The sequence below is a fragment of the Legionella sp. W10-070 genome, from assembly GCF_900640175.1.
In the GTDB taxonomy this organism is placed as follows: Bacteria; Pseudomonadota; Gammaproteobacteria; order Legionellales; family Legionellaceae; genus Tatlockia.
In genome coordinates, this window is sequence record NZ_CAAAJC010000018.1 from 1 (window position 1) to 57,671 (window position 57,671).

The window sequence follows — 57,671 nt, forward strand, 5'->3', positions numbered from 1 at the left end:
CTAAAAACAAAATTGAAGAATGGCGACAGGATTATAATGATTTCCGACCTCATTCCTCACTGAACAATTTGACTCCAAATCAGTTCAAACAGAAGGTGTTAGGTGCCGGTTTTTCTAATTAATACCGGATCGGTTTTGGGGAGAGGATCACCGCCATATACCGGCGTCCGTATCTTTTCCTAAAAACTCCCCAACAATATCCATCATAATCACTTCTGCGTCTGACATCTTCGGCTCAAACCCTCGGCTTCTCAATCGTTTAGCCTCAGTGATCTTTTTTAGCTCAACATCTACCAGACAATACACAGCAATGATAAAATCTTCAACTGACACAGCCTTACTCCTTGTAATTTCTGATTTTTTCGAAACAAAAATTACAATAAAAGGCTTTGTCTTTCAAATTTAGTTCAATTCAGACTGAGAAAAGTCGAACATCGCGTTAACTAAGGGATTCGCCATGCCTAAATTTTTTAAAACTAATATACTACATAAAGACTTCTATATAGTTAGTTTCTTATATAAGGCTGAATTGCCATATATTTTGTTTATTCATGGTGGTCCAGGGTTAAATAGTGCAGTTTTGGAATGCTTAATAGAAAATGAAGAAATATTTAGCTCTCTTGAATTTAATATTATTTTATATGATCAACGGAATTGTGGTAGATCAATTCGCTCTGAAATGACAGTTCTGCATAAGCACAATATTGATGATCTCCATGAAATGGTTACATATCTATCACAAGTTCAAAATTTTAAAATAGCATGTATAGCTGGCCATAGTTATGGTGCTAAATTACTATATGATTATTATAAAAAATATGATGCTCAATACCCAGGTATATTCATATCTACTGCCGAATCAATCACTATACCTCGTGTGAATAATTTAATGCTTGATTTAAATTATCTCAAAAGAACCCATCCTGAAAAATATCAAGAAATAGTTAAAGATATGGTTACATTAGATAGTGGCAATCTATGGAAAATATCAGAAGAGTTAGCTCATGTTTTTCAAGAAAACAAAGAAAGAATTTATTTCTATTGGGCTAATTTAGACCGTATGAGTCGAGTAGTAGAAATTCAGAGTAAGATTGGGATTCAAATTAATAAAGACGTTTTTACAAGTGTGAGAAAAGATCTTTATACGGATGATTCTAACTCTTCTGTTGCCATTGATGAATTAAGCATTAGAAAAGTATGGATAAATGGAGCTCAGGATTTAGTCATGAACGGTCCAAGTGGAGCTTTTTCAAATAAATATAAAGTTAAAACCTTTTTCAATTCTGCTCATTATCCACATATAGAAGAAGAAGAAAAATTTTGCCAACTGGTTAATGGCTTTGTTAATAGTAATGAATAATTCATTTTAATTAGCATTATATAAGGTCTGTTAGCCAATGATTAAAGCCATTATACCTTCAAAAAGCTTTGGAAATTTATTGGTTGGGTTGTGGGGTATATCAAGCTTAATATTTATGACTAGTCCGTTTGCAGCTAGAACAATCTGTTTAACAGGTCGTATTGTAGAAAGTATTGGTAGCTATGGTCAATCCTTTCATCGTGCTGCTGAGATGGCACTTGAAGAAAATAATAATTTAAAAAATAAGATTCAATTAAAATACTATTTTTATGACAATAAACCCCTCCAACCCATTCATATATATCATAAAATGTTAGATGATGATTGTTCCGCAATAATAGGTTTTGAGTATTTATCTGATCTTCTTTTAGTAATAAAAGAACAAAGAACAACTAACATTCCAATTTTTACGTCTTATGCAAGTTTTTTATCAACTGATAAAATACCTAATAATGTTTTTGTATTTATGCCCACCTATGATGATCATGCTGCAACAATGGTTGAGTTTTTAGAAAAGAAGTTTGCTGATCTAAGTGACTTGTTACTAATTACTGAAGTAAATCGTGAAGAAATGTTGAAATATAAGAAAGCTTATTTAAAGGAGCTTTTTAAAAGAAATATTCAATTTTATTCATATGATTTCTTAACAAATGATCCATTGTTTTTGGAAAAGTTAAAAAAGTACATGAAAAATAAAAAATATAGGCATGTGGTTCTATTGTCTAGTGCAACAACGTCTGCCAAGATTGTGGATTTTTTAAAAAGCTTAGATGTTGTTTATATTGGTACTGAAAATTTCGGATCTACTGTCAGTCCATCCTTTTACACTAGACTTACCAATAAAAATATTAACGCTTATTTTATTAGAAACCTTGATTATATTAAAAGCGGGAAAAAATTGTCATCCTATAAAGAAAAATATGTTTTAAGGTTTAAAAGTTTACCTACCGTCATGTCAGCCTACACCTATGACGCAGTAAACATTATCTTGAAGGCCTTTATGCAAACTGGATCAATGGATACTGATAATATTTATAAGATAAATCATAGGGGAATAACTGGAGCTTACATCAAAAACCATAAGTTTTTTCGCTCCAACAAGTATACAGTTCTGTCTGTCTATGCTGATGGATACCATTATGAAAAGTAAGTCACTTTCTATTAAAAACGTTTTTTTTAGAAAAATGGGCTGCTCTGCTATTTTTCAAATAATTTTCCTTAGTATATTCTTGATTCTTAGCCAGCAATTTATTACCAAATATCAAAATAACGAGATAAGAGAATCCTTAATTATTAATGACACCTTTTCATTAGAAGAGATTACCCAATATGTTTTACTTAACAATCAGAATGCACTAGATTTGGCTCTGTTAAATTTAGCTCAAGAACGCAAAATGGATCATATAAAATTTGTACCTGCAAGAGATATAAGATTAGATAGTCTAAATTGCTCTGGTAAAAAAAATATTGAGGGCATTTGTCATAAAAAAGGTAATTTTTTTATGGGGGTAACCCGCATTGAAAATCGAGATAAAACTTTAGGTTTTGTGCTTTCTGAAAAAAAATATAAGGCTTTTTTTTCAATTCCTGTAACAAAAGGATTGGTATTTATCATAGCTATTGTTCTTATAATTTATATCTTTAATACTCTCTTTATATTGTTGTCTATGCGTAAAATTATTGCTAAAGATACTAAGAATTTAATTGACTATATTCACGATCTAAAACATGGAATATCTCCTAATTTATCAGTTATAAGCATAACAGAGTACAAAGACATCGCTCAGCGATTTATAAATGAACACGAGCAAATATTATTCCTCCAACAAGATAAACTATATTATGAAACAAAGAAGGAGATTTCAGAACAAGTTGCTCATGATATTCGCTCACCCATTGCGGCAATTAATGCTATTGTTTCAACCTTGGAAAACGTACCAAAAGAAAAGTTATATCTGATTAAGAATTCAGCAGACAGAATAAATGATATTGCTAATAACTTACTTTTAAATTCAGGTAACCATAGTTCTGATGTTATTCATAACATTGATGACGCTCATCCAGAATTAATATATAAGATGTTAGATAATCTTGTTTATGAAAAAAGATACGAATACAAAGATTTGGATATAAATATTACACTTAACTCTAATAAAGAAGATAAAAATTGTTACTCATTGGTAAATAGCGTTAAATTTATCCGCGTGATGTCTAATTTGATTAATAACAGTGTTGATGCGATTAAAGGTTCTGGCAATATTGGAATAGTATTGAAAGCAGACAATGACTTCGTCAATATCATTCTTACAGATAATGGTTGTGGCATTCCTGAAAATATTTTACCTCATATATGCAATCGAGGTTTTAGTTTTAATAGAGAAAAAAATTCAGGCCTAGGGCTATTCTTTGCTAACCAATATATTAATCAGATAAATGGCTGCATGGAGATAAATTCAGTAGTGAATAACGGAACAATAATTACAATTAAATTAATTAGAACACAATGTAAAAGTACCAGGCAATATCATATCGAACAAGCGCATAGATTGGCTGTAGATAAAGTACGCCATTTTAACGAAAAATCTGCGGACAAAATTGTAGTAAAATCAAATGGTTAAAATGACACTAGGGATCATAGTCCGTTGGTATTCAATTTTAAAAAAGATACTTTAAATCTTCTTCTAAGAATAAACAAAATAGAGCATAAAGATAAAAATTGGCTTGCTACAAAACAATGTTTAGATGACTTTGTAACTATTAGATTTTTTTAACCCAATTCATCCGTGGCCCAGAATGCCTCGAAATATCATTATAAACAACCAGAATCAAAACTGGCTTTCATTACAGCATTGATATAATTGCTTTACCTCTTCCATATGAGCCAGCATAAACTCAAGTGCCAGCAAAGTATTTTTCGCCTCCTCATTCCATGCTCGGTTTAAGTTGTAGGCATACCAAAGCAACCAGCTGTGTAAAGCCATCTCCCAAAGAATAGGGTCTGGTGTGGGAATCTTACCTGCCTGTTGGCCATAACCGCTGACAACGGCCTGAAACAATGCTTTATTGAATCCGGTAGCGGCTAATCCAGAACAGTTGGTTGCAAGGCCTATCAATTCGACAAAAGGATGTATAAGTCCCGCACTCTCCCAGTCAATCAGGCAGGGGGTTTGCTCATCTCGCCAAACAATATTGCCAAGATGAAGGTCGCGATGGCTGACTACCCTTTGATTAGCCCGATAAAAGCGATAATGATTACACTGGTCAACCAGAGAAGATAACCAGGGAGGATGAGACTGCGTCTGGGGCAGGCATACAGGGGGAAATCCTTCGGCCTCATCCCCAGGCAAGCTGAGCAAATGCAGCCTGGCAAGCATTTTTCCCAAAGAGAAAGCCTGGCTTTCCTTAACAGCGCCTATGATCTTTCCTTCACAATATGGAAAGATCTGGAAACAGGCTTCTCCAAAACCGGAAAGGTTTCCCTGATATTTAGCGGTTACTGCCATCACTGACTCTGCAGCCCTGCCAGCAATGTCATTGGTCAATTCAAGCCGCTGACGGGACATCGTCCCAAGCCAGATTTGTTTGGATAATTTTTTACATACCCATTTGCTATGATCGCCAAGCTCAATCAAATCAGTTTGGTGTTGCAAGCCGCCTTTTAAAACGGTGATTGCCCTGACGGGCTGGTTAAAGAAAATACCTGACCAATGCAGCCTTTTATTCATGCATTAACTGTTCAATATAGCGCCTGCAAGTCAATGGCCTATCAAGAAAATTGATCATATGACGAGTACCGCCAGTTCCTGTGATAATTAATGAGCCGTAGCGTAAGATACTTCCAATAACTGATTGGCGAATATCAATGCTTTCTATTTTTGACAAGGGGATATCAATGGTTTGCCTTACCAGCATACCCGTTCGCAAAATAACCTGCTTTTTCTTAATCGTCAGCGACGAAAAATGATAAGTGACCCAGGTCATCACTGTCCAGGCTAAGGCAAAAAGCACTAAAAAAATAGCCACTTCCCTTAAGTGACCAATCTGAGAACCGATAAATATTGCAAAACAGGCAAGTGCGATCGGCCAAAAGAATAAAATCCAATGAAGTCTTGCCAGGTACACTACATTGCTGTCTGTCATTAAAATATCCTTTTGTATCGTAAAATTGGATATAATATTGCAGATAATAGAAATTTGCCATGTTAAAAGAGATTGATCTACCATGCGCCCTATCAGTCATTGCTTAAATAACCAGCTATCGAAAATCTGCCAACATACTCTGCAACTGGATGCACTGGATGCATTATTGAAGTCCAGTCTTCCCCCTCATCTGGTTGGGCACTGTCAGACAGGCGGTTTTTCCAAAGGATGTTTAACGATTAGCATAGACAATGCAAGCTGGGCGACCGAATTACGTTATCTTCTTCCGGAGCTACGCGATAAGCTGAGAAAAGAGGCAGGTCTGTATCAACTTGTTTCCATTAAAATTGCTATTAAACATGCCGATGCCCCTGCCAAAGCCAAAAAACAAAAGAAAGCAGCAACGCTTTCATCGGCAGCACGTGTTGCCATTCGAGCTGCAAGCGAACAATGTGACGATCCCACTTTAAAGGGAGCATTACAACAATTAGCCAGAGAGTAATAAGCACATCCCTTGCAGGATAGTGCTCATTATTGCCCGGGTCGAACCGCGATATCAGACTGCTGTTCATTTATTATTAACTTAGCCTGTACCGCTTGAAAATCCTGCTGCCAAAATTCCAGGGCATTTGAGAAGATGCTGCCTGCTTCTTCTGTACCATCATTTAATTTATCCTGCAGAAGCCGAACCGCTTGCTCTATTTTGCCAACCAGTCTTTTTATATATAAAAGATTGCGCACTGCGTCACCTTTTTTAGTAATCGGCAATTGCAGGGCTAATGCAGAATCAGTGAACGATTGAATCGCCAATACCAACTGCCTCGACGATTGAAAGTGAGGTGAGCCAGCGTTATATTCATCAGATAGTGCCTTAAGCATCCTTTCAATATCTTTATGCAAGGCTTCTGTATTCTTTTTGATGGTAAGTCTGCGACTTATAGTTGGTATCACCGCAACAGTATGGGAAATAAAAAAACCAAATGCACACCCTCCAAGCCCTCTCCATAAAGAGGGTTGTTTTCTGGCAGCCATCATCCCAAATACCGCTGTGCTGACAAGGATGCCTCCTCTGATAAATAACTCACGCCAACTATAATGATTCCATAACCCTAATAACGTCTCCCGGGTGCGCTGTCTTGCAAGCCCGCCAATGTTATAAAAATCAAGTAAATTGCCCGATGCCCGGGTGAGGGTTTCGGCTGCTGGTGTAAAAGACATGATTACATTCCCTAATTGATATAAATTCCTTTAATCCTCAATAGCCTACCAAAACCTATCATGCTAAAAAGCTAAAGCCCATCACGGTAGGTCTGCTTTAGTCTATTCTTTAGATGATGTAATGCAACAGGAATCAGGCTGGATACCTTGAGTTAGTCAAGCTTCTACTGGCAAATAGTCTGCTGCAATGGTCGGCTGATAGTTCTCGACATCAAAATAAGTGTATTCCCAGGCATCCTGATGAACCATCAGTTCCCGTAAAAGACGATTATTAAGGCCATGGCCTGATTTATAGCCTTCAAAGGCACCAATGAGTCCGCAGCCTAAGAGATAAAGGTCGCCAATAGCATCCAAAACTTTATGAGTAACGAATTCACCATCAAAACGCAGACCATCTTCGTTGAGAACACGGTAGTTGTCTACCACAATGGCGTTATCGAGACTACCCCCTTTCGCCAAATCACTTTCACGTAATTTTTCATAATCGGAAAGAAAACCAAAAGTACGCGCCCGACAGACTTCTTTTACATAGGAAGTGCTGGAGAAATCAAAGGTTGCCGTTTGTGGTTTATCGTTAAAAACTGGGTGGTCAAAACCAATCGTGAAGGAAACCTTATAGCCATTATAAGGAAGAAACTGAACATAGCGGTCATTATCCTCTATGCGGATAGGTTTTAGGATGCGAATGAAACGCTTTGCGGCACTTTGCTCTCGAATGCCAGCTGATTGAATTAAAAATACGAAGGGAGCCGCACTTCCATCCATAATGGGAATTTCTGGTGCATTGATATCAACATAAGCATTATCAATTCCCAATCCGGCAAGCGCGGAAAGCAAATGTTCGACTGTAGCTACCTTTACTCCCTCTCTCTGCAGAGAGGTGCAAAGCATTGTATCGCCAACCTGATCATACAGAGCAGGGATTTCCACTACCGGATTTAAATCGATACGCCTGAAAATGATACCTGTATTAATGGGAGCGGGACGCAAGGTAAGAAGAACTTTTTCTCCGGAATGCAAACCTACACCTGTTGCTTGAATGACTTTCTTAGGAGTTCTTTGTTTTATCATTCAGTGGTCACCTTTTGATATCCCATTTTTAAGCACAATAAACTGCCAAAGCATAGCAACAATTTATTGATTTGTCTAATTTTTTATAACTCCGCTTGCAAAAAATTGTCCAACATGCACCCTATCTGCCTGATTAAAGCGCTTGCCAGTAACAACAGCCTCGGCACCCTGCCCGAGGCTTAAAAATACAACGGAGTACTTTCCATTTCTTATGTTATTCGACACTTTCCTCTTGCCGACGTAAGAATGCAGGGATATCCAGGTAATCCACATCAGGAATTGAAGATTCGCCGAGCGATTTTGCAGCTGCTTGCTTGCGCATTACAGCAGGCCGTTCATATTGCTGATAATCCAGCGTTCCATCACTGCGGCTTGCTTCCATTACCCGAGGCTTTGTTGTAATAGCTGACTGCTGATGACGCCCTCGCGTCTCGCCAAGCCCGGTAACAATGACAGTAACACGCATTTCATCCGTCATTTCCGGATCAATGACTGTACCAACAACCACTGTAGCATCATCAGAAATAAATTCCTTGACAACATCACCCACTTCTTCAAATTCGCCAATTGACATATCAAGGCCTGCGGTGATGTTAACTAAAATGCCTCTTGCACCTGAAAAATTCACATCTTCCAATAACGGGGAGGCAATGGCGGCTTCCGCAGCCTGGCGGGCTCTTTGTTCACCTGTTGCACTTCCAGTTCCCATCATTGCCATGCCCATTTCCGACATCACCGTTCGCACATCCGCAAAATCGACGTTGATTAAGCCTGGGCGGGTAATCAGATCCGAAATCCCTTTTACTGCACCTGAAAGTACATTGTTTGCAGCTTTAAATGCATTAAGCAAACTAATGTTCTTACCTAAAACGCTAAGCAATTTGTTATTAGGAATAGTAATCAACGAATCGACATGCTCCCCCAAGCGGCGGATGCCCTCTTCTGCCGCCAAAGCACGTTGCTTGCCTTCAAAGGAAAAAGGTTTGGTCACCACCGCCACGGTCAAAATACCCAGATCTTTGGCTACCTCGGCAAATACAGGGGCAGCTCCTGTTCCTGTGCCCCCCCCCATTCCGGCAGTAATAAATACCATGTCAGCACCTGCCAAAGCTTCCTTAATCCGCTCTCTGTCTTCTTCTGCTGCCTCGCGGCCAATTTGTGGATTAGCACCCGCACCCAATCCCTTGGTTAATTCTTCGCCCAACTGAATATGGATCTTGGCATTTGAATTTTTGAGTGCCTGAGCATCGGTGTTGGCACAAATAAACTCAACCCCATCGATATTTTCAGCCACCATGTGTTGAACAGCATTACCACCACCTCCTCCAACACCAACAACTTTTATTACGGCATTGTCAGACTGACTTTCCGTTAATTCAAACATCGACCTATCTCCTCAAAAATTCCGCCAATAACGAGGTTCTATTCCAGGCTTTTTGCTAATAGCCCATGTTATTTAGAATCGAACCTACTAAAAATTACCATTAAACCATTCTTTCATTCTTGCCCATATCCCTTTGCCATTATCATTTAGGGCAATCACATTATAACCACCTTCATATTGCTGTTGAAACCCATGCAATAATAAACCAACCCCTGTTGCCATGGACGGATTCACTGTAGCCTCCGTTAAGCCTGAAACCTGGCTTGCACAACCATGACGAACAGGCATTTCAAAACACATCTCTGCCAACTCAATTGCGCCACGGACATTGGACCCGCCACCGGTCATAACCATACCGGCAGCAACACGCTCTTCAAAACCACTACGGCGAAGCTCATTGCGTACCAGAGAAAACAACTCCTCATAACGCGCTGAAACAACATCAGAAAGCACTTTAGCTGAAATTTTTCGCCCCGGCCTTTCATTAACACTTAAAACCTCGATCATTTCACTCGAATTGGACAATTCAGGCATTGCACAAGCATGCTTTATCTTAATCGTCTCAGCTGCTTTGGTAGGCGTACGCAACGCCATCGCGATGTCATTAGTGACCTGATCGCCTGCAATTGGAATAACTGAAGTATATTGAATGGCCCCCTCAGCAAAAACAGCAATATCGGTTGTCCCTCCCCCTATATCAATGAGGCAAACACCAAGTTCTTTCTCATCCTCGGTGAGGACTGCATGACTGGATGCCAATTGCTCAAGAATAATATCATTAACTTCCAAGCCACAGCGACGAACGCATTTGATGATATTTTGAGCAGAGCTTACAGCCCCTGTCACAATATGCACTCTTGCTTCCAGCCGCACACCCGCCATCCCGACCGGCTCACGGATACTCCCCTGGTTATCAATAATGAACTCCTGGGGTAGGATATGAAGAATTTTTTGATCAGCAGGGATTGCCACTGCCTTTGCTGCCTCAAGGACCCGCTCCACGTCAACTTGTGAAACTTCCAGATCCTTAATAGCTACGATGCCATGAGAATTCAAACTGCGGATATGGCTGCCGGCAATTCCAGCGTAAACAGTACGGACTTCACAGCCTGCCATTAATTCAGCTTCCTGAACCGCACGTTGAATAGAGTTCACCGTCGCTTCAATATCCACAACGACGCCTCGTTTTAACCCACGGGAAGGATAACGACCTATACCTATAATTTCTATAGCACCATCAGCAGCCACTTCACCTATCAAAGCAACCACTTTTGAAGTGCCAATATCCAAACCAGTAATGATGTTTTTTTCTAATTTTTTTGCCATTATCTTCCCGCTTATTTTTTCCATTGCACCGCCATGCCTCGCGGATAACGTAAATCAACACTTGCCAACTGTTGCGAACGCTCTGCAAAAACAGCAGGATATGCCTTACAGAAGCGAGTAATTCGTGTTTCCAAATCACGCTTGCCCAAGCGTAATATAACGCCATTAGCCAGAGTAAGCTCCCAAGCCTGATTCTCACGCCATTCCAGTGAGGCGACATGCAAACCGTATATTGATAATATCTTACTCATTTTTTTGTAAACTTGTAAGACTTCTTTTTGCTGATTAACAGGTCCCCTGAGATGAGGCAAGGAGGAATCCAATGTCCCTCCTTCATTAAACAGCTCACCATCCTTGGTTACCAACGCATTATTCCAGGTGGCGACAGGACGTTTTTCTATCAGCGAAATTTTCAAAGTATCAGGCCAAACCCGCTCAACCTGAGCCTGACTTACCCATTCCAAAGAGGCCAGTTCAGTATACAGCTTGCCGGCAGCCAGCGAAAAAAAACTGGCATTTAAGTATTTAATAAGTACAGACTCCAGTTCCTGGTGACTGATATGACGATAGCTTGCAGTAATTTTTACCTTATTAATAGGAAATCGCTGCGCGTCCGCTAAATATAAATAAATTAATCTGGCCCCCAAAAAAAGGGCAACGATAATTAATCCAGTTAAAAGGCCCGCATAACGTAATCGTCCAGTATCAGTATCCATCCATTTTTTCCATCGATTGTCTTGTGGTTTTATCGAGCATCAATATGTTATGCCAGCCGTTATTGATAATCCGTCACCAGTTGTTGCTTACAATGATGATGAACTACCGCCAGATGAATCAACTCATCCAAAAGCGATGGGTATTCCAATCCACTCGCTTGCCACATTTTGGGATACATGCTGATGGAGGTAAAACCAGGCAGGGTATTAATTTCATTAAAGTAAATCCTTCCTGTAGATCCGTTAACAAAAAAATCGACACGGGCCATACCCCTGCACTTTAGGGTTGTAAAGATTTCACCCGCAGCTGCCTGTAAACGCTTGACCAGATCCTCATCGAGATCAGCCGGCACATGCAATACCGTTTGGCTACTTTCTAAATATTTTGCAGTGTAAGAATAAAAACCATCCCCATGATTGACGCAAATTTCTCCAGGCAAGCTGACTCTGGGAGAAGCGGAGGGTATGCGGTTTTCAAGCACAGCCAGTTCAATTTCGCGCCCCTGAATAAATTCTTCTACCAGAATCGATTTATCATAACGCAGTGCATCCTCAACAGCCGCTTTCAGCTCCGTTAAGTTTTTAGCCTTATGGATACCGACACTTGAACCTAAAGCGCAAGGCTTGACAAATAAAGGCCAGCCGAGATCTGCTGCTGCTTGCTCACAAAATTCCTGTCTCTCCGCGCTATTACTATGAAAGGAGAGCATCCGGTAGCGGGCTGCCTTGATTGTCTCATTACAGACAAGGCGCCTGGCAATATCTTTATCCATGCCAATGGCGGAAGACAAAACATCACAGCCGACATAAGCCACTCCTGCGAGTTCCAATAGCCCTTGCAGGCAACCATCTTCATACAGGGGACCATGGACAACAGGGAATACTACATCAGCATCGATGGCAAGCCGCCCATTCACCATTAAACTTTCTAACGGACGTGAACGGGGAGTCATCACCGGCAAACTTTCTTTGTATGCAAGTAACTCTTCATAAGTATTTAGATAATATCGACCCTCTTTATCCATCCCCACAGGAATGATATGGTATTTTCCAGCATCCAGGTGACTCAAAACTGAGGCAGCAGAAATCAGGGAAACCTCATGTTCGCCGGATTTACCGCCGTAAAGCAATAGAAGATTGGTTGGTGCAGCCATTAATGATCTCCAATGATGTGTACTTCGTGAGCCAGGTTGATATTCATCTGCCTGTGCACCGTATCACGCACAAGCTCAATTAATGATTCAATATCCTGGGCTGATGCATTACCTTGCTGGTTAATTATAAAATTGGCATGCTTCTCTGAAACAACAGCCCCCCCTATCTGCTTTCCCTTTAAGCCACAGGCTTCAATAAGCCGGGCAGCAAAATTACCCGGGGGATTGCGGAAAACTGAACCACAATTGTATTCACTGGTCGGCTGAGTATTCGCTCGGTGGGCTAATAACTCTTTGATAAGCTGCAGCGATTTCTCTTTCTCACCTTTCATCAAACGACAAGTCGCCGCCACAAACCACTCATCCTGCAAACCGGAGACATGGCGATAGGCAATTTCAAATTCTTCGGGCTTGCGTGTTCTCAACTCCCCGTTGCGTGTCAGGGTCACCACCTCAACTACTGCCTGCCAGGTCTCACTGCCGAAACATCCGGCATTCATTCTCAAAGCCCCTCCCATCGTCCCTGGAATTCCAGCCCAGAATTCGCCGCCGGCCAGACTGGAACGGGCACAAAATCTTGCCATTGTGGCACAAGATACTCCAGCCTCCACATGCACAAGATCGTCAGCAATGAGCTTGATTTCTTTCAGACAGCCCTGAGTCAGAATGACAGTTCCTGCAAAGCCTGTGTCGCGAATAAGTGAATTACTTCCCAATCCTAGCCACAATACAGGTTCCTCTTTAGGTAATTGCTTAAGGAAAAGCGCCAGATCAGCAATATTTAAAGGCTTATATAGCCTGCTTGCTATCCCGCCAACCCGCCAGGTTGTATAACCAGCCAAAGGCTCATTTGTTAATAACTGTCCTTGATAGTCCGTGTTTCTGCTCATGGTCATCACGCTGATTCCCGCATTGTAGACTGCATAAGGTTAAGTGCCAGCTGGCCAATATTACCAGCCCCCTGCATTAAGATAACACTGCCATCCGTTGTCAGCTCGTCCAGGATTTGTTCAAAATTTTTATCATTTACTAACCTTGCGTTCGGTTGGCGTTGGCTGATTTGCTGCAGCAGCGTTTCACTGCTTATTCCAGGGATAGCCTGTTCACCTGCGGAATAGATATCCATTAGCAATAACTCATCAGACAGGCTTAACGCATTAACAAACTGCGTAAACAAGGACTTGGTGCGGCTGTAGCGGTGAGGCTGAAACACATGAATCAGGCGTTTATTTGGCCACACGCGACGAAAAGCATCAATCGTCGAGACAATTTCCTGCGGATGATGGCCATAGTCATCGACAACAATCGCTGAACCACGTCCAAACTGTCTTTCGCCAAGCATTTGAAACCGCCTGCCTACCCCCTGAAATTTGAACAAACCGTTGGAAATTGCCTGATCATCAACGCCTAATTCGGTAGCAATGGCAATTGCAGCCAAAGCATTCAAGACATTATGCCGACCTGGCCATTGGAATTTAATCTTTAAAGGCTGGTGAGGAATAGGCCGCAGGACGGTAAACTCACTTAGCAAACCGTTTTGCGTCCAGTCTATAGCCCGATAATGAGCTTCTTCACGAAAACCATACGTTCGCGCAGGCCTTTGAATGGCAGGCAAAATACGATTGACTTCCTCATCTTCAATACAAAGGACAGCTAATCCGTAAAAAGGCAAATGATGTAAGAATTCAATAAAGGTATTGCGCAACTTATCAAAACTGTCATCATAAGTACCCATATGATCAGCATCAATATTGGTGACCACCGCCATCATTGGCTTTAAAAATAAAAAAGAAGCATCACTCTCATCGGCCTCGGCAATAAAATATTCAGACTTACCCAGCTGGGCATTTGAACCACAACTATTTAGTTTGCCACCAATAACAAAGCTTGGATCCATGCCCCCCTCAGCCATAAGACTACTCACCAGGCTGGTTGTGGTGGTTTTGCCATGGGTACCGGCAATAGCAATCCCATGTCGAAAACGCATCAGTTCGGCAAGCATTGCCGCACGAGGAATAACGGGGATCGATTGTTCCTGTGCTGCGATAATTTCAGGATTATCAGCACTCACTGCCGTGGAGCGTACCACCACATCGGCACCGATGATGTTCTCAATTCGATGCCCCACATGCACTTTGATACCTAACGATTGCAGCCGTTGCACAGCCCGGTTTTCACCCAAATCCGAGCCTGTGATCCGATAGCCTTGATTATGTAATACCTCAGCGATGCCGCACATGCCAACACCACCAATACCAACAAAATGAATCTGTTCTACTCGTCCCATCCTTGGCGATAGAAAATGTCCTACGTTATTCACAAAATTCCCCTTACTTGGGAGTCTGGCTGCAAATGGTGATCAAATCATTCATAGTCAGTCTCAAAAATTGGCGGGTCTTGAAGGTTAACCAGTCCTTAAACCCAAAGATTGCCAACGATTTTCATGGTCAATACGCAATAAAAGTGCAATTACGGCGCAGTTAACTACCATACTGGCACCGCCATAACTTAACATAGGCAATGTCAGTCCCTTGGTAGGCAATAGTCCCGAATTGACCCCCATATTAATAGTAGCCTGTAATCCTATCCAAAAGGTTAAACCATAAGCTGTAAAGGCAGCAAACAAACGCTCCTGGCTATAGGCGGTAAAACCAATTAACATACCTCTGATAACTAATATACTATATAAAATCAATACTAATAGTACTCCGGAAAGCCCCAGCTCTTCAGCTAATACCGCAAACAAAAAATCGGTATGCGCTTCAGGTAAGTAAAATAATTTCTGCACACTATCGCCTAAACCAACACCTAAAAACCCACCTCGGCCAAAGGCAATCAGTGATTGCGTCAGCTGATAGCCACTGTTAAATTGATCAGCCCAAGGGTCAAGAAACGCAGTTAAACGTGCAAGACGATAAGGTGAGGAAACAGCAAGCATTACCAAAGAACAACCAACAACCAGCAATAATCCGATATAATAACGTAATTTTACCCCCGCCAAAAATAACATCGCCATTACCGTTCCGGCAATGACTACAGTGCCACCGAAATCAGGCTCCAAAAGCAATAAAACAGACACCAGCCCGAGAACAACCATTGGCTTAACAAAACCAACGATATTCTGGCGGACACTTTCCTGCTGCCGCACCAGATAGCCTGCCATGTAGAAAATCATCGTGACCTTGGTTAGTTCGGAAACCTGAATACCGATGGGCCCCAGGGCAAGCCAACGCCTGGAACCATTCACTATACGGCCAATACCCGGAACCAAAACCATAAATAGCAAAAGCAGGCATACCAGCAATAAAGGGACGCTGATTTTTTCCCAAATAGTGCTATCTATGCGCATGATTATCAGTGCTGCCAGAAAGCCGACAAAAAGGTAACAACTTTGCCTGATAAGAAAATGAAAGGGTTGATGGTAGTATTTTGTTGATATCATAATGGAGCTGGAAGCGACCATCATCAAACCCACAATCAACAGGCCAAGGGCAGCCCCCATAAGCCATTTATCGTAAAGCGCGATGGGTCTGCTGACGGGCTTTCCCCTCAAGTTATAATGCCTGGGATGCATGGTGCTCACAATTTGCCTACTAACTGGGTATATACTTCACCACGGTGATTAAAATCACGGAACATATCAAAACTTGCACAGGCAGGTGATAATAAAACGACATCACCAGGTTTCGCCTGTTCTTTGGCCAGAGCAACGGCTCCATCCAATGACAAAGCGTGTAAAACAGGCACCACATCAGAAAGGGCGCTCTCAATTCGCTCGGCATCTTCACCAATCAGTACTACCGAACGAACATAGTCGCCAACAGGCAAGCGTAACTCCTCGAAATCTGCGCCCTTTCCCTGGCCGCCGGCAATTAATACTATTTTCCCTTGCATGGAACCTCCTATTCCGGAAATTGCAGAGATAGTCGCCCCTATATTAGTCCCCTTGGAGTCATCAATCCAGTCAACTCCATTTAACCGCCTTATCCATTGGCAACGATGAGGCAGGCCGCTGAACGATTGCAATGTTTTAACAATAGTGTTAAACCCTATTCCTGCCGCTGCTGCAAGGGCACTTGCAGCCAAGGCATTTTGCCAATTATGTTTGCCTTTAATCAGAAGCTTATCAACAGCCATAAAGCAATCAGTCCCTTGGGCCAGGTAATTGACTCCATTTTTTTCTATAATACCCCAACCACCTGCGGTTGGTTCATGAAGACTGTAACTGGCTATTGCTGTCTGAGAAACCAATGAAGCATCAGGGATAGTTTGCCTGTCGTCCCGATTGTATAAAAGAAATTGAGCCTGCCGATAAATACGCTGCTTCGCCTTGATGTAAGCTTCAAGGCTATGATGCCGATCAAGATGATCCGGTGAAATATTAAGGATAGTTGCGGCAACTGCTGCCAGGGAATGAGTCAAATCCAACTGGAAACTTGATAACTCCAGAACCCATAGATCATAATCTTGCTGATCATCAAGCAAATCAAGTACAGGGGAACCAATATTACCGGCAACCGCAACCGAAAATCCTGCTGCTTTGGCCATTTCACCGACTAAGGTGGTTACTGTAGACTTACCATTAGTGCCGGTAATTGCAATAATGGGGGCTTTGACTTCCCGTGCCAGACATTCAATATCGCCAAATATCGGTATATCCAAACTTAAAGCGGGCCTTAAAAAAAGCTCATCTAAAGAAATCCCCGGACTAAGGATAATACCCGTTAGCTGGTTATAAATGGTGGCAGGCAGCTCCCCCAGAAACACTTCGACTCCGGGAAATTCAGCAATAAATTCGGCTAAACCTGCAACCTGCCGCCGGGTATCGAATACTACAAAAGGTTGGCAGCGGCGCTTCAGATAACCAGCAATCGAACGTCCGGTTTTTCCCAATCCTGCGACCAAATAAAGTGTGCTCATCTTGTACCTAACGTAGTTTTAAGGTTGCCAGACCACAAAGAACAAACACCACGGTCATAATCCAGAAACGAACGATAATTTTAGGCTCAGACCATCCCTTTAATTCAAAATGATGATGAAGCGGCGCCATGCGAAATAAACGCTTGCCCCCCGTATACTTAAAATAACCTACCTGCAAAATAACGGATAGGGTTTCAATAACAAATAAACCACCCATGATCAAGAGTACTAACTCTTGTCTGACGATTACAGCAACCATCCCCAAAGCAGCCCCCAGGGATAAAGAGCCGACATCCCCCATGAATACCTGGGCAGGATAAGTGTTGTACCAGAGAAAACCAAGGCCAGCACCGACAATAGAAGAGCAAAAAATAGTCAGCTCTTCGGTATTGGGTACGTAGGGAATAGCCAAATAATGGGCATAAATCGCATTGGAACTTGCATAGGCAAAAATGCCCAGGGCTCCGGCCACCATCACGATGGGCATTATTGCCAGGCCGTCCAAGCCATCAGTTAAATTTACCGCATTACTGCTGCCTACAATAACAAAATAGGCTAAAACAGGAAATAAAGGGCCAAGGTTGATGAGTATGTCTTTAAAAAAAGGCACAGTAAGCTGCGTTTGCACAGCAATTTCTGCATTCCAATAAAGATAAAACACCGCCGCAAGCGCAATGACTGACTGCCAGAAATACTTCCAACGGCCTGGCAAACCTTTGGAATTTTTACGAACCAGTTTGCGGTAATCATCAACCCAGCCTACCAACCCAAATCCGGTGGTAACCAATAATACCAGCCACAATGCAGATTGCCTCAAATCACCCCAAAGCAAACAACTGGCAATAACTGCCAACAGGATAAGCACACCGCCCATTGTAGGGGTTCCTGCCTTTGATAAATGGGTTTTTGGTCCATCATCACGCACCATCTGACCAATCTGCAAATTCCGAAGCCAGCGAATCATCAGCGGACCGCAGAAAAGTCCGACCAGCAACGCGGTTAACGCCGCTAAGATCGAACGGAATGTCAAATATTGAAATACTCTAAACGCATGATACTGCCCCTGCAATATCTGCGTTAACCAGTAAAGCATGTTCCACACCTCATAAGAAAGTTAGGGGTAACACCCCGTTTCCGGGGATAGATAATAAGCCGTCTCATGCAGTTTATGAGCCGCATAAAAAGCCGCCAAGCATACCATATCTCAATGCTTCAACCTATTAGTTGATGTACAATTTTCTCCATCTTCGAGGCCCGTGAGCCTTTTACCAGTACCGTTGTATCGGCATCAAGCGTTAAAAGCAAATCCCGGACCAACGCCTCCTGGTTATTATAATGCCTGGCATTCTCTCCAAATATGTTGCTCGCATACTCACTATCCACGCCATAAGTTAGCAGTAAATCAACGCCCTGATGCAAAGCAACATGCCCCACTTGCTCATGATGTTCACGTGTCCAGGAGCCAAGCTCTCCCATGTCTCCTAAAACAAGAATACGGCGCCCCTGACGCCTGGCCAAAATATCAACCGCAACCAATACAGAGTGGAGGTTGGCATTGTAGGTATCATCGATAACCAGGGAATTATTTTTACCGTCAAGAAAGGTCATTCGCCCAGCGACACCACGAAATTGATTTAAACCGCTAACGATATCAGCCAACCCAATCCCTGCCGCATAACAACAACAAGCGGCAGCCAGAGCGTTACGCATCGTATGTTCACCCGGGACCTGCATCATCACCCTGGCTTCACCCAAAGGCAGAACCATCTCAAAATGTGCACAGCCCCGCTCATCGTAGGCAATATTTTTTGCATAAACATCGGCTGTTTTTGTCAGTGAAAAACGCAAAACTTGCTTATCGCCAAGCATCTCATCCCAAAAATGAGCATAATCATCATCTTCATTGACTACGACCGTCCCTACTGTCGCTGCATAGATCTCCCCCTTTGCCCGGGCAACACCCTCAATCGAACCAAACTCGCCAATATGCGCCGGAGCAATGTTATTAATCAGGGCGATGTCAGGCTTGACCAGCCCGGCCGTATAAGCAATTTCCCCTATGTGATTGGCACCCAGCTCAAAGACTGCATATCGATGCTCGGTCTTTAATTGCAACACGCTAAGTGGCACACCAATATGATTATTGAGATTCCCGAGTGTTGCATGAGCAGGCTTTGGCAAGATTGACGCAATCATGTCCTTCACCGTTGTCTTGCCATTGCTGCCTGTTAATGCAATCACCGGACAAGTGATTGTCTGGCGATGCCAGGCAGCAATTTGTGCCAATGCCTTCAAGGTATCCTTTACGATAAACTGGGGAATGGATACCGGCCTGCTCGCCTGAGTGCAAACAACAGCAATAGCCCCCTTTGCTGCTGCTTCCTCAATAAAATCATGCCCGTCAAAGCGCTCGCCTTTCACGGCAATGAATAAATCGCCGGACTTAACCTGACGGCTATCAATCGTTACACCAGTAATGACTGCATTACTGTCACAAGAACTATTCAGTACTGAGGCTATTTGAGTTAAATTCATGATGCATTCGGGCTGTTAAAACCCTAGTGTACTCATTATTAGTTAAACCTTCCAGATGGCATATTCATACCCTGCCATCCTCTATGTTCGTTAGTTTGAAAGTCCGATAAGCAGGTTCACTGCTTTTTCCTGTTCTGCAGGGGTTATCTTGATGGCAAGCACTTTTGTGCGCGAAGCCGCACCACGCACAATCGTTAGCTGCTTTTGTGGAATCCTCAATAACTTTGACAAGTATTGAATTAGCATTTTATTGGCTTTGCCACCCTGGGGGCTTGCTTTAAGGCTAATCTGCAAGCCTTCTTTAACGTCCAGGGCAATTGCATTTTGCCTGGCATCAGGCTTAACCCTGACTTGCACCAGGAGTTGCTCTGGGGTGGCTTTAAGCCAGGGATAACTCATCAACCTCCCTGATATCGAGTAAGCGATAATAGTAAGCCATCCTCTCTTTCGTCAGTGGCTTGCGCTTATCATCAAGCAGATAGGTATCCAATCCGTCACGCAGTTGTTTTGCTGTTTCATACATAATGTCGAAGCGTTCTGCATCGATCGTAGGATTGCCTGAAGAATGCATAAACAGACAAAGTCCCCGTACGCTGAAAGCGCCGATATTCTGTAAATCAAAAACACCGCTTGCTGTCGCTGCAGCCAGGCTGCAAACTATCGGCCCCTGACCATTGGGATACTGGTGGCGATGAAACAAGCTGCCTTCCCCAAAGCGCAAGCCAGCAGCCAGGATTGTCTGCAACAGCTCATAACCGGCCAATTGCCGATTTTCTTTAGCCAACAAAAACATCATTAAGGATTTGCCTGACTCAGAGTTTCCGGTTTGTAACTCCTCTTTTAACTCACCAATGGCCGGTTTTTTTGCATTCGTCTGCGCCGTAACGTTCTTGTCTGTCTCGCTTTCAGCCACATTGTTAACCTTGCGCACAGCAATGATATCATCGAATTGCCTGCTTTCTACCTGGCCTAGCGAAGGTTGATAATTGACGGGGTTTAAATTCTGCCGTCTTACCTTCATCAAACGCCCTATTGCAGCCACCACGCCAACTAATAATAAAATATTAAGGATAAGACTCCAGTTTGCCCCCATTTTAACTCCTGGTTATGCGGCTTCGATCCATAAGCCGCTTCAATTAACACCCTCTGACGAACTCATCGATAAGGCCTGCTCTACATCTACTGCAACCACTCGCGAAACCCCTGGCTCACGCATGGTCACCCCAATTAAATGATCAGCCAACTCCATGGTTACCTTGTTATGAGTAATAAACAAGAATTGCACGAATTGGGACATCTCTTTTACCAAAGTACAAAAACGCCCGACATTTACATCATCCAGCGGCGCATCAACTTCATCCAACATACAAAATGGCGAAGGGTTAAGCTGAAAAATTGCAAATACCAGTGCGACCGCAGTCATTGCCTTCTCTCCACCAGAAAGCAAATGAATTGTACTGTTACGTTTACCTGGCGGCTGTGCCATCACCAGGACACCGGCTTCCAATAGATTATCACAAGTTAGCTCCAGCATGGCACGACCGCCGCCAAAAAGTCGTGGAAAAAGGGATTGGAAAGCGGTATTGACCTCACTAAACGTGGCTCGCAGCCGCTGTTCAGTTTCCCTGTCCATTTTTTTTATGGCCGCATCCAGTGTTGTCAATGCTTCCACAAGATCCTGGTATTGATGATCCAGGTGTTGCTTGCGTTCCAGCTCGGCCTGATATTCTTCAACAGCCACCAGGTTAACTGCCCCTAAGCGCTTTATTTTATCGGCAATGTCTTCCAGTTCCTTTTCACGCATACTTTGCGTAACCCCGACAGGAAGTCCTGCAAGTAACTGCTCTGTGTCGGCATGGAATTCTGAAAGCGATTCAAGGATACCACCTGCACGCACAGCAAGTGCCTGCTCCTGCATTTGCTCCTGTTGCATTCTTTCCTGTACACCCTGAGCATTTTTTTCTTCCGCTCGTACCGATGCCTCAAGGGATTCTAATTGTCTGGATAAAGCCTCTGTCTTTTCGCGATAGCCGCTCAACTGGCTCTCCAATTTACCATGTTGCAGTACCTTTTCTTCCAATATATCACTCAGCGTTGACCCAGGCGTTTCAAGTTCAACCAGGCGGCTTGCTAAAATTTCCATCCGCTCGTTTAGCATGACCAACCGTAATTGCTCACGTTTGACATTTTCACCAAGTTGCTGGGTTTTTATTTTCTCCCTGTCATATTGCAATTGGGTTTGATGCAGAATACTCCGCGCCTCTTCAACTGTCTGGCTCTGCCTGGACAAAGCCGACTCCCAATTTTTTTTCTCATCAGTCAACTGGCGCTGTTCCTGCTCATATTGCGTCATCATCAGAGAAGCGGCAGACAGCAACCGTTCTGCATTATCCTGCTCTAAAGCCAGTTCTTCCAAACTTAACCTGAGATCTTCACTTTCTTCAACCAACAACGCCTGTCTTGTTTTTGCCTGCTCAACTGCCCGCTCCTTCTCTCTAATCACCGCTTCACAGGTTCTAACCTCATCGCGCAGCATTAATAATTCCTGCTTGATTGCATCCAGGGCCTGCTCGCTTTGTCTGACTTGAAGCTGGAGGTTATCCCGCGTCATTTTCAAGACGCCAAGCTGCTCTTGTGTCGTGGCAAGTGCTTCATCCAGTGCAGCTAAAGCCTCTTGCCGTGCCAATAAACCAGCCTGATCCTGCTCGCCTGGATTTGCAATTTTGACCCATCCTTTTGCTATCCAATAACCATCAGCAGTCACAATGGATTCGTCATCGCTTAAATCAGGCAACCATTCTCTGGCTTGCGTTAAGTTGATGGCCGTGTAAATTTTGTCAAGCCGATAAGGCCAACAAGGATTGAGCCCTTTAATTTTATCAGACAAGCGGGGATGATTGGATTTTCCACCCGTTTGCAGCGCCTCTGTCAGGAACGCCATCGAAGCCGATACATCCTCGATTTTTGGCCACAACTCGTCCAAAGTCTCTAGAAAAACCGCTTGTAACCCTTCAGCAAAAACCAGCTCACAGGCATATCGCCACGGCTCATCAACCCTGATTGCTTCCACCAGCCTCGGTTTATCTTTCCAGACACCTGTCCCTTCCTCATGATTGTCATTTCGGCCCAAAGCAGCCTGTTGTGCTGCATATAAACCGGCCTGCTCCGTCGTTAATTGATGAATTTTATCCTGCATCTGATGAAGCAATATTTCATTTGCAGATAACTGTTCGCGGCCCTTGGTTGATGCATCTACGATTTGTTGATAATCATCTTCTTTCTGTTGCAGCCCAACTCTCAGAGCTGCCAAGGATGAGCGCTTCATTTCAAGCGCCTCGAGCAAAGGCTCTGCCTCGTTTCGTGCCTGCTCTTCTGCCATTTTTTCCAGCCTTGACAGACTCTGCTGACGCTGTTGTGCAATATGCTGGATACGAACCTGCCCGACTTGAATTTCTCGCTGTGTATTGTGAAAGGCTTGCTGAACTTTCTGGTCTTTTTCAGACCACTCCATCTGCTGTCGTTGCAATTCCATTAACAATTGCTGCTGCTTAACCAACAGCGCTTGCTGTTGGTCTAAATTTTGTTGCAACTGTTGAGCAACGTCCTGGCTGATGCTTATCAGCTCATTATCCTGTTGAATCTGGCTGGTTGCACTCTGCCAGTCAGTCTGCATCTGTTGCTGATCCGCCTTGAGCCGTTGTTTTTCACGTTGATTCTGTTGAACGCTTTCTTCCAAACGGGCAATCTCTGTTGCCAACTGGTAAAAGCGCGTTTGAATCTGCTGAAAAACGTCATTGTCTTGACGTAGTTTTTCCCGTAATGTGGCACTTTGACTAAAGGCTTCCGTTATATTCGCCTGGTACTTCTCGTATTCAACTGCCAGCTGCCTGATTGTATTCTGCCTTACCAACTGCTCTTCAGTTAAGGATTTCCATTTGAGTGCTAAAATTTCAGATTTGCACAAACGTTCACTTGCTTTTAACGCCTTATAACGCTCAGCAGCCTTTGCCTGTCTTTCAAGCCGGTGCAGCTGCTTATCCAGCTCCTCACGAATATCAGCCACACGGGCTAAATTGTCCTGAGCATGAGTCATGCGCAGCAGCGTCTCACGACGACGTTCCTTGTATCTGGATACCCCGGCAGCTTCTTCCAGATAGCCCCTTAATTCTTCTGGCCGCGCCTCGACAATACGGGAAATGGTACCTTGGCCAATGATTGAATAACCGCGAGCCCCCGCGCCGGTTCCCAGAAACAGATCGGTAATATCCTTACGACGGCAACGGCTGCCATTTAAAAAATAACAGGACTCGCCGTCACGGCTCACAACCCGTTTAACAGCAATTTCCTGATAGCTTGCATACTGACCTTGCAGACGGCCGAGGCTATTATTAAAAATTAATTCAACAGAAGCCTGTCCCACGGCCTTTCGCTGGCTCGAGCCATTAAAGATGACATCAGTCATCGATTCGCCCCGCAGGCTCTTGGCAGAACTCTCACCCATTACCCAGCGCACTGCATCAATCACATTGGATTTTCCACACCCATTAGGACCAACAACAGCAACTAATTGACTTGGAAAAGGCACTACAGTGGGGTCAACGAAGGATTTAAATCCCGCCAATTTCAGCTCTTTTAATTGCATCAGGAACGCAAAAGAAAATAAATTGCCGGAATTGTAACCTACAAATAGTCTGCAGGAGAAGAACTGATTCGGACCAGGTCAGAATTCTAGTAACACGGTACCCCAGGTATAACCGGCACCAAATCCGCTGAGTAAAATTAAATCTCCTTTCTTGATTTTTCCTTCCTGGAAAGCAGCATTGAAAGCAAGCGGGATAGAAGCAGCGGAAGTATTGCCATGCTTATCAAGCGAGATCAGTATTTTTTCCATCGGGATATCAAGATTATGTGCTATCGCTTTAAGAATACGGATATTTGCCTGATGAGGGATAAAATATTTAATATCCGTTGTAGTTAATTTGTTAAATTCTAAAGCCTGCTGAATCTCATTACTAAACCGTTCAACTGCTTGTTTAAAAACCTGCTTCCCATTCATTTGCAGGTAGGGCTTGTTCTTTGCCATTCCTTGCATGCCTTGGCCAACCCCCCAGGGTATCTGCAGCTCCTCGACTCCAGCCCCATCAGAGCCAAGCTTGCAATAAAAGATTCCCCTGCCATCATCCAAAGGAGAACGCGATAATAAAAAAGCACCAAAACCATCACCAAACAAAATAGCCGTTGCTCTGTCTGTCTTATCAATAATTTTAGAGAAAACATCACATCCAAGGACTAGAGCGTAGTTAATGTCGGGATTGGCCTGCATGAAATAATAAGCACTGGACAGAGCATAAACAAAACCACTGCATGCAGCCTGCATATCAAAGGCAATCGCATTATCGATACCCAGTTTTCTCTGCACCATTGCTGCACTGCTCGGCATCAATTGATAGGGGGTAGTTGTGGCGATGATAATTAAATCAATTTGCTGGTTGGAAATGCCTCCTCGGTTAATCGCAGTCAATGCTGCCTGACAGCTGCAATCAATAAAATTTTCATTATCATCCAGTATGTGGCGTTCTTTTATACCCGTCATCTGGCTAATCCAGTTATCCGTTGTATCTAAAAGCACTTCCAACTCTTTATTTGTCAGCGTTTTGTTAGGAAGATAACCACCACAAGACAAAATTTTTATAGCTTCCATTAATTATCCCAACCTCAAAATAGTCATAATTACTTAAACAGACTCCAAACTGCCATTCTGGCTTTCCTGCTCAGGTATCAAAGACTCTGTCAATACAGACAGGTAGCTGACATAGATTTTACTTAGTGTAGGATACCTAATTGATGTTTTCAATTTTTACAAACTGCTTTTTTTTGGTTTTATGCGCCATTTTAATGCCAACCCGCTTTAATTTTTTCGCTATTTTTAACCGATTTAACCAATGATTCCTGTTGGCTTTTAAATGATTTTAGTTTTGATTTAATTGATTAATTCTGCTTAAATTAACCTTTGATATTTATTAAAAAATGACTTTAACCTCTCTATCCGCAGAATGCATCAACCGAGGCAGGAAAAAGATCAATAATATATATACAGATGAAAGCAAAAAAAAGCCTGCAGTGGGCGATAGATTTCTCATTAATAATGACTTATCACTGCTCTTAATGAGATTTTATTTGCTAAGCTTTAATGATTAAGTCGCACTACTTTTAGGAGACCGGATGACAACAGATACAGAACTAAGCGATCTCATGCATTCCGTTGCCATGAAAAGCTTACAAATGTTGGAAGGGTTTAAGCAGCAACCCATGCAGTTACCCAATCTTCTCAAGCAATATATCGAATTGACCAAAGATTACCAGGCCTTATTGACGGTGTTATTCAAAAACCCTGAACAACTCTGGCAAATGCAGATGGCTTATTGGCAAGATGCTTTAAATCTGGCACAGGAACAATTTAATCATTGGCTTGAAGGCAAACCCATGCCTATTCAAGATCGGCGTTTTAGCGCCGAAGAATGGGTGAATAATCCGTTCTTTAACCTGTTAAGCCAGCATTACTTGTTAGCCAGCGAACACTTAAATTCCTTGCTGGATCGGCTGGACTACGGTGATAAACAGCTTGGCAAAAGAGTCCGTTTTTTTACCAGGCAATATCTTGATGCGCTATCACCTGCCAATTACTTGCATACCAACCCCGAGCTAATGGCAGAAACCATACAAAGTCATGGCAAGAACTTATTACGAGGCCTGGAAAATCTGCTCACGGATATGGAAGAGGGTTCTTCCCGCCTGATTATTAAGATGACCGATACCAATGCTTTTACAATTGGAGAGAATATTGCCACAACGCCCGGGAAGGTGATTTATCGCAATGAGATGATAGAGTTAATTCAGTTCCTTCCGCAAACAGAGAAAGTCCGGGCAGTGCCGCTTCTAATCGTTCCACCCTGGATTAACAAATACTATATCCTTGATCTGAGCCAGCAAAACTCATTTATTGGCTGGCTGGTGAGTCAAGGGATCAGCGTCTTTGTCATTTCCTGGGTGAATCCTGATGCCAGCTATGCTCAAAAAGGCATTTATGATTACCTTAAGGATGGGCCTCTGGCCGCCATACATGCCATTCAAAAACAGCTTGGTGTCGAGCAAGTCAATGTTCTTGGCTTTTGTATTGGAGGAACATTAATCGCCTGTATGCTCGCTTATTTAAAAGCACTTAATGAAAATCCAGTACGTAGTGCAACCTTCCTTGCCTCAATGATTGATTTCAGTGATCCGGGTGACATCTCTGTATTTATCGATGAGCAGCAAATTGGCCGCATTGAAGAAGAGATGCATGCCAAAGGATTTCTCGATGGCCGCTTTATGGCCAGTACATTTAACTCTTTAAGAGCCAATGACCTGGTCTGGTCCTTTTTTATAAAAAATTACCTGCGAGGCAAAGACCCCGTACCCTTTGATATTTTATATTGGAATGCCGATGCCACCAATATGCCGGCCAGAATGCACTCCCAATATTTGCGCTGGATGTACTTGCATAATGACCTGGTAAAACCAGGCAAAATTCATCTGAACCATGTCCCCTTGGATATTACTCAAATTGATACCCCAACCTTTTTTGTCTCGACACAGAAAGATCATATTGCACCCTGGCAAACTACTTATTTAGGTTTCCAGCTCATGAAGGGGAAAAAACGGTTTTTATTAGGCGGTTCGGGGCATATTGCCGGTATTGTTAACCCCCCCAGCAATAATAAATACGGCTTTTATCGGAACAACAGTGCGAATCAAACCGCCGAGGAATGGTTAGCTAATGCCACTCACCATCCTGGTTCCTGGTGGCCTGAATGGCTTGACTGGCTTAACAAAGAATCGGGTTCCTTAATTACTGCGCCTGATTTAACTCAATTGCCATTTAAAGCAATCATGGATGCCCCCGGAAGTTATGTCCTTAAAACCCATAAGGCAGGTAAGGAAAACCTGCTGCCTGGGGATTATTTAAAAGAGCTGTTACCTTCTAAAGAAACATCGGCATCGTCTGAATCATCAGAAGAGACTGCCTGATAATAAAAAAGACATTTTATGCTGGGCATAAAATGTCTTTTAAAATTCAGTTAAAAACTTAAGCGATACTTACAAGTAATAGCTTATTTTTTAATTTCAGTTTTGCTTTTTACTTCCTGTACTAGAGAAAGCATGGCTTTTTCCATAATTTGGAATGATTTTTGTAGATAATCAAGTGCCTTATGTCCATTTTCAATAGCCAGACCAATTTGCTTTTCCAACAATTCCTCAGGTTTTTTTACATTTGCCAATTCTTCTGGCTTGATGTAATTTAACCCTTGTAAAGTTTCCACATTAAGTTTAGCTATGGCCTGAAGAGGTTCTTGTACCTTTTTAGCCATCTCACTCCAGTTTTCAAAATATGCCTGTGTCATAATTCTCTCCCGTATGTTGCACTGCACAATTCAGAGAATAGTAGCTTAATATGCATGTGTCAAGGGATGGGGGCGATTTTTTTTGCGTTGCACAATAAAAGAGCTCCCGTAATTAACCCTTAAAAAACCCTTGCCACTGGGTAAAAAATTGCTGCATTTGCTGATTCCAGAAAGCGGTTGCCTTCTGATAGTCATTTAGATAAGGGTTTGCTTGCAGCAAATTTTTCATGTTTGCAAACATCTGCTCTAACACCTCTTTAAACGATTGGCTCATTGGATGATTTGCAAACACAATCAATTGGCGCAAAACGTCTGCAGATAGAAATTTTGTCGCCCCGCTTTCCATCTCCACAAAAATTTGCAACAATGTTGCATTGGTTATATCTTTGCCTGTAACGGAATCTTCTACCCGGAAAGCTAATCCTTCCACCACATAATGCTGCAATTCGTCAACCGTGATATATTGGCTTTTTTCTGTATCGTAAAGTCTGCGGTTTTTATATTTTTTTATTAATCTTGCCATGCTTTTCTCAATGTAGGATCCTCAGGAGGCTGATGCCTCCCGAATACACTTCCTTACAGGCTCTCCAAGGTTGCCATATTCGCCATGACAGCCTAATACATGTGCAAACCGCCATTAATACTCAGGTTTGCCCCAGTAATATAGGCGCTCTTTTCGTCTGCTAAAAATTCGACTACCCAGGCAATCTCTTCTGGTTCAGCCAGGCGCTTGGCAGGAATCAAATCGATAATGGACTGCAAAATATCAGCTCTTATTCCTTTCATCAACCGAGTATCGACATAACCAGGAGAAATACTGTTTACGGTAATATTTTTTGACATAAGCTCCTGGGCAAGGCTTTTGGTAAAACCATAAACTCCCGCCTTGGATGCCGCATAATTAGCTTGAGAAAATTGGCCTTTCTGAGCATTCACCGAAGAAATATTAATAATACGTCCGCTTTCCTGCTCGCGCATTTGCTCAACAACATGACGGGTTACATTAAACATACTATCAAGATTTACCCTTAGCACCTGATCCCATTGTTGTTTGGTCATCTTGGTAAACACTGCATCTCTGGTAATGCCAGCATTATTAATTAAAACATCTGCTCGACCAAATTCAGAGAGGATATCCTTAATAACTGCTTCGCATTCCTCAAAATTGGATACATCCATTTTCCTGTAAAACACATTTTGATAGCCCTGCTCTTCCATCTCGGATTGCCATAAGCCTGCCTCCCGCTCAGGAAGTACATCCAGTGCAATAACTTTCCCGTAAATAGAGCTTAGTTTCTTGATGATGGCTGTACCGATATCTCCGGTCCCCCCTGTGATTAACACTACCTTTTCTTCTTGCATGCTTTTCCTTATTCTCTTGAGAACCAGCTGCTGCACTAATACTGATAATACGTTGATTCCCCCTCCATAAAAGGGAGCAACCAACGGCTATCAGATACCAAATAATTTACATATACTGGCCACCATTGATGTCTATATTCGCCCCGGTAATAAATCCGGAAGCAGGAGATGCCAGGAAAGCAACCGCATCGGCTATTTCCTTTGGAGTGCCCAAACGGCCAACAGGAATATTAGCAATAATATTATTTAAAACCTCTTCCTTCATTGCAGCCAGCATTGGCGTTTTAATGTAGCCAGGAGAAACCGTGTTAACAGTAATCCCCTTTGATGCCACTTCCTGAGCAAGACTTTTTGTAAAGCCAAAAAGAGCAGCTTTGGATGCTGCGTAATTACATTGGCCAAACTGTCCTTTTCGCCCATTGATTGAGGAGATACTTATGATCCGGCCATAACCCTTTTCAAGCATGGCAGGCAAGATATTACGGGTTACATTAAATACACTCGTCAGGTTCGCATCAATAACTTGTTGCCATTGCTGGGGACTCATTTTTTTAAAACTGGTATCCACAGTAATTCCAGCATTATTAACCAACACGTCGATATGACCATACTTTTCAAGAACAAGGGCTGCCAGTTTCTCGCAATCTGCATAATGAGCAATATCAGCATAAAGGATATCGATATCATAACCTGCTGCTTTCTGTTCTTCCTGCCAACGCTTGGCTTCCTCGTGCTTTCCATCTTTAAAATAACAGGCAATGACCTGATAATCATCAGCCAGGCGCTGACAGATAGCCGTACCAATCCCACCAGTTCCTCCCGTGACAACAGCAATCAATTTCTCCATAAGTAACGCCTCCTTCAAAACATGATTGGGATCATTACTTCAAAACAAAAGCAGATGATTGTCAATCTTCTTTGCCAATAATTATAATTTTAGCATTAAAATAAAAGCTTAATGCCAGGTTCTGTGCGCTTCGATAAAGATAAGCGCACAGAACCTAAAACTTAAGATAGGAAAAACCAGAAATAAATAATGAAGCTCATCAAGATTGAAGTAGTATTACCAGAATTTACCTGGCGGAAATTGGTGGCATCATCCAAGCGCAAGCACCGGAAGAGGCCTCCAAGTGACAATGACTACAACCTACGCTTTCACTGGTTGAGGGACATACCCTTTAATTTGCAGAGCAAATTGACGTAACGCGTCTAAACCAGACTCCTCTGCCTGCTTGCACCATTGCTGTAAGGCATCGACCAGTTCTTTTTGGGACGTTGCCGTTTTTAACCAAATATTTTGCAAGGACTGGCGAAAGCTATAAACCAGCTGCAACTGCTCTCGGCTGGCTAACAGGGCATGCAAACGCAATCTTGCACGTGGCGACAATAAGCTGTCCTGCAACCTTAGCAAACGGCCTGCTCGTTGGAACAGATGCTTATCCTTATCCGCCAGGCTGCGTTTTTCATCCTTAAGGATAGGGCGTACCACACGTTTGTAATACTGGGACATAATTTGGAATCGATTGCCAATCACGGCTTTGACTGTCTCCAAATCCACATGTAACTTGCCTTCTTCCATTGCCAGTTTGGGCGGCAGTTTTTTTACTTTGGCAAGCCTTAAAAAACAAAGGCAACGGATATATAGCCAGCCTATATCAAATTCCCACCATTTCATCGAAAATTTGGCCGAGGAGGCGAAGGTATGATGATTATTATGCAATTCTTCCCCACCAATCCAAAAACCCCATGGGAAAATATTCGTAGCAGCATCCGGACATTCATAATTTCTGTATCCCCAATAATGGCCAATACCATTTACAACGCCTGCTGCATGAATTGGGATCCACATCATTTGAATAGCCCAGATTGTAATGCCCGGAAGACCAAACAAGAGTAGGTCGAGAATAAACATTAACAAAATACCCTTGGCGGAAAAGCGTGAATATATATTCTTTTCAACCCAATCATTAGGCGTTCCATGCGAATACTTAGCGATCATCTCTCTGTCTTTCGAGGCTTCCCTGTATAATTCAGCTCCTTGCCAAAACACTTTTTTTATACCCAGTACCTTAGGGCTGTGCGGATCACCTTCAATGTCGGTAGTCGCATGATGCTTGCGGTGGATAGCCACCCATTCAGCGGTAATCATCCCCGTAGTTAACCATAACCAAAAACGAAAAAAATGGCTAACCACTGGATGCAGGGTCAATGCACGATGTGTTTGATGGCGATGCAAATAAATAGTAACCGCAGCAATTGTAATTTGCGTTAGGATAATTGTTGCCAGTACATAGCCCCAAAATGATAAGTCCAAAACACCATAAACCATAGATTTACTCCACTCAATCAATTATAAGAGCACTCAGGTGTTATCGATTCACACAAGCGCTTTCTTCTATAATACCACATATTGGACAATTAGCATTGCATACGTCCGACTTGTGAACGATAATTAAAGAAAGTTTACGATACTTCAAGGTGGCTAAAACCTGCTGCCCCAGAATCAAATCCAACAGCAAATAGCGGCTGATTAAGCGAGAACAAGCCACCAATGATGATAAACCCTGAACATTACAGCCTACTAACTCATTGTATTACCCCAGGAACTGGTTATGAATGAAAAATTACGTCATCTTTTACAACCGTTAATCCCTTTCCTTATCATCGGAATTGCAATTGCCCTGGTAATAGGATTATTTATCCTGTTCTCTTATGTTTTAGTATGGGGTTTAATTATAGGCGGTATTCTCTGGCTGGCAGCTCTGGTTAAAAGTTATCTCTTTCCCAGCCGTAAACCAGCTGATGCCAAGGGTCGGATTATCGAACACCAAGATAAAGATTGATGCCTGAGCTACCTGAGGTTGAAACAACAAAACGCGGTATAAGCCCTTACCTCATCAACTCGACTATTACCGCCGCCATTGTCAGGCAGCCGCAACTGCGAGCATTAGTTACTCCTGATTTAAATCATTTATGCTCCGGACAATCCGTATTGGCTGTAGAACGCCGCGCAAAATATTTATTGCTGCAACTTACTCAGGGGCATCTTCTTATTCATCTAGGCATGTCCGGTCACTTACGCTTGATTCAGGGTGGGGTAGCTGCAGGAAAACATGATCATATCGATTTACTGCTTGGCAATGGCTATATCCTCCGTTATAACGACCCCCGACGATTCGGGCTTTGGCTTTACTGTGCGGACAATCCTTATAAACACCCCTTATTAGCGCATTTAGGCCCAGAACCACTCTCTGAAACATTTAACAGCTGTTATTTAAGCCAGCAAGCTTATAAAAAGAAGCAAAGCATTAAAGCGTTCATTATGAGAAATGAGATAGTTGTGGGAGTAGGTAATATCTATGCGACCGAAAGTCTCTTCCTTGCAGGAATCCACCCTCAAACACCAGCAGGCTCCCTGGATCAAAAGCAATGTCAGCAGCTTGTTGTCCGTATCAAGCAAGTGCTTAGGCAGGCGATCCATGCTGGCGGAACAACGTTGCGCGATTTTTATGCCATTGATGGAAAGCCCGGTTATTTCGTTCAGGATTTAAAAGCCTATGGCCGAAAAGGTCTCCCTTGTCTGCAATGTAATTCTTTGATTCAGACAATCAGCATCGGAGGACGTAATTCTGCCTTTTGCCCTGTCTGTCAGCCGAATAATTTATAATTTAATAATTACTTCCGCTGGGAAAGTTAAAATACATGAAGTATCATCAGGCAAATTATTGCTAATATTGTTAAAATTATGAGAATCAGCAAGCTACGTACCCAATGGATCATATTGTTGTCCATTTTCTACACTGCTTCCACCTGTATGCAAGCGATCTTCAAGCGGCTCGCCGGTTCAATCAATCGCGATTGGGTAAATAAAAAAATTCATCGCTGGAGCAACCGTTTACTTGATCTTGTTGGGGTAAAACACAAGGTAATTAACCCGCACCAGGTGGAGCCTCAGCCTGGCCATGCGACTATCATCATGTGCAATCATAGTAGCTTATATGATATACCGCTTAGCTTTAAAGCCTTCCCTAATCATTCCATTCGTATGTTAGCTAAAAAGGAATTATCCAAGATTCCCTTGATGGGAAAAGGCATGGCAGCTGCAGAGTTCCCTTTCATCGATCGTAAACATCGACGCCAAGCCATAAAAGATTTAGAAGCTGTCCGCAAACTTTTGCAAAGCGGCATTGTGATGTGGATAGCTCCCGAAGGAACCCGCTCTAAGGATGGCAAGCTTGCCCCTTTTAAAAAGGGAGGATTTATTACCGCCATTGAAGCAAATGCAACGATTATTCCCATCGGGATTCGGGGAGCCTACGACATTTTACCAGCAAGGACCACGCGTTTTAACATTAACCAGACAGCTGAAATCCACATTGGCAAGGCGATTGATGCCTCAAAATACAGCCTTGAAAATAAAGAGGAGCTGGTAGACCTTATATTCCAATCAATTAAAAATTTAACAGGTGAGCAATCGCATCCTCAAGATTTAAAGGAAACGTAAAAACCCAATTCATCTCTCAACCTTATCATGGCAGCCCAAAGCTATGACATTGCAGGCTCAAACTGCGGAGAGGCAACTGCTAATGGGCAAGACCATAACCGTTGGTATTTGTCGTGACAACCGTTGATTGGCCTATACTTCTAGGGTCAGACGCAGCAGTGAGAAGATTCGTTTTTTTATCCCAACTGATGGCCTGCATGTCCCCATAATATTGCTTCAAAGCCATCAGCTGATACCCCATCGCTTTTAACTCCGCCTGCAGCTCGGGAGAAAAGGTCTCCGGCTCAAACTGTAGCCAATCAGGCAGATACTGATGATGAAAGCGCATAGAGGAGGCCATTGAGATTGCTCCCTGATAATCATTAAAGACAAGCGATGCAAGTAATATCATAGTAGGAATACGGCTGCCTCCAGGTGTTCCTACAATAGCAACACGCCCGGGCATCTCCAAAAAGGCAGGCGCCATGCTTGAGAGCGGCCGCTTGCCTGGGGCAATGCTGTTTTTCTCGCTGCCAACAAGCCCGAAGACGTTTTTTTCTCCAGGTTTAATGGAAAAATCATCCATTTCATCATTTAGCAATACGCCTGTGCCTGCTGCTATGACACTGGAACCAAATATAAAATTGACTGTGGTTGTTGCAGAAACGCGGTTACCTTCGCTGTCCAATATAGAAATATGGGTCGTATTCTCACTCGGCTCATGAATTTCGTCACCTTGCAACAAGGTACTTGGCGTTGCCTTATCAGGATAGATGAGCGTTCTTAGTTGTCTTGCATTCTCAAAAGATACCAGCCTCTCAACAGGCACTTTTACGAAATCAGGATCTGCCAAAAACTGAGTACGCTGCCAATAAGCAAGCCGCATTGATTCTACTAAATAATGCACCCATTGTGCCTTAGAAAAATTTTTTAGGGGATAATCAGCCAAAATATTCAGCATGGTTAATAGTGCAACGCCTCCAGCTGATGGTGGGGGGGCTGTAATAATTAGCATGTTGTGATAGGCTCCCAGCAAGGGTTCACGAATTTTGACCTGGTATTGGTGCAGATCTTTTAAAGTCCATATTCCTCCGGTTGCCCGTACAGCCCGCACCAAACGTTCAGCGACGTCACCACGATAGAAGCCGTCATGCCCTTTCTTTGCTAATAGTTTCAACGTCCTGGCCAAATCAGGTTGCTTTAAACACTCACCTGGTTGATAGGGCTTGCCGTGGTGAAGAAAAACAGCAGCCGTATCAGGAAAACGTCGCAGCATTTCCAGCCGTCCCGGCATGGTGGAATAATAATAAAACGGTTGATCGACAGTAAATCCCTCTTCTGCAAGATGAATTGCCGGAGCCAATGTCCTTGATAAGGGCAGGCGGCCATAATGCTCAGCGATATAAACAAGTGCTGCAGGCTCTCCTGGAATGGCAGCAGCCAACCCACCATTTAACGATAAGCCCGGTACTGGTTTACCCTCAGCATCGAGAAACATCTCTTTATGAGCAGCAAGAGGAGCGGCCTCACGCCCATCAATAAAAATATTTTTCCCTCCTTGCTCCTGATGCAACAGCCAAAACCCTCCGCCACCCAAGCCGGAGTGGTAAGGAGCAACTACCGCAAGTGCCGCACTGACAGCAATGGCTGCATCAAATGCATTCCCACCGGCAGACAGAATTTCCAATCCAGCCTTAGTAGCTAATGGATGAGCAGCTGCCACAGCATACCCGGAAGGCTTATCCGCATATTGCGCATAAACAAAATTAGTCAAAAGCAATAACAGCAATCCTGATGCGATCCTCATGTCGTATGCTTTTTTCGGTCATCAAAAGCGCGCACCACTGCAGGAGGAACAAACTGGGAAACCTCCCCGCCCAATTGTGCAATTTCACGAACCAGGGTGGAGGAAATAAACAGCAAATTCTCGGAAGGCGTTAAAAATAAAGTCTCTACTTCTTTTGCCAATTTTCGGTTCATGCCTGCCAATTGAAATTCATATTCAAAATCATTAACCGCTCTCAAGCCTCTTAAGATAATCCCTGCATTCTGTGCCCGCACAAAATCTATTAGTAAGCTATCAAAACCTACCACAGCAACACCTGGTAAATTTCCCAATGCTTCTTTTATCAGATTAATGCGGGTTTCCAGGGAAAAATACGGGCGCTTGGCACTATTGCTCGCTACAGCAACGATCAATTCAGGGAATATCTTAGCCGCCCTGCAAATAATGTCTATGTGACCATTGGTTACCGGATCAAACGTACCTGGGTAAATTGCTTTATGCTTCATAAGAACAAATTTTTAATGATAATTGTGGAGTCTAGCGTATTGTACCTGGAAAAACTATTACCTCAGATGTATTGGATAGAATCTGATATGGCTACCTATGTAACAAGAAAAATTGGCAAACACAGGCTATTATAAGATGACATGATCATAGCAAATGGAATTAGGAGACACATAAAATGAGGGATATTAAACCTATCATCAAACCCGTATTAATTATTCCTTTCATCCTCCTGGCTGCTTGTGCCCCGCGCCCAGCCACCCTGGGACCGTACCCTGAGATGAGCAGCAATAGAAGCTCGTCTGCAGCAACTATAAACAAGAAGATAGAAAATAATCAGGAAAGTGCACAGACAACAGAAACTGCTGCAAATAAAAAGCAGGGGATTGCAAGTAGCGGAGAGACAGCTAAAAGAGCAGCCACAGCCTCTGCAAGCGCCATATCCACATGGGAAATATCAGGTGCCATGGCGGCCCGCAGCAAAAGCAAGGGTTGGAATGCCTCCGTCAATTGGCTGCAACGAGGTGTTGGCAACTATCAAATCCGTCTGTTTGGCCCCCTGGGAAGCGGAACAGTAATCATTAACAAAAAAGGAGGGGTTGTCACTTATCAAGATGGCCCCAAATCGGCTTCTTCTTCCAATGCCGATGAACTCCTCAAACGGGCAACGGGTATCCGTTTGCCGGTGAACAACCTCTATTATTGGGTAAGAGGCTTGCCAGCGCCAGGCTCTGTACAATCCGTTAAGCGTGATCCTGCAAATCATGTATTGGTATTAAGGCAAGCAGGCTATGTGATTGAATATGGACAATATATGTCTGTAGGTAAAACGGTCCTTCCTCGACTTATTCGATTACAGGGTAATGGCATTTTTATAAAATTTGTGATTAAACGATGGCGGTTATAAGCTTTTAGGATAGCCAATCCACTTAATTAAAGTCGGTTCTGGCCATCCGTTTTTAAAATTACCCACCGGAAAAGGGGGCTATTGAACTGCGGTTTTGCCTTTACCACAGTTTTAATCGCACCCCGGGAAAAGATTAACAAGGGTGTTTTTGATTTAAATTGCTATAATTAGATAATTCTTAACATGCACAATCATTTATTAAAGGCAAATTATTATTTTGTCTAACAAAATATTTGACAAGACCCTAAATAGACTGCAAAATACGCACGTTTGCAGCAATGCATGTATGCAATCACGGATGATTTAATAAGAATCTACAACTTATTGGGGTGTCGCCAAGCGGTAAGGCACAGGGTTTTGATCCCTGCATACCTAGGTTCGAATCCTAGCACCCCAGCCACAATCTTGTTGATTCAAGTAAACAGACGGCAGAAGATACTAGGAAGGATGCGTTCATTGAATCGCTCAAATAATAATTATATCTTACTGGCTGTCTTCTGCTATGTGTTTAGTTACCTGATTAAACTCATCAAAGGTTTTTACACATGTCGACAATGATGATCTTTACTGGCAATGCTAACCCAGAACTGGCGCTTAAGATTGCCTCCCATCTACAAATCCCCATAGGTCAAGCTTCTGTAGGTACTTTCAGCGATGGTGAGACCATGGTTGAGATCCTTGAAAATGTCCGCGGTCGTGATGTTTTTATTGTTCAGTCTACATGCTCACCTACTAACAATAATTTGATGGAATTACTGATCATGGCTGATGCTTTAAGACGATCCTCCGCAGGTCGTATTACAGCCGTCGTACCCTATTTTGGATATGCCCGCCAGGATCGTCGCGTTCGTTCTGCTCGTGTACCTATTACCGCTAAAGTGGTTGCTGATATGATGGCATCCGTGGGGATTTGCCGCATGCTCACTGTTGATTTACACGCAGATCAAATTCAAGGCTTCTTTTACATGCCGGTTGATAACGTCTATTCAACGCCTATTTTGCTGGAAGATATTAAGCAACAAAACCTTTCTAATCTGATGGTTGTTTCTCCAGACGTAGGTGGTGTTGTTCGCGCAAGGGCCATGGCAAAACAACTCAACGATGCCGATTTATCGATCATTGATAAAAGACGTAGCGGGCCTAATAAGTCAGAAGTCATGCACATTATTGGCGAACCTGCTGGCAGGCACTGTATTATCATCGATGACATTGTTGATACTGCCGGTACGCTTTGTTCTGCCGCTTACCAGCTTAAGCAAAATGGGGCTATCAGTGTACGCGCCTATATTACCCACCCGGTTTTATCAGGGCCGGCAGTTGACAACATCATCAACTCTTCTTTGGATGAAATTGTCGTCACTGATACTATCCCGCTTTCTGAAGCAGCGAAGTCTTGCCAGAAAATCAGGATAGTCAGCTTGGCAGATATGCTTGCGCAGGCGATTAAACGAGTCAATGTCGAAGAATCGGTTAGCTCCATGTTTGCCGAGCAGCAACTCTGATATGTTGTTAAAAAAAGAAAAAGGGGATTAAATCCCCTTTTCTTTTTGCTAAACGAAAGTCAATCCCTTGTACCTACGTATTTATCATCAAAATAGCGACGCAATTTAGTTCTTAACGTACCTCTGCTGATTCCAAGCATAATCGCTGCACGAGATTGATTGTATTTACAATGCTCCATAACAGCACGAAACAAAGGCGTCTCAATTTCTTCAAGAACAAACTGGTACAGATCAACAGGTTCAGTTCCCTTCAGCTCGGCGAAATATTTTTGCACTGATTGAGTGACACTCTCTGCCAGTGACGCAGTTGTATCCCCGGCTTCATTACTGATTGTTGTCATTATTCTTAACTCCTCCTTAAAAACAAGCATCTTACCGAATTGGGCAATTCCTGACAAGATTTACAAGCCATCTAATCAGGAATTACTGAATGAGACCAGTGCCAACCAGTCTCAAATTTTTAGAAATTCATCATCGCAGGATTAAAGGGCTTACCATTAACTGTGAACTGCCCCTGATTGAGACTTAACTCGATAATATAGTCTGTCCCTTGCTTAACTAAAACGCCATTCTCTACCATCGTTGCTAACTGCTTATCTGCTAAAGTAACAGCTTGCTCTGAAATATCAGCAGAATTGGCAGCAGCTTGAGCAGGACTGACATCTGAAGAAGAATTACCTTCTGCCTGAGTCTGTGCAGTGCCTTGGGCGACCTGTTGCTGCGGTGCCGGAGGAGTCATCATTTTTTGTTTTATGGATTCAGTAACCAACTGCTTAACAACAACAGCAGGCATTTTCAACTTGCCATTCCCCTGGATTTTCTGCATGAGCTCAAATGGGTTTCCTGATTCGCCCTGCGGCAAGGAAACCATCATACTTCCCTCTACAGTCCCTTGAGGCATAGAAAAGTTCATTTCTGTAACTTCAAACTCTGCTCCCTTGCTGAATAGTTTTGGCAGCTCAGGTAACATCGCCAGCATGGCTCTCTGACGCTCAACATCCGTTCCTTGCTGAACCCGCCTGGCTTGCTCATTTAACCGAGCCAACACATCAGCATCAAGGTTACGGATGGCAACCTCCAAACTACCTGGCCCATAAACCTGGTCATTGGCGATAATTTTTTCTACAGAGGTTTTAAGATGAGAATTATACAAGCCGTTTTCTATATCAGAATCGGAACGAAGGTCAAACTGCCCAAGTTCAAATAATTTCTTATCATGGCTCATCACCACAAATGAAGGGAAAGACAAACTGGCATCCCCGAATAATAACCCCTGGGCTGTTTTATAAATGTTATATTCACTGGTAACAGTCGACATTTGAGTATCAATCTGATCCTTGGAAAAGTTCAACCCTTCAATCGTGATGTTGCCACCTATTTTCTCCCGATCGGAAGAAACACTGGTTGAGGTAGACATACCCAGCCATTCAAATCTTGCATCACCTTCCCTTGCAACTAATTTAAATGCGGGGAGCGACATATCAAGACTGCTTGTGCCTAAATAGTTCACAAATAAGCTCATTGCCAAGGTGGGTTTTGTAGACTCATGAGTAAACAGGTTGTTAAATTGCTGCATATATTCTGCAGGAACTGACAAGTCAGTGTAAGCATAGCCCAAACCAAACTTTATGCCCCGTCCAGAAAATATTATCGGCCCGTGGTAAACAGTCACAGGCATTCGCATACTATAGTCTCTGGCCGGTATCGTCTGCGGTTGGCCATCGGACTGGATAACCTGCTGCGGAATGTGTAATCGCCAGTTAAAGGTCGCTGTAGACGTAAACCAGCCGCGTTTGTATTGCTCGACATTGGCTGCCAGCCCATTTGATTGGTTTATGACATTAAGGCTTTCCTTGATTTTTTGTTCAGTTAGATAGCCCATACCATAATAAGAGCCGAGGACTAGAACGGCAAGGATAACCACTAATCCTGTAAATTTTTTCATATTTTCTCCATACTAATGTCAACCTCTGCGGAAGCTTGGATGAGAGGCACGTCCCTAATTAAAACATGAGATGGGCTAACTAGCAAAAGAAATTAGAAAAATTAAATACTTGCCAGGATGTGCCGCCACGAGATTGTTTTACACCCCCATGACGGCAACTATTGCCTATGTCTTACGGATAGGTTTGCAGTACGTTTCTTTTACCGTACACGCCAGGATAAACGCGATTAAGGAACAAAGAGGCAATAGTTTCAAACCCGCTTGAAAGTCTGACAGCAGTAATGTCTCAACATTGTACGCACGCGGTCCTGACGCGATATCAACCAGGCGCCCTACCAACGGCTGCATGGATGCGCCAACAAAAATAGAGATCATATTAGTAAAAGCAATAGCAGTACCAACGACATTGTTTTCATGAATTTCTGTTGAAACGGCATAAGCAATCGCAACACCTGTATTGGTAAGGCCAAAAACGAAAAAGAGAATATAGGCAGTAGACTTATCAATATGAGGGTAAAACACAAATAATGAGGACAGTATCAATCCGCAGAAAGCAGAAAATAACATCAGCGGCTTTCTACGTCCAATTTTATCCGACAACCAGCCAGATAATGGACCACCAATCCCCCAACCAATAAAAATCAATCCGGTTGCAAATGCGGCAGTATGAGCCGTCAATCCATGTCCATACTGAAGATAGGCCGGACCTATTGCTTCTCCAATCACTGCCGTAGGTCCAAACAGGAACCCCGCATAAAGCGCGTTTAACCAGGTTTGACGATGTGACAATACTCTGCGTAAGCTACGGGAAATACTCAGTGAAGGTTCACACTTCTTAAGTTCTTGCCGTTTGGAACCTGGCCTATCCTGTATAAACTGGTACAGCAGGCCTGCAAGCGCAATAAACAAAAAGGCGATAATCAGCATACTATGCCGCCAGCCCACATTCGCCACCAAAAATGAAACAGGCGCCTCTCCAGCAGCCGCCCCCAACATTCCCAACGCTTGAGTTAAACCAGCCAATAAACCAAGCATTGCCGGAGGAAACCAGGAGGTAGCAAGGCGCAAAGAACTTACAAAAGCAAAAGCCGCACTAAAGCCAATAAGCATTCGACCTACCGATGCCATCATTAAGCCATCAGCCAGACCAAAGACACAACACCCAAGAGCGGTCACCAACGACATTACCGTAAGGATTGCACGAATACTGACACGGTCAACAGTGAGTCCAACAGGAATCTGCATCAGGATATAAGGGACATAAAATGAAGCAGTAAGAATACCAAAGCCCGCTTCATTAATGCCAAAATCAATCTGCAAGCTGCGATGCATAACCCCTGGGGCTACGCGTGCCATATAATCGGAAAAATAAAAGGCTGCCGCCAAACCCCATACCACCCACGCAAAGCCTAATTGACCCATGCGCCCTGCTTTTTCACGCTGAGACATTGCTATCATATTCATAAATTCACTACTCAGTTAGGGTTCCATCCTAGATAAATCAAACTAAATTGTATAGACTAACAGTAGGCTGGTCATTTAATTAACAAATTTTCATTAAGCATTATACTGCCACCGATGATTATTTCAACACATTGGTTATTCAGATTCTCTTAAATCCCTGGTTAATTAAGGAAAAAACGGGGGGATTCTCCCTTTACGATAGAAAAGGGCTGAATGATTGGCTGCCATTTTGATGTATCTTGGGTATAATTTCCCGCTTTCATCCTGCTCTTTATCTTACGCCCTGATACGGTAGGAGCTAAGGGACATTAGTATAGGTTTGTATAATGAACGATCTCGAACTGGCAATCAAAAATGCACTGGATTCATCAGGAGCTAACGCCGAGGCTAATAAGGCTTACCTCGAGTTTATTAAGGCTAATTTTATTATTCCGGTGAAGAAAAATTCAGCGTCAGAAGAACCCGAAGTACTTTACCTGGAGCATAACGAACAATTTTTCTTACCCGTTTTTACCAGCATGCACTACCTCGACCTATGGGCTGAGGAAATTAGGGATAATATTCAAATTCTTAAATTATCGGGTGTTGACTTGCTGAAAGGCATAGGTGAAGAAGTTACCGTTTGCCTTAACATTGGCAGTACCATCTACAAGGAATTTAATCCGGCAGAACTGGCAAGAATGAGAAGCATGGTTTTGAAACTGTTTAGTAAATAATAAAATCAAACGAAACCTGCCTTCCCCAGCCATCCTCGTAGCTCAAGACTACGAAGATGCGGGAACAAGGCTCTCCAGCCTCTAGGCAACTAAATCCAGTACCTGATAACCCACCACAGCCGTCGCGGCAAGTGCTCCAGTAATCTTGAGGAAATTATTGAAAAACTTTCTGTTCATCATTTGACTCTTTGAATGGTAAACCTCATCATTTACCGCTTTTTCCTTGATTTCTGGCTCTATTGTCAAAGCAGCAAGATCAAATAATGGCTTCTCACCATAAAATCCTGCCCACCAGCCATCGGACCATTGTTCATGCTCGGCAGTGCCTTCATGGTAAGGATTTGCTTCTTCATTAATTTCTGCTAACGCACATTCATAACCATAAGCATAACACTCTTCCAAATCGGGATGCTTGACGTTAAAACGCAGCTTGATATCTGGTAACAACGCAGTGATCTCTTTCATATTGGTACCCTCGTCTTAGCGCTTTTAAAAATCTTTTAAAAACTCTGGTAATCAAATCCTATGTCTTTTCAGAACATAATTTTTATTTACCCCCATTTTATGCCTATTCAATTGCTTAGGGCATTTATTGCCACTTTTTTACTCTTTCTTGACAAAACAAAATCTTTTACGGCAATTACAAAACATAATCCAAGGCACCTCACAATATCAATCAACTGGTTTTTTCCATTTATATCAAGCACTAACTCATTCAAACGTTCCAGACCAGCTGTTTTTTTTCAGGAATACCTGACGATTTAAGATGCATTTATGGTGCCAAGCGAGAAAAACTCCACTTCCCCTGACTTTTATAGTAATAAATCCGATCATGTAAGCGGTTATCACGCCCCTGCCAAAACTCTATCTCGTCTGGAAGTATCATATACCCACCCCAATACCTTGGTCGTATAATTGGCTCCTGGCCATATTTTTCTATCAATTCATTTAATGAGTCTTCCAGTTTTTTTCTACCGCTTATTTCCTTGCTTTGAGGGGATGCAATGGCACTCAATTGGCTAATGAAAGGTCTTGAAGCAAAATAATCATCCGATTGCTTTTTACTTGTTTTCTTGACCCGCCCACGGACACGTACCTGACGAGCCATCTGTGGCCAATAGAAATTTAAAGCCGCATAGGGTTGGTGGCTTAGTTGTAAAGATTTGGTGCTTTGATAATTGGTATAAAAAATAAAAGCCTCCTCCTTCAGTCCCTTAAGCAGGACTATGCGTGAATCAGGAAAACCTCTTTCGTCCACTGTAGAGAGTACCATAGCAGTGGGATCACTTTTCTCTACAGTCACAACCTCCTCAAACCAAAGCTTAAACTGCATGATTGGACAAGGTTGAATTGAGTTTTCATCAAGGGCCAGGTCACCGTATTCACGGCGGATATCAGATAATGTTTGCCAGTTAGTCATATTTTTCCTTAGCGATCAGCGCTTCAAAAGTGTATGAGCTAGCTCGTTTAGATGCAACTGCAGCGGAAAGAATTTACGACTTGTTTAAGCCTATAGGCATTTACACGTGATTATTGATCGGCTAACAGAGATTGCATTCAAGGCGGAGCGGGCAAATGGTGGTTATTTTAACAGTTATCTGCGGCTTGAATAAACCAATCCACTGTGGCCTGTTGAAAAAGCTACTGTCTACATAGCAGGCTGCGCAGCGTTTGTAAAAACTTGTAATTCCAGAATGGCAAGGCCAAGCGTGCGCTGCCCGCTTAGCCTTGCCATGTAAGCGGTTATTACCAGCCTGTCATCTCTGCGATGGCATCACCCAGATCGGCAGGAGAACGTACCGTTCTAACTCCCGCCGCTTCAAGAGCGGCAAATTTCTCTGCTGCAGTTCCTTTGCCGCCGGAAATAATGGCACCTGCATGTCCCATCCGCTTTCCAGCAGGTGCAGTCACTCCAGCAATATAGGATACAACCGGTTTGCTGACATTGGATTGAATATATTCAGCAGCCTCTTCTTCCGCTGAGCCACCGATTTCACCAACCATAATAATCGCTTCAGTCTGTGGATCTTGCTCGAACAATCCCAGGGCATCAATAAAGCTGGTGCCAGGAATTGGATCACCGCCTATTCCAATACAAGTGCTCTGGCCAAAACCTTTATCAGTCGTCTGCTTGACCGCCTCGTAAGTTAAAGTACCAGAACGGGAAACAATGCCTACCTTGCCAGGTAAATGGATAGAACCTGGCATGATACCAATTTTACATTCACCCGGGGTGATAATCCCTGGGCAATTTGGGCCTATAAGGCGAGAATCGGTATTATTCTCCAGATATACTTTCACCTGCAGCATATCAAGAACAGGTACTCCCTCTGTGATACAGACAATTAGCTTAATTCCTGCATCAGCTGCTTCAAGAATGGAATCTTTACAGAATGGCGCGGGGACATAAATTACTGTGGCATCCGCCCCCGTTTCTTTTACGGCATCTTTTACCGTGTTAAATACAGGCAACCCAAGGTGTGTTTGCCCCCCTTTCCCTGGAGTTACACCACCGACCATCCGCGTGCCGTAGGCAATCGCTTGCTCAGAATGGAAAGTGCCCTGCTTGCCAGTAAAACCCTGACAAATTACTTTGGTTTGTTTATTTACTAATACGCTCATTGTTAGCCTCGAAATGTAAGTCAGGGCATTTTGTTAAATACCCTTAAATGATAATTAGGCAACAGCCGCTACAATCTTCTTCGCAGCATCAGTTAAACTATCTGCGGCGATGACATTTAATTCACTTCTGTTGAGGATATCAGCGCCTAACTGAGCATTATTGCCTTCAAGACGCACAACTACAGGCACCTTCACATCCACTTCCTTGACCGCCGCAATGATGCCGTCAGCAATCAGATCACAACGGACGATACCGCCAAAAATATTAACCAGAATGCCCTTAACTTTTTCGTCAGACAGTATAATTTTAAATGCTTCACTAACGCGTTCTTTTGTCGCACCGCCGCCGACATCAAGGAAATTAGCAGGCTCGCCTCCATGTAACTTGATTACATCCATTGTTGCCATAGCAAGTCCTGCCCCATTGACCATACAGCCAATGCTTCCATCAAGCGGAATATAATTCAATTCCCAATCGGTAGCACGGTTTTCGCGTTCGTCTTCCTGGGTTGTATCACGCATGCTTTTTAGTTTGGGCTGTCGGTACAATGCGTTGCTATCAATATTTACCTTGCCATCCAGACAAAGCAGCTGACCGCTTGTATTGACAACCAGGGGATTTATTTCTAAAAGACTTAAATCACACTCGACAAACATTTTACCCAACGACAGCATCAGGCCGGTGAACTGTTTGACTTGCTCATCGGTCAAACCCAGTTTGAAACCAACCTCGCGACATTGGAAAGGCATGACACCAACCAGAGGATCTACCACCACCTTAAAAATCTTTTCCGGAGTTTCCTGCGCTACCTTTTCAATTTCAACACCGCCCTCGGTAGAAGCCATAATAACAATACGCCGACTGGCCCTATCGACTACCGCCCCTAAATAAAGTTCGCGAGCAATATCGCAAGTTTCTTCAACCAATACCGCATTAACTGGCTGTCCTTTAGCATCTGTCTGATAAGTGACCAAACGGGTACCTAATAACGATTTGCTGATGGCTGCCAACTCGTCTTTGGTTGAAACCAGCTTAACCCCCCCTGCCTTGCCGCGTCCACCGGCATGAACCTGCGCCTTGACAACCCACTTTGGAGTAGTCAGCTGAGAAGCGACCTGCAGCGCATCCTCAACATTATAGGCAACTTCTCCCTGGGGAACTGGTAATCCGTAGCTGGCGAATAATTGCTTAGCCTGGTATTCATGTAGATTCATTATTTAGCACCTTAAAAAGCAAAACCCGACAAGCGGGTTTTGTAGTTAACCCATTTAATTAAATATTTAGTAACAGACGCGAAGGATCTTCGAGCAGTTCTTTAACACTTACTAAAAATTGTACAGATTCCTTGCCATCAATCAAACGATGATCATAAGATAATGCCACATACATCATGGGACGAATGACAATTTGTCCTTTTTCCACAATCGGCCTATCCTCAATCTTATGCATTCCCAGGATACCCGTTTGCGGCGGATTGATAATTGGCGTTGCCAGCAGAGAGCCAAAAACGCCGCCATTGGTAATGGTAAAGGTTCCACCCTGCATCTCTTCCATGGAAAGCTTGCCCTGTCTTGCACGGTTTGCAGAATCACCAATCGATTTTTCAATAGCCGCCATACTCATTTGATCAGCATCCCTTAACACGGGAACAACCAATCCTCGCTCCGTAGAAACAGCGATTCCTATATCATAGTAACCATGATAGACAATATCCTGATCATCTATAGACGCGTTTACAGCCGGGAATCGCTTTAATGACTCAACCACCGCCTTGGTGAAAAAAGACATAAAGCCTAATTTGACACCATGCTTTTTCTCGAAGCCATCTTTATACTGCGCCCTTAAATCCATGATTGCTTTTAAGTTCACTTCATTAAAAGTCGTCAGCATTGCCGCATTATGCTGAGCCTGCACCAAACGCTCGGCAATTTTTGCTCTTAATCTTGTCATTGGCACACGACGCTCCTCACGCACACCCATAGGTGCCTGCAAGCCTTGCTTCTCTGGTGCCTGTTTTGATCTTTCACGGTTTGCCTCAATATAGGCGATAACATCTTCCTTGGTAATCCGGCCGTCTTTGCCCGATCCTGAAATCTGACCCGGTTGCAGGTCATTCTCAGCCAGCATGCGCCTTACAACTGGACTGGTTGCCTTTTCCTCTTCCTGGCTTTGGGGCTGCTCTTTGACAGCTTCCTTTTCTACTTTAGCAGGAGCCTCAGTAACAGCCTCACCGGCTTCAATACGTGCAAGAATTTGATTGGATTCAACCGTGTCGCCTTCCTTAAAGAGGATCTCCTTAAGAATCCCATCAGCAGGAGCTGGCACCTCAAGGACTACCTTATCTGTTTCCAGATCCAGCAAATTTTCATCACGACTGACTTTTTCACCAATTTTTTTATGCCAGGCGGCCACGGTAGCATCTGCCACTGATTCGGGTAAGGCAGGTACTTTAACTTCAATAGACATGGTTATACCTTCTTTAATATATTATTTGTTAATCCAATAATGCCTGCTCGACTAATTCCTGCTGCTGCTGTGCATGTAATAAAGGACTGCCTACTGCAGGTGCTGCAGCAACTTCCCTTCCTGCATAGCTTAAAGTCTGCCCTGAGCGTAAACAATCCTTCATGTTGTGCTGGGAGGAGAACCACACGCCCTGGTTTTGCGGTTCCTCCTGACACCAGATAACTTCTTTAGCATGAGGGAATTTTTCAATTTCCTCCTTCAGCGCATCGATAGGGAATGGATAGAGCTGTTCGATTCTTATGATAGCTACATGGCCTAAATTACTATCCCGCCGCTTTTGCAACAGATCATAATAAACTTTTCCGCAGCATAATACTATTCTTGTTACCTTGGCTGCATCCAGCGTATCAATTTCAGGAATAACATTATGGAATTTCCCCGCTAACAAATCCTCAAGTGGTGAAACAGCCAGCTTATGACGCAGCAAGCTTTTAGGTGTCATTACAATTAAGGGTTTGCGGAAAGGGCGTATCATTTGCCGGCGAAGCAAATGGAACATCTGCGCCGGCGTAGTTGGTGTACAAACCTGAATATTATGCTGGGCGCATAGCTGCATATAACGTTCCAGCCTTGCAGACGAATGCTCAGGCCCCTGGCCTTCATAACCATGCGGCAACAACATTACCAAGCCGCAAAGACGGCCCCATTTCTGTTCGCCGGAGCTGATAAACTGATCAACAACAACCTGAGCACCATTTGCAAAATCACCGAACTGTGCTTCCCATAATACAAGGGAGGAGGGTTCAGATGCAGCAAAACCATATTCAAAAGCTAATACCGCTTCTTCTGATAAAACCGAATCAATCACAACAAACGATTTGTTGGCGTTAGTAACGGTTTTTTCCAAAGGAATATAAGTCTCCCCACTATTGATATCATGCAAAACAGCATGTCGGTGGGCAAAAGTCCCTCGGCCACTGTCCTGACCAGACAAACGAACCCCATAACCATCGTGCAGTAAACTGGCATAGGCCATCGTTTCCGCATATCCCCAATTCATGGGAATCTCTCCAGCAGTCATCTTTTCGCGTTCCGTCAGCAGCCGCTTGACAACCGGGTGAAGTTCAAAACCATCAGGCAAAGTATGCAGTTGCTTTGAAAGCAATAACAGGGTTTTCTTAGAAATCGTGGTATCGGCTTTATCCGTCCACTGGCCATTGTAATAGGGTGTCCAGTCACTGGATATTTTTCCCTCATAACCGCCCTGGACTACATTGACAACAGCCTCACCCTTATCCAGCTTGTCACGGTAATCTTCTATTAACTGCTCAACCTCCTGCTTGCTTAATAAGCCTTTGGCAATTAATTGTTCGGCATAAATCTCACGCAATGGACGCATGGATTTAATTTTTTTATACATTGCTGGCTGGGTAACCGAAGGTTCGTCTGCTTCATTATGTCCATGACGACGGTAGCAAACCAAATCAATGACTATATCGCGCTTGAATTTCATTCTAAACTCAAAGGCAATTTGGGTTGCAAAAACGACCGCTTCAGGGTCATCGCCGTTTACATGAATGACCGGTGCCTGCACCATTTTTGCCACATCGGTACAATAGAGGGTGGAGCGTGAATCCAATGGATTGCTGGTAGTAAATCCAATTTGATTATTAATAACAATATGGACAGTCCCGCCTGTGCAATAACCTCGAGCCTGGGAAAAATTAAATGTTTCCATTACCACGCCCTGACCCGCAAATGCCGCATCACCATGAATTAATACCGGAACCACCTTCTCTTTTTTGTCCAAATCATGATGGCGACGCAAACGAGAACGCGCAGAGCCTTCAACTACCGGACCAATGATTTCCAAATGCGAAGGGTTAAAGGCTAAAGCCACATGGACAATGGCACCCTCCTGTGTCTTTAGGTTGGAGGAAAAGCCCATGTGATATTTTACATCACCAGAGCGTTCTGATTTGGTTTTCCCCTCAAACTCCTCAAATAATTGGTTTGGCTCCTTGCCAAGAACGTTAACCAGTACGTTTAAGCGTCCCCGATGCGCCATGCCGACAACCAGCTCTTTCACGCCGGATTGGCCACCCATTCTGATTAGTTCCTTCATCATGGGGATTAAAGCGTCCCCTCCCTCAAGAGAAAATCGTTTTTGGCCTACAAAACGGGTACCCAGGTAACGCTCGAGTCCATCAGCAGCAATCAGATCATTAAGGATTTCACGTTTTTTATCCGCATCAAAGTCAGCGCAACCACGTACCGGCTCTATTTTTTGCTGCAGCCATTCTGTTTCCCGATTATCAGAAATATGCATATACTCAATGCCTATGCTGCTGCAATAGGTGTCTCGAAGCGCTTTATATATTTCACGTAAAGGCATTTGAGCACCATTGAAATACTTGCCGGCAAAAAATGACCTGTCCATGTCTGCTTCTGAAAGCTGATGATAACTTAACTCAAGACTTGGCACATGAATACGTTCAGCCATTCCCAAAGGATCCAGCCTTGCAGCATGATGCCCATGAGAACGGTAGGCATTAATCAGATGAGCGACTTGATATTGTTTACTATCCTCAGAAGGTATGGCTGCAGTTTGTTTTTTTTCAGCATGCTGCAGGAAATAATCACGGATATCACGGTGCGAAATATCCTGGGTTCCATCGGTTTTTTTTGCAAGCTTATCAAAAGCGGCACGCCAATCTGCAGGCACAGAATCGGGATCTGCCAGATAATCTTCATATAGACCATCTACATAAGCCATGCTTCCACCTGATAAATAGGAAGAAGCCCATTGATTTTGCAGGTCGCTACTGCTCATAGTTATTTCTCCAAAGGGGTACACCTGGCATTGCCAGGGAAACAAGAAATGCTATCAAGTTTCCTGAATCAGCATTTGCTTGCGAATTTCAGCAATTGCTTTAGTCGGATTGAGTCCCTTCGGGCAAACATTCGCACAATTCATAATTGAGCGACAACGAAATACACTGAAAGGATCCTGTAGCTTATCCAAACGGTGCTGGGTCGCTGTATCCCGGCTGTCAGCTAAAAATCGCCGGGCCTGCAAAAGTCCTGCCGGGCCGACAAATTTGTCTGGGTTCCACCAGAATGAGGGACAGGAACTGGTACAGCATGCACATAAGATACATTCATACAGGCCATCCAGTTGCGCACGCTCTTCAGGTGATTGCAACCGCTCACGGGCGGGAGCCAAACTGTCATTTTGCAAATAAGGTTCGATGCGTTCATATTGTTGATAAAATTGAGTCAAATCAACCGCCAGATCACGTACTACAGGAAAGCCTGGCAGTGGGCGAATGACTATTTTCCCGGTTTTCAACTGGGAAAGAGAGGTCACGCAGGCTAAGCCATTGGTACCATTGATATTCATACCATCAGAACCACAAACCCCTTCACGGCATGAGCGCCTGAACGTTAATGTCACATCCTGCTCTGCTTTGAGGCGTTCAAGCAGGGTCAGCAGCATAGGGTCACTTTTGGCAGGAATGCTGATTTCATAATCCTGCATATAAGGTTTATCATCAACCTCAGGGTTGTATCGGTAAATAGACAGGCTTAGATTTCTATTATTAGCCACAGCATATCCTCTCTAGTAAACGCGTTCTTTAGGCTCAAACGCCTGAATATATTTAGGTGATGTATTCACAGGGCGAAAATCAATAATATCACCTTGCTCAAAATACAATGTATGCTTAATCCAGTTTGCATCATCTCGCGCAGGATAATCTTCCCGACTATGCGCGCCGCGGCTTTCTGTACGGGTCAAGGCGGATCTGGCTGTCGCATAAGCCGTAGCCATTAAATTATCCAGTTCCAAGGCAGTGACCCTTTCCGTATTAAATACTTTACTTTTATCACTTAACACCGCATTGCTCAAGCGCTCACGCAGTGCCTGCAGGCGATGCAATCCGGACTCCATTACCTCTCCTGTCCGGAATACACCAAAGTCTTCCTGCATGACACGCTGCATTTCTTCACGAATTACAGTAGGACTTTCGCCTTCGGTTGAATTTTCCCAGCGATAATAACGTGCTAAAGAAGCATCAAGCTCATCTTCAGCAACATAAGGCATATCAGGCAATTGATTGGATTGCCACAATTCTTCCACATGAAGTCCCGCTGCGCGCCCAAACACTACCAGGTCAAGCAGGGAATTGCCCCCTAAACGGTTGGCACCGTGAACGGAAACACAGGCACACTCACCGACGGCATAAAGTCCCTCGACAACATGCTCTGCTCCCTCTTTTTTACTGAGCACCTGACCATGCATATTAGTAGGTATTCCTCCCATGCTGTAGTGGCAGGTTGGTACCACCGGGATAGGCTCTACAATCGGGTCAACTCCGGCAAACTTTAATGATAATTCACGAATGCCAGGCAGACGGGACTTAATTAAATCCGCGCCTAAATGATCCAGCTTTAATTTCACATAATCGACCCCTTTAGGGTCAAAACCTTTGCCCGCACGAATTTCTAACGCCATGGAACGTGCAACGACATCTCTTGACGCAAGGTCTTTCACCCGAGGCGCATAACGCTCCATAAAACGTTCGCCATCCTTGTTAATCAGATAGCCGCCCTCACCCCGGCAGCCTTCTGTTACAAGAACACCGGCGCCTGCAATCCCTGTGGGATGGAATTGCCACATTTCCATGTCCTGCAGTGCCAAACCCGCACGTAAAGCCATACCAAAACCATCACCCGTATTAATATAGGCATTGGTGGTGGATTGATAAATACGGCCGGCTCCGCCAGTGGCCAAAATGCATACGCGGGATTGATAAAAGACAACCTCACCGGTTTCAATGCACATTGCGGTTACCCCCACAATACGCCCATGCGCATCTTTCACCAAATCAAGCGCATACCATTCACTAAACACATGGGTCTTGGCTTTTAAATTTTGTTGGTACAGGGTATGAAGCAGCGCATGTCCGGTCCTGTCAGCCGCAGCACAGGTACGTGCGGCCTGTTCACCACCAAAATGCTTCGACTGGCCACCAAACTGGCGCTGGTAAATTCTGCCATTATCCATTCTTGAAAAAGGCAAGCCCATGTGTTCAAGCTCGTAAACGGCCTCCGGCCCGGTTTTACATAGATACTCAATACAATCCTGATCGCCGATATAATCAGCCCCTTTCACGGTATCATACATATGCCAGCGCCAATCATCTTCATCGGCATTGCCCAGTGCGGCAGTAATACCACCCTGCGCAGAAACGGTATGGGAACGCGTTGGGAACACTTTGGATAATAACGCGACTTTTAAACCCGAATTGGCTAATTGCAGAGCCGCCCGCATGCCCGCACCACCCGCACCAATAATTACCGCATCAAACTCATAACGTGCAATTGCCATACTCATTGTCCCCACATAATCATTAAGCCCCAAACGAATTGACTCAACAGCCATAAAACAACCAGCATTTGCACAAACAGCCTTCGGCCTAAGCTTTTTATATAATCAGTTGTTACTGTCCAAATTCCGACCCAGGCATGTAAAGAAAGGGCAAATAAAGCCAGAAGACTGGCGATTTTAACAGCGACATGATGAAACAGGCTGTGCCATGTTACAAAATCCAAGTGCGGATGAAAAAACAGGTACCCCATCAGAGCTAATGCATAGATAGCCATGTAAACAGAAGTGACCCGTTGAATTAACCAATCCTTCAAGCCATTTCCGGTTAAACTTGTGACATTAGTTACCATATCCAGATTCCCAATAAAATTGTTAAAATAACTGTCAAACCGATAACAAATATCGCACTTCGCCGCCCCGCATCAAGCTCCTCCCCATAACCGACATCCATCAGTAAATGACGAATCCCTGCAAGGAGATGGTAAACAAGCGCCGTGCCAAAAGCCCATAATACCAATTTATGAAAGGGACTGCTTAGGGTTTGCTGAAGCTCGGCAAAGGATTCATTACTCAAAAGTGACAAGCCGAGAAAATAAAGCATCGCGGGCATTAACAAAAAGAGAACGATGCCTGAGAGGCGATGTAAGATCGAGGCGATCGCCATGGGAGGAAATTTCATTGTTCCCAAATCCAGATTGATGGGTCTTTTTTGTTTCACTGTCAATTCTTCCTTAAGAGAAATATCGTAAATATAACATACCAGCGCATGTCCTCAATCAAGTTTTTGGCTGCCGATGCAGCTGATTGTGTATCATTTGATGCCTGACTTCGTTAACCTGGGCTTGCCATTCGCCCTCACTAAAGCACAAAATGATAGGCAATCCTTCACTTTTCCTCTTCCGAAAACTGATTGAGGGTACATCCCAAATGATTATCCTAATAAAAAGCAGTTAAAGCTTGCTTGCTTCACTGTTTATAAATACTGTCCCAAAAACCCGCGCAGTATACCACTCCCTATTTTTGGCGCAAAGAGCACTTCGCCCCCACTCAGGAGTTTTTAGCGATTCAGGCATTCCCGTACTATGCTTTTATCAAAGGATATAGGGAATTAACCATGCTGATTAAACGATCTGTCTATAATCAACAATTAAAATGCACTGGTGTTGAAATCATTGCCAATAAGCAAGCCAAGGCGCATGAAGAGCTATTTGAACATTTTGCAACAATACAACGTAATACTGCAACTCATTTACCGTTGTTTATTCCTTATATGCTGAAATTCCTGGTGGAAAACCCTGATGCGCCTATTGAGCATCCCGTGATCATTAAACTCCATGCTGGCGATATTGACGTCCTATGCCCACGGACTGAACTGGAGAATTATGCGCACCCCGTAGCACTATTAATCAGTAATCCCCAACAATTGGCCTGGCTGAATTTTGCTGAATATATCGCACTAACTGAGCATCTCATGACTGCGGCCAATGTCAGCAAGGTTGTCAAATACAGTCAGGACAGAGAGCGCAAAGTCATTGCCTATGACATTAGCAATACAGCAAGTTTTGAGCGCTGTAAGGCAATGAAAATGGATTTTTATTGTGGCGACTTTCTGTTTCATCCCCAGGGGATGACGGAAAAAAATGACATTGCTTCCAGCCAAATCAATCTACTGGAATTGATTACTACATTACAACAAGATACCAGTCTGGAGACTATCATTAACCTTATCCAGGCAGACCCGATGTTAAGCTATCAACTGTTAAAGGTAGCTAATGCCGTAGCTTTCTCCGGCTACCAGGATATTGAGTCTATTCAACAGGCCGTGGTAAGGCTGGGCATTTTAAATCTAAAAAACTGGGTTATGGCCTTGTCGATGACCAATATTTCCAACAAACCTCTGGAAATTGTTGAGTCAGGCTTGATTCGAGCGCAAATGGCGCAAAAACTGGCGGAAACACAACCGGAACTTTGCGCCCAAAGTGCTTATACTATGGGACTACTTTCAGTTTTGGACAGCTTAATGGACAGTCCTCTTGAGGTATTAATTGAGCAGATCACCTTATCATCTGAAGTTAAGCTTGCCTTACTTTCCCGTGAGGGGCCTCTTGGCAAAATACTCGATATTGTCATAGCCTATGAAGAAGGTCATTGGGAAAACCTGCAGGAAGATACTTACCTGGGTCTGGACCTGAGTCAAATCTATATTGATTGCCTTGAACAGGTATCCCTTGGCAAGCAGGCAATTCGTAAAAATTAACTGAGATTTTTGATGATTATCAAATACCTGGCGTCACAACTCTATGATAGCTTTATTATCGTTGCACTATTTTTTGCATTTACGGCTCTTTGCCTGATAGCAACACAGGGTCAGGCAATTCCTCCATCAACCAGATGGTATCAATTGGCTTTAATTACTATTGCTGCCAGTTATTATCTGTTTTCTATTATTCATGGCGGGCAAACTATTGGCATGCGCGCCTGGCGGCTGCAACTTCTCAGTGATACTCACACGCCAAACTGGCGGCAAGCACTAAGCCGCTTAATTCTGATTCTCCCAGCCCTGTTATGCGGCACCGCGAGGCTGACCAACCCGCAGCGTTTGCTTTACCGGTGGACTGGTACACGCCTGACGGTACTTCCCAAGTCCGCTTGACATCATTTTACTCCTAAATAATAATGCCCGAAATTTAATCACCATGAGAATTTCAATGCCAGTAACGGTTGCTTTGCTTGATGTAGACTACACCTTGAGTTTTCCCTCAGAAACAGATGATGATGAGTATGACATAAATACCAACCTCCTCGACTCTCTAAAAAAATATAACATTAACGACATCTACCTCTTTACCGATATGAGGCTGATGGATTGCTGGATGACCCATCGAAATCAACTCGTCAACTATCTCGAGTCGCAGGGTTTTACTGTTCATGGAGTCATTACACCCAATGATCTGCTATGGAACCCCCTCCCTGAAACCGGAGCGCCGCCATTCCCTGATGATTTCAGCCAACAAAAGCCAGGAAGAGGGTTCAGAGAAGCAAATGAAGAAATTCTAAAGCATGGTAAATTAACCGAACAGACTCAACAAAGAAGCCAGTACATCGCAAGAGAACTCATGCCACAGCGAAGAAAAGAGAGGCAACTGAAGCATGTTAAAGGACTGATGTTTCAATTATTCCTGACCCACCGGCCTGATTGGGCAGACAGCATCGTTATTATTGATGATAAAAAATCGGTTATCGAGAGCATTTGCCAGATTAAGGACTCTGCCGCCCAATTAGGATTAACTGTTCCACCGCTCTCTTTCCTGCAGGTGACTACTAAAGAGCTGGAAACAGCGTATTATGATAAAATTTTGGCCGACCATCAAAGCAAAAACAAACTGTCTTCACAGAGTGTTTTCCGTAGTGTCAAGACAGCCAGTACGCCCCCAAACGCCGCCACAACTTATGTCGTGGAGATTCAAGGAGAAGGACATCCATTCCCTGGTTAGCGTGACATACCTGGCGTGGCGCCGTGGGACTGGCGAAACGTTTCGCGTGGCGCTTCCGGCGGATAGCCATAACCTTTGTCTGCAAGGCGTTTTACGATTTGCAGATAGCGCTCCCCCCAGGCTCCCGGGTCAAAATTAGTCACCACCACGTTATAATTTAAGTTTATTACCGACTCAAATGCCTTGCGTTGGGCAAGCTCATGGCCGCTAAAGGCAACCTGCACTTCCGTTTCCTGAGCAATGCCGCCAGTCTTCAAACGCTCTACCAACAAATAAATCATTTTCTCAATGGTATAGTACAGTTTGCAATTTGACTTGCCAGCCTTGTACATCTCCGGCCCTTTGGAAGTAGACAATTTATAACCATGATCATGGATAGGGTAGACAAACTCACGCTCTTCAGAACCTGGCAGAAAATCAGCCTCAATGATTAAAGGAGGGGAAATGGCGGCTATGGTTGGACTAACAATAAACAACTCAAAATCAGCCCAATGCCACCACAATTGATAAAGCTTTTCAATTAGAAGAACAGGATCTTCCTCAGCATCCAGGAAGGTCTTTCGTCCTTCTTCGGCCAGGGTAGCGTATTCCTCTATAGAGAACTTTTCAGCCATAGCAACACCTATTATCATACAATACAGCTATCTTAGCCTAAAATAGCCAGCAGGGCACCGCCAAAATACTAAAGAAAATGTAAAGTAACCCTTATTTCCGATATTGATAATAGACCAAAGGCTGAATTTTGCACTTGAAACAACGGCT

At 43.5% G+C, this 57,671-nt stretch carries 56 protein-coding genes and 1 tRNA gene (1 of these 57 running past the window's edge); 16 read left to right on the forward strand and 41 right to left on the reverse strand.

The window, feature by feature from the left end; genetic code table 11:
* The coding region (locus E1O65_RS08680; RefSeq protein WP_165474940.1) for an integrase core domain-containing protein at positions 1–122 on the forward strand (122 nt) is incomplete at its 5' end.
* 25 nt (positions 123–147) lie between these two features.
* Here the strand turns inward: E1O65_RS08680 and E1O65_RS08685 are convergent.
* On the reverse strand, positions 148–333 hold the full coding sequence (locus tag E1O65_RS08685) for a hypothetical protein (protein ID WP_133133215.1): 186 nt from the start codon (positions 331–333) through the stop codon (positions 148–150).
* Positions 334–457: 124 nt separating this feature from the next.
* On the opposite strand from E1O65_RS08685, the gene E1O65_RS08690 reads away from it, so the two are divergent.
* The 3 genes from E1O65_RS08690 to E1O65_RS08700 are packed head-to-tail and all read left to right on the forward strand — an operon-like array spanning position 458 to position 3,978.
* Positions 458–1,360, forward strand: coding sequence for an alpha/beta hydrolase (locus E1O65_RS08690; RefSeq protein WP_133133216.1), 903 nt, complete (start codon positions 458–460; stop codon positions 1,358–1,360).
* Between the two features lie 37 nt (positions 1,361–1,397).
* Positions 1,398–2,510 carry an ABC transporter substrate-binding protein gene (locus E1O65_RS08695; protein ID WP_133133217.1) on the forward strand — a complete coding sequence of 371 codons (1,113 nt, stop codon included), beginning with the start codon at positions 1,398–1,400 and terminating at the stop codon, positions 2,508–2,510.
* Positions 2,500–3,978 carry a HAMP domain-containing sensor histidine kinase gene (locus E1O65_RS08700; RefSeq protein WP_165474941.1) on the forward strand — a complete coding sequence of 493 codons (1,479 nt, stop codon included), beginning with the start codon at positions 2,500–2,502 and terminating at the stop codon, positions 3,976–3,978. Before E1O65_RS08695 ends, E1O65_RS08700 begins: the two co-directional genes overlap by 11 nt.
* 207 nt (positions 3,979–4,185) lie before the next feature.
* Here the strand turns inward: E1O65_RS08700 and E1O65_RS08705 are convergent, their stop codons facing one another.
* A complete protein-coding gene (locus tag E1O65_RS08705; protein ID WP_133133219.1) occupies positions 4,186–5,085 on the reverse strand; it encodes a phosphotransferase in 900 nt (299 codons plus the stop codon).
* The gene (locus E1O65_RS08710) at positions 5,078–5,500 is read right to left on the reverse strand and encodes a PH domain-containing protein (protein WP_133133220.1); all 423 of its coding nucleotides are present in this window, start codon (positions 5,498–5,500) and stop codon (positions 5,078–5,080) included. The genes E1O65_RS08705 and E1O65_RS08710 overlap by 8 nt, the downstream gene beginning before the upstream one ends.
* Before the next feature lie 82 nt (positions 5,501–5,582).
* Between E1O65_RS08710 and E1O65_RS08715 the strand changes: the two genes are divergently transcribed.
* On the forward strand, positions 5,583–6,002 hold the full coding sequence (locus E1O65_RS08715) for a DUF721 domain-containing protein (protein WP_133133221.1): 420 nt from the start codon (positions 5,583–5,585) through the stop codon (positions 6,000–6,002).
* Positions 6,003–6,031: 29 nt separating this feature from the next.
* On the opposite strand, the gene E1O65_RS08720 is transcribed toward E1O65_RS08715, so the two are convergent.
* From E1O65_RS08720 to E1O65_RS08795, 16 genes are all read right to left on the reverse strand, one after another.
* Complete coding sequence (locus tag E1O65_RS08720; RefSeq protein WP_133133222.1) at positions 6,032–6,718, reverse strand: hypothetical protein; 687 nt, start codon at positions 6,716–6,718, stop codon at positions 6,032–6,034.
* 156 nt (positions 6,719–6,874) lie between these two features.
* A complete protein-coding gene (lpxC, locus tag E1O65_RS08725) occupies positions 6,875–7,789 on the reverse strand; it encodes a UDP-3-O-acyl-N-acetylglucosamine deacetylase (protein WP_133133223.1) in 915 nt (304 codons plus the stop codon).
* A gap of 214 nt (positions 7,790–8,003) precedes the next feature.
* A complete protein-coding gene (ftsZ, locus tag E1O65_RS08730; protein WP_133133224.1) occupies positions 8,004–9,173 on the reverse strand; it encodes a cell division protein FtsZ in 1,170 nt (389 codons plus the stop codon).
* Positions 9,174–9,260: 87 nt separating this feature from the next.
* The gene (gene ftsA, locus E1O65_RS08735) at positions 9,261–10,499 is read right to left on the reverse strand and encodes a cell division protein FtsA (protein WP_165474942.1); all 1,239 of its coding nucleotides are present in this window, start codon (positions 10,497–10,499) and stop codon (positions 9,261–9,263) included.
* An 11-nt stretch (positions 10,500–10,510) separates the two neighbouring features.
* Positions 10,511–11,215 carry a cell division protein FtsQ/DivIB gene (locus E1O65_RS08740; RefSeq protein ID WP_133133226.1) on the reverse strand — a complete coding sequence of 235 codons (705 nt, stop codon included), beginning with the start codon at positions 11,213–11,215 and terminating at the stop codon, positions 10,511–10,513.
* A 59-nt stretch (positions 11,216–11,274) separates the two neighbouring features.
* On the reverse strand, positions 11,275–12,369 hold the full coding sequence (locus E1O65_RS08745) for a D-alanine--D-alanine ligase family protein (RefSeq protein WP_133133227.1): 1,095 nt from the start codon (positions 12,367–12,369) through the stop codon (positions 11,275–11,277).
* Positions 12,369–13,259, reverse strand: a complete 891-nt coding sequence (gene murB / locus E1O65_RS08750) for a UDP-N-acetylmuramate dehydrogenase (RefSeq protein ID WP_207384238.1) — start codon at positions 13,257–13,259, stop codon at positions 12,369–12,371. The genes E1O65_RS08745 and murB overlap by 1 nt, the downstream gene beginning before the upstream one ends.
* A 5-nt stretch (positions 13,260–13,264) precedes the next feature.
* Complete coding sequence (gene murC / locus E1O65_RS08755) at positions 13,265–14,689, reverse strand: UDP-N-acetylmuramate--L-alanine ligase (RefSeq protein ID WP_133133229.1); 1,425 nt, start codon at positions 14,687–14,689, stop codon at positions 13,265–13,267.
* Between the two features lie 84 nt (positions 14,690–14,773).
* On the reverse strand, positions 14,774–15,943 hold the full coding sequence (gene ftsW / locus E1O65_RS08760) for a putative lipid II flippase FtsW (protein WP_165474943.1): 1,170 nt from the start codon (positions 15,941–15,943) through the stop codon (positions 14,774–14,776).
* 5 nt (positions 15,944–15,948) lie between these two features.
* Entirely contained in the window at positions 15,949–17,289 is a 1,341-nt protein-coding gene (murD, locus tag E1O65_RS08765; RefSeq protein ID WP_133133231.1) for a UDP-N-acetylmuramoyl-L-alanine--D-glutamate ligase, read from the reverse strand.
* 7 nt (positions 17,290–17,296) lie between these two features.
* Complete coding sequence (gene mraY / locus E1O65_RS08770; protein ID WP_133133232.1) at positions 17,297–18,382, reverse strand: phospho-N-acetylmuramoyl-pentapeptide-transferase; 1,086 nt, start codon at positions 18,380–18,382, stop codon at positions 17,297–17,299.
* A 119-nt stretch (positions 18,383–18,501) separates the two neighbouring features.
* Positions 18,502–19,824 carry a UDP-N-acetylmuramoyl-tripeptide--D-alanyl-D-alanine ligase gene (murF, locus tag E1O65_RS08775; protein WP_133133233.1) on the reverse strand — a complete coding sequence of 441 codons (1,323 nt, stop codon included), beginning with the start codon at positions 19,822–19,824 and terminating at the stop codon, positions 18,502–18,504.
* Between the two features lie 90 nt (positions 19,825–19,914).
* Positions 19,915–20,223, reverse strand: coding sequence for a DUF167 domain-containing protein (locus tag E1O65_RS08780; protein ID WP_133133234.1), 309 nt, complete (start codon positions 20,221–20,223; stop codon positions 19,915–19,917).
* Positions 20,204–20,917: a cell division protein ZipA C-terminal FtsZ-binding domain-containing protein gene (locus tag E1O65_RS08785; protein WP_133133235.1), complete on the reverse strand. Its 714-nt coding sequence runs from the start codon at positions 20,915–20,917 to the stop codon at positions 20,204–20,206. The genes E1O65_RS08780 and E1O65_RS08785 overlap by 20 nt, the downstream gene beginning before the upstream one ends.
* A gap of 39 nt (positions 20,918–20,956) precedes the next feature.
* Positions 20,957–24,466 (reverse strand): chromosome segregation protein SMC, encoded by a 3,510-nt coding sequence (gene smc, locus E1O65_RS08790; RefSeq protein ID WP_133133236.1) that lies wholly within the window; start codon positions 24,464–24,466, stop codon positions 20,957–20,959.
* A 78-nt stretch (positions 24,467–24,544) separates the two neighbouring features.
* Entirely contained in the window at positions 24,545–25,525 is a 981-nt protein-coding gene (locus E1O65_RS08795) for a beta-ketoacyl-ACP synthase III (protein WP_133133237.1), read from the reverse strand.
* Positions 25,526–26,046: 521 nt separating this feature from the next.
* On the opposite strand from E1O65_RS08795, the gene phaC reads away from it, so the two are divergent.
* Positions 26,047–27,891, forward strand: coding sequence for a class I poly(R)-hydroxyalkanoic acid synthase (phaC, locus tag E1O65_RS08800; RefSeq protein ID WP_133133238.1), 1,845 nt, complete (start codon positions 26,047–26,049; stop codon positions 27,889–27,891).
* 83 nt (positions 27,892–27,974) lie between these two features.
* Here the strand turns inward: phaC and E1O65_RS08805 are convergent, their stop codons facing one another.
* The 5 genes from E1O65_RS08805 to E1O65_RS08825 all read right to left on the reverse strand — a co-directional run bounded on the left by E1O65_RS08805 (position 27,975) and on the right by E1O65_RS08825 (position 31,956).
* Positions 27,975–28,265: a phasin family protein gene (locus E1O65_RS08805; protein WP_133133239.1), complete on the reverse strand. Its 291-nt coding sequence runs from the start codon at positions 28,263–28,265 to the stop codon at positions 27,975–27,977.
* Positions 28,266–28,377: 112 nt separating this feature from the next.
* The gene (locus E1O65_RS08810) at positions 28,378–28,788 is read right to left on the reverse strand and encodes a polyhydroxyalkanoate synthesis regulator DNA-binding domain-containing protein (protein WP_133133240.1); all 411 of its coding nucleotides are present in this window, start codon (positions 28,786–28,788) and stop codon (positions 28,378–28,380) included.
* Positions 28,789–28,880: 92 nt separating this feature from the next.
* Positions 28,881–29,627 (reverse strand): acetoacetyl-CoA reductase, encoded by a 747-nt coding sequence (phbB, locus tag E1O65_RS08815; protein ID WP_133133241.1) that lies wholly within the window; start codon positions 29,625–29,627, stop codon positions 28,881–28,883.
* 106 nt (positions 29,628–29,733) lie between these two features.
* Positions 29,734–30,474, reverse strand: coding sequence for an acetoacetyl-CoA reductase (gene phbB / locus E1O65_RS08820; protein ID WP_133133242.1), 741 nt, complete (start codon positions 30,472–30,474; stop codon positions 29,734–29,736).
* Between the two features lie 300 nt (positions 30,475–30,774).
* Positions 30,775–31,956: a fatty acid desaturase gene (locus E1O65_RS08825; RefSeq protein ID WP_133133243.1), complete on the reverse strand. Its 1,182-nt coding sequence runs from the start codon at positions 31,954–31,956 to the stop codon at positions 30,775–30,777.
* A gap of 283 nt (positions 31,957–32,239) precedes the next feature.
* Here E1O65_RS08825 and E1O65_RS08830 point away from each other — a divergent pair, with 283 nt between their 5' ends.
* The 3 genes from E1O65_RS08830 (at position 32,240) to E1O65_RS08840 (ending at position 34,131) form a co-directional block, all read left to right on the forward strand.
* Positions 32,240–32,470: a hypothetical protein gene (locus E1O65_RS08830; protein WP_133133244.1), complete on the forward strand. Its 231-nt coding sequence runs from the start codon at positions 32,240–32,242 to the stop codon at positions 32,468–32,470.
* Positions 32,470–33,294, forward strand: coding sequence for a bifunctional DNA-formamidopyrimidine glycosylase/DNA-(apurinic or apyrimidinic site) lyase (gene mutM / locus E1O65_RS08835; protein ID WP_133133245.1), 825 nt, complete (start codon positions 32,470–32,472; stop codon positions 33,292–33,294). Before E1O65_RS08830 ends, mutM begins: the two co-directional genes overlap by 1 nt.
* Positions 33,295–33,372: 78 nt before the next feature.
* Positions 33,373–34,131 (forward strand): lysophospholipid acyltransferase family protein, encoded by a 759-nt coding sequence (locus tag E1O65_RS08840; RefSeq protein ID WP_133133246.1) that lies wholly within the window; start codon positions 33,373–33,375, stop codon positions 34,129–34,131.
* A 79-nt stretch (positions 34,132–34,210) separates the two neighbouring features.
* Here E1O65_RS08840 and ggt read toward each other — a convergent pair whose 3' ends face one another.
* Entirely contained in the window at positions 34,211–35,917 is a 1,707-nt protein-coding gene (gene ggt / locus E1O65_RS08845) for a gamma-glutamyltransferase (protein WP_133133247.1), read from the reverse strand.
* Positions 35,914–36,402: a pantetheine-phosphate adenylyltransferase gene (gene coaD, locus E1O65_RS08850; protein ID WP_133133248.1), complete on the reverse strand. Its 489-nt coding sequence runs from the start codon at positions 36,400–36,402 to the stop codon at positions 35,914–35,916. The genes ggt and coaD overlap by 4 nt, the downstream gene beginning before the upstream one ends.
* A 176-nt stretch (positions 36,403–36,578) precedes the next feature.
* Between coaD and lolB the strand changes: the two genes are divergently transcribed.
* From lolB to E1O65_RS08865, 3 genes are all read left to right on the forward strand, one after another.
* Complete coding sequence (gene lolB, locus E1O65_RS08855; protein WP_133133249.1) at positions 36,579–37,307, forward strand: lipoprotein insertase outer membrane protein LolB; 729 nt, start codon at positions 36,579–36,581, stop codon at positions 37,305–37,307.
* Between the two features lie 325 nt (positions 37,308–37,632).
* Positions 37,633–37,707, forward strand: a tRNA-Gln gene (locus E1O65_RS08860).
* A 145-nt stretch (positions 37,708–37,852) separates the two neighbouring features.
* Positions 37,853–38,809: a ribose-phosphate pyrophosphokinase gene (locus E1O65_RS08865; protein WP_133133250.1), complete on the forward strand. Its 957-nt coding sequence runs from the start codon at positions 37,853–37,855 to the stop codon at positions 38,807–38,809.
* Between the two features lie 59 nt (positions 38,810–38,868).
* On the opposite strand, the gene E1O65_RS08870 is transcribed toward E1O65_RS08865, so the two are convergent.
* The 3 genes from E1O65_RS08870 to E1O65_RS08880 all read right to left on the reverse strand — a co-directional run bounded on the left by E1O65_RS08870 (position 38,869) and on the right by E1O65_RS08880 (position 42,218).
* Entirely contained in the window at positions 38,869–39,150 is a 282-nt protein-coding gene (locus E1O65_RS08870; protein ID WP_133133251.1) for a helix-turn-helix domain-containing protein, read from the reverse strand.
* A 119-nt stretch (positions 39,151–39,269) separates the two neighbouring features.
* Positions 39,270–40,754 (reverse strand): YdgA family protein, encoded by a 1,485-nt coding sequence (locus tag E1O65_RS08875; protein ID WP_133133252.1) that lies wholly within the window; start codon positions 40,752–40,754, stop codon positions 39,270–39,272.
* Positions 40,755–40,919: 165 nt separating this feature from the next.
* Positions 40,920–42,218, reverse strand: a complete 1,299-nt coding sequence (locus tag E1O65_RS08880; protein WP_242601569.1) for an MFS transporter — start codon at positions 42,216–42,218, stop codon at positions 40,920–40,922.
* A gap of 326 nt (positions 42,219–42,544) precedes the next feature.
* Between E1O65_RS08880 and E1O65_RS08885 the strand changes: the two genes are divergently transcribed.
* Positions 42,545–42,934: an SseB family protein gene (locus E1O65_RS08885; protein ID WP_133133253.1), complete on the forward strand. Its 390-nt coding sequence runs from the start codon at positions 42,545–42,547 to the stop codon at positions 42,932–42,934.
* 81 nt (positions 42,935–43,015) lie between these two features.
* On the opposite strand, the gene E1O65_RS08890 is transcribed toward E1O65_RS08885, so the two are convergent.
* From E1O65_RS08890 to sdhC, 10 genes are all read right to left on the reverse strand, one after another.
* The gene (locus E1O65_RS08890) at positions 43,016–43,399 is read right to left on the reverse strand and encodes a transmission trait enhancer LetE (protein ID WP_133133254.1); all 384 of its coding nucleotides are present in this window, start codon (positions 43,397–43,399) and stop codon (positions 43,016–43,018) included.
* Between the two features lie 307 nt (positions 43,400–43,706).
* Positions 43,707–44,354: a pyridoxamine 5'-phosphate oxidase gene (gene pdxH / locus E1O65_RS08895; RefSeq protein WP_133133255.1), complete on the reverse strand. Its 648-nt coding sequence runs from the start codon at positions 44,352–44,354 to the stop codon at positions 43,707–43,709.
* Between the two features lie 326 nt (positions 44,355–44,680).
* Entirely contained in the window at positions 44,681–45,556 is an 876-nt protein-coding gene (gene sucD / locus E1O65_RS08900; RefSeq protein WP_133133256.1) for a succinate--CoA ligase subunit alpha, read from the reverse strand.
* A gap of 54 nt (positions 45,557–45,610) precedes the next feature.
* The gene (gene sucC, locus E1O65_RS08905; protein WP_133133257.1) at positions 45,611–46,771 is read right to left on the reverse strand and encodes an ADP-forming succinate--CoA ligase subunit beta; all 1,161 of its coding nucleotides are present in this window, start codon (positions 46,769–46,771) and stop codon (positions 45,611–45,613) included.
* Between the two features lie 58 nt (positions 46,772–46,829).
* Positions 46,830–48,023 (reverse strand): 2-oxoglutarate dehydrogenase complex dihydrolipoyllysine-residue succinyltransferase, encoded by a 1,194-nt coding sequence (gene odhB / locus E1O65_RS08910; protein ID WP_133133258.1) that lies wholly within the window; start codon positions 48,021–48,023, stop codon positions 46,830–46,832.
* A 28-nt stretch (positions 48,024–48,051) separates the two neighbouring features.
* The gene (locus E1O65_RS08915; protein WP_133133259.1) at positions 48,052–50,856 is read right to left on the reverse strand and encodes a 2-oxoglutarate dehydrogenase E1 component; all 2,805 of its coding nucleotides are present in this window, start codon (positions 50,854–50,856) and stop codon (positions 48,052–48,054) included.
* 54 nt (positions 50,857–50,910) lie between these two features.
* Entirely contained in the window at positions 50,911–51,633 is a 723-nt protein-coding gene (locus E1O65_RS08920) for a succinate dehydrogenase iron-sulfur subunit (RefSeq protein ID WP_133133260.1), read from the reverse strand.
* Between the two features lie 12 nt (positions 51,634–51,645).
* Positions 51,646–53,415 (reverse strand): succinate dehydrogenase flavoprotein subunit, encoded by a 1,770-nt coding sequence (gene sdhA, locus E1O65_RS08925; protein ID WP_133133271.1) that lies wholly within the window; start codon positions 53,413–53,415, stop codon positions 51,646–51,648.
* Between the two features lie 2 nt (positions 53,416–53,417).
* Positions 53,418–53,765, reverse strand: coding sequence for a succinate dehydrogenase, hydrophobic membrane anchor protein (sdhD, locus tag E1O65_RS08930; RefSeq protein ID WP_133133261.1), 348 nt, complete (start codon positions 53,763–53,765; stop codon positions 53,418–53,420).
* The gene (gene sdhC / locus E1O65_RS08935) at positions 53,759–54,133 is read right to left on the reverse strand and encodes a succinate dehydrogenase, cytochrome b556 subunit (protein ID WP_133133262.1); all 375 of its coding nucleotides are present in this window, start codon (positions 54,131–54,133) and stop codon (positions 53,759–53,761) included. Before sdhC ends, sdhD begins: the two co-directional genes overlap by 7 nt.
* Positions 54,134–54,529: 396 nt before the next feature.
* On the opposite strand from sdhC, the gene E1O65_RS08940 reads away from it, so the two are divergent.
* Genes E1O65_RS08940 through E1O65_RS08950 form a run of 3 tightly spaced genes read left to right on the forward strand, consistent with a single transcriptional unit; the run spans position 54,530 to position 56,909 of the window.
* Positions 54,530–55,672 (forward strand): HDOD domain-containing protein, encoded by a 1,143-nt coding sequence (locus tag E1O65_RS08940; RefSeq protein WP_133133263.1) that lies wholly within the window; start codon positions 54,530–54,532, stop codon positions 55,670–55,672.
* Between the two features lie 12 nt (positions 55,673–55,684).
* A complete protein-coding gene (locus E1O65_RS08945) occupies positions 55,685–56,068 on the forward strand; it encodes an RDD family protein (RefSeq protein ID WP_133133264.1) in 384 nt (127 codons plus the stop codon).
* Between the two features lie 55 nt (positions 56,069–56,123).
* On the forward strand, positions 56,124–56,909 hold the full coding sequence (locus E1O65_RS08950; protein WP_133133265.1) for a hypothetical protein: 786 nt from the start codon (positions 56,124–56,126) through the stop codon (positions 56,907–56,909).
* On the opposite strand, the gene E1O65_RS08955 is transcribed toward E1O65_RS08950, so the two are convergent.
* Both E1O65_RS08955 and E1O65_RS08960 read right to left on the reverse strand, forming a co-directional pair.
* The gene (locus E1O65_RS08955) at positions 56,906–57,523 is read right to left on the reverse strand and encodes a virulence factor (RefSeq protein WP_133133266.1); all 618 of its coding nucleotides are present in this window, start codon (positions 57,521–57,523) and stop codon (positions 56,906–56,908) included. The genes E1O65_RS08950 and E1O65_RS08955 overlap by 4 nt on opposite strands.
* 91 nt (positions 57,524–57,614) lie before the next feature.
* Positions 57,615–57,671 carry the 3' end of a FeoC-like transcriptional regulator gene (locus E1O65_RS08960; protein WP_133133267.1) on the reverse strand. Its footprint extends 162 nt past the window's final position, so only the last 57 of its 219 coding nucleotides appear in the window; its start codon lies beyond the right edge, outside the window; it ends in the stop codon at positions 57,615–57,617.

Coding starts and splice junctions, on each gene's coding strand:
- E1O65_RS08690 (WP_133133216.1), top strand. CDS start 458: ATGCCTAAATTTTTTAAAACTAATATACTACATAAAGACTTCTATATA.
- E1O65_RS08695 (WP_133133217.1), top strand. CDS start 1,398: ATGATTAAAGCCATTATACCTTCAAAAAGCTTTGGAAATTTATTGGTT.
- E1O65_RS08700 (WP_165474941.1), top strand. CDS start 2,500: ATGAAAAGTAAGTCACTTTCTATTAAAAACGTTTTTTTTAGAAAAATG.
- E1O65_RS08705 (WP_133133219.1), bottom strand. CDS start 5,085: ATGAATAAAAGGCTGCATTGGTCAGGTATTTTCTTTAACCAGCCCGTC.
- E1O65_RS08710 (WP_133133220.1), bottom strand. CDS start 5,500: ATGACAGACAGCAATGTAGTGTACCTGGCAAGACTTCATTGGATTTTA.
- E1O65_RS08715 (WP_133133221.1), top strand. CDS start 5,583: ATGCGCCCTATCAGTCATTGCTTAAATAACCAGCTATCGAAAATCTGC.
- E1O65_RS08720 (WP_133133222.1), bottom strand. CDS start 6,718: ATGTCTTTTACACCAGCAGCCGAAACCCTCACCCGGGCATCGGGCAAT.
- lpxC (WP_133133223.1), bottom strand. CDS start 7,789: ATGATAAAACAAAGAACTCCTAAGAAAGTCATTCAAGCAACAGGTGTA.
- ftsZ (WP_133133224.1), bottom strand. CDS start 9,173: ATGTTTGAATTAACGGAAAGTCAGTCTGACAATGCCGTAATAAAAGTT.
- ftsA (WP_165474942.1), bottom strand. CDS start 10,499: ATGGCAAAAAAATTAGAAAAAAACATCATTACTGGTTTGGATATTGGC.
- E1O65_RS08740 (WP_133133226.1), bottom strand. CDS start 11,215: ATGGATACTGATACTGGACGATTACGTTATGCGGGCCTTTTAACTGGA.
- E1O65_RS08745 (WP_133133227.1), bottom strand. CDS start 12,369: ATGGCTGCACCAACCAATCTTCTATTGCTTTACGGCGGTAAATCCGGC.
- murB (WP_207384238.1), bottom strand. CDS start 13,259: ATGAGCAGAAACACGGACTATCAAGGACAGTTATTAACAAATGAGCCT.
- ftsW (WP_165474943.1), bottom strand. CDS start 15,943: ATGCATCCCAGGCATTATAACTTGAGGGGAAAGCCCGTCAGCAGACCC.
- murD (WP_133133231.1), bottom strand. CDS start 17,289: ATGAGCACACTTTATTTGGTCGCAGGATTGGGAAAAACCGGACGTTCG.
- mraY (WP_133133232.1), bottom strand. CDS start 18,382: ATGCTTTACTGGTTAACGCAGATATTGCAGGGGCAGTATCATGCGTTT.
- murF (WP_133133233.1), bottom strand. CDS start 19,824: ATGAATTTAACTCAAATAGCCTCAGTACTGAATAGTTCTTGTGACAGT.
- E1O65_RS08780 (WP_133133234.1), bottom strand. CDS start 20,223: ATGAGTTATCCCTGGCTTAAAGCCACCCCAGAGCAACTCCTGGTGCAA.
- E1O65_RS08785 (WP_133133235.1), bottom strand. CDS start 20,917: ATGGGGGCAAACTGGAGTCTTATCCTTAATATTTTATTATTAGTTGGC.
- smc (WP_133133236.1), bottom strand. CDS start 24,466: ATGCAATTAAAAGAGCTGAAATTGGCGGGATTTAAATCCTTCGTTGAC.
- E1O65_RS08795 (WP_133133237.1), bottom strand. CDS start 25,525: ATGGAAGCTATAAAAATTTTGTCTTGTGGTGGTTATCTTCCTAACAAA.
- phaC (WP_133133238.1), top strand. CDS start 26,047: ATGACAACAGATACAGAACTAAGCGATCTCATGCATTCCGTTGCCATG.
- E1O65_RS08805 (WP_133133239.1), bottom strand. CDS start 28,265: ATGACACAGGCATATTTTGAAAACTGGAGTGAGATGGCTAAAAAGGTA.
- E1O65_RS08810 (WP_133133240.1), bottom strand. CDS start 28,788: ATGGCAAGATTAATAAAAAAATATAAAAACCGCAGACTTTACGATACA.
- phbB (WP_133133241.1), bottom strand. CDS start 29,627: ATGCAAGAAGAAAAGGTAGTGTTAATCACAGGGGGGACCGGAGATATC.
- phbB (WP_133133242.1), bottom strand. CDS start 30,474: ATGGAGAAATTGATTGCTGTTGTCACGGGAGGAACTGGTGGGATTGGT.
- E1O65_RS08825 (WP_133133243.1), bottom strand. CDS start 31,956: ATGGTTTATGGTGTTTTGGACTTATCATTTTGGGGCTATGTACTGGCA.
- E1O65_RS08830 (WP_133133244.1), top strand. CDS start 32,240: ATGAATGAAAAATTACGTCATCTTTTACAACCGTTAATCCCTTTCCTT.
- mutM (WP_133133245.1), top strand. CDS start 32,470: ATGCCTGAGCTACCTGAGGTTGAAACAACAAAACGCGGTATAAGCCCT.
- E1O65_RS08840 (WP_133133246.1), top strand. CDS start 33,373: ATGAGAATCAGCAAGCTACGTACCCAATGGATCATATTGTTGTCCATT.
- ggt (WP_133133247.1), bottom strand. CDS start 35,917: ATGAGGATCGCATCAGGATTGCTGTTATTGCTTTTGACTAATTTTGTT.
- coaD (WP_133133248.1), bottom strand. CDS start 36,402: ATGAAGCATAAAGCAATTTACCCAGGTACGTTTGATCCGGTAACCAAT.
- lolB (WP_133133249.1), top strand. CDS start 36,579: ATGAGGGATATTAAACCTATCATCAAACCCGTATTAATTATTCCTTTC.
- E1O65_RS08865 (WP_133133250.1), top strand. CDS start 37,853: ATGTCGACAATGATGATCTTTACTGGCAATGCTAACCCAGAACTGGCG.
- E1O65_RS08870 (WP_133133251.1), bottom strand. CDS start 39,150: ATGACAACAATCAGTAATGAAGCCGGGGATACAACTGCGTCACTGGCA.
- E1O65_RS08875 (WP_133133252.1), bottom strand. CDS start 40,754: ATGAAAAAATTTACAGGATTAGTGGTTATCCTTGCCGTTCTAGTCCTC.
- E1O65_RS08880 (WP_242601569.1), bottom strand. CDS start 42,218: ATGAATATGATAGCAATGTCTCAGCGTGAAAAAGCAGGGCGCATGGGT.
- E1O65_RS08885 (WP_133133253.1), top strand. CDS start 42,545: ATGAACGATCTCGAACTGGCAATCAAAAATGCACTGGATTCATCAGGA.
- E1O65_RS08890 (WP_133133254.1), bottom strand. CDS start 43,399: ATGAAAGAGATCACTGCGTTGTTACCAGATATCAAGCTGCGTTTTAAC.
- pdxH (WP_133133255.1), bottom strand. CDS start 44,354: ATGACTAACTGGCAAACATTATCTGATATCCGCCGTGAATACGGTGAC.
- sucD (WP_133133256.1), bottom strand. CDS start 45,556: ATGAGCGTATTAGTAAATAAACAAACCAAAGTAATTTGTCAGGGTTTT.
- sucC (WP_133133257.1), bottom strand. CDS start 46,771: ATGAATCTACATGAATACCAGGCTAAGCAATTATTCGCCAGCTACGGA.
- odhB (WP_133133258.1), bottom strand. CDS start 48,023: ATGTCTATTGAAGTTAAAGTACCTGCCTTACCCGAATCAGTGGCAGAT.
- E1O65_RS08915 (WP_133133259.1), bottom strand. CDS start 50,856: ATGAGCAGTAGCGACCTGCAAAATCAATGGGCTTCTTCCTATTTATCA.
- sdhA (WP_133133271.1), bottom strand. CDS start 53,415: ATGGCAATTGCACGTTATGAGTTTGATGCGGTAATTATTGGTGCGGGT.
- sdhD (WP_133133261.1), bottom strand. CDS start 53,765: ATGGTAACTAATGTCACAAGTTTAACCGGAAATGGCTTGAAGGATTGG.
- E1O65_RS08940 (WP_133133263.1), top strand. CDS start 54,530: ATGCTGATTAAACGATCTGTCTATAATCAACAATTAAAATGCACTGGT.
- E1O65_RS08945 (WP_133133264.1), top strand. CDS start 55,685: ATGATTATCAAATACCTGGCGTCACAACTCTATGATAGCTTTATTATC.
- E1O65_RS08950 (WP_133133265.1), top strand. CDS start 56,124: ATGCCAGTAACGGTTGCTTTGCTTGATGTAGACTACACCTTGAGTTTT.
- E1O65_RS08955 (WP_133133266.1), bottom strand. CDS start 57,523: ATGGCTGAAAAGTTCTCTATAGAGGAATACGCTACCCTGGCCGAAGAA.